Origin of the sequence: Verrucosispora sp. FIM060022 (assembly GCF_003977705.1) — a bacterium.
GTDB classification, from domain to species: domain Bacteria; phylum Actinomycetota; class Actinomycetes; order Mycobacteriales; family Micromonosporaceae; genus Micromonospora; species Micromonospora gifhornensis.
Genome location: NZ_RQIV01000013.1, coordinates 1 through 57,671, shown reverse-complemented (window position 1 = coordinate 57,671; position 57,671 = coordinate 1). Strand labels below are relative to the sequence as shown.

General features: G+C 66.6%; 49 protein-coding genes and 3 pseudogenes (1 of these 52 running past the window's edge). 27 read left to right on the top strand and 25 right to left on the bottom strand.

The window, feature by feature from the left end:
- The 7 genes and pseudogenes from EG812_RS26160 to EG812_RS26130 all read left to right on the top strand — a co-directional run.
- Positions 1-156, top strand: partial view of a YesL family protein gene (locus EG812_RS26160; RefSeq protein WP_126713121.1) — the 3' end only. Its footprint begins 399 nt before the window's first position; 156 of the gene's 555 nt are visible here — the last part of the coding sequence; the start codon falls outside the window, past its left edge; it ends in the stop codon at positions 154-156.
- A gap of 254 nt (positions 157-410) precedes the next feature.
- Positions 411-944: a hypothetical protein gene (locus tag EG812_RS26155; RefSeq protein ID WP_126713120.1), complete on the top strand. Its 534-nt coding sequence runs from the start codon at positions 411-413 to the stop codon at positions 942-944.
- 6 nt (positions 945-950) lie between these two features.
- Positions 951-1,220, top strand: a pseudogene (locus EG812_RS29785) (transposase); the annotation flags it as partial.
- 235 nt (positions 1,221-1,455) lie between these two features.
- Entirely contained in the window at positions 1,456-2,292 is an 837-nt protein-coding gene (locus EG812_RS26145; RefSeq protein WP_126713119.1) for an IS5 family transposase, read from the top strand.
- 300 nt (positions 2,293-2,592) lie between these two features.
- Entirely contained in the window at positions 2,593-4,038 is a 1,446-nt protein-coding gene (locus tag EG812_RS26140) for an AAA family ATPase (protein WP_126713118.1), read from the top strand.
- On the top strand, positions 4,035-6,965 hold the full coding sequence (locus tag EG812_RS26135) for a hypothetical protein (protein ID WP_126713117.1): 2,931 nt from the start codon (positions 4,035-4,037) through the stop codon (positions 6,963-6,965). Before EG812_RS26140 ends, EG812_RS26135 begins: the two co-directional genes overlap by 4 nt.
- 170 nt (positions 6,966-7,135) lie before the next feature.
- The gene (locus EG812_RS26130) at positions 7,136-7,471 is read left to right on the top strand and encodes a hypothetical protein (protein ID WP_126713116.1); all 336 of its coding nucleotides are present in this window, start codon (positions 7,136-7,138) and stop codon (positions 7,469-7,471) included.
- A gap of 1 nt (position 7,472) precedes the next feature.
- Here EG812_RS26130 and EG812_RS26125 read toward each other — a convergent pair whose 3' ends face one another.
- Positions 7,473-9,809, bottom strand: a complete 2,337-nt coding sequence (locus tag EG812_RS26125; protein ID WP_158632546.1) for a DUF4365 domain-containing protein — start codon at positions 9,807-9,809, stop codon at positions 7,473-7,475.
- 164 nt (positions 9,810-9,973) lie between these two features.
- Between EG812_RS26125 and EG812_RS26115 the strand changes: the two are divergent.
- Positions 9,974-10,639: pseudogene (locus EG812_RS26115) on the top strand (IS5 family transposase); the annotation flags it as partial.
- A 132-nt stretch (positions 10,640-10,771) separates the two neighbouring features.
- Here EG812_RS26115 and EG812_RS26110 read toward each other — a convergent pair.
- The 15 genes from EG812_RS26110 to EG812_RS26040 all read right to left on the bottom strand — a co-directional run bounded on the left by EG812_RS26110 (position 10,772) and on the right by EG812_RS26040 (position 28,383).
- Positions 10,772-12,001 (bottom strand): McrC family protein, encoded by a 1,230-nt coding sequence (locus tag EG812_RS26110; protein WP_126713113.1) that lies wholly within the window; start codon positions 11,999-12,001, stop codon positions 10,772-10,774.
- The gene (locus EG812_RS26105; RefSeq protein ID WP_126713112.1) at positions 11,979-14,408 is read right to left on the bottom strand and encodes an McrB family protein; all 2,430 of its coding nucleotides are present in this window, start codon (positions 14,406-14,408) and stop codon (positions 11,979-11,981) included. Before EG812_RS26105 ends, EG812_RS26110 begins: the two co-directional genes overlap by 23 nt.
- A gap of 319 nt (positions 14,409-14,727) precedes the next feature.
- Positions 14,728-15,444 carry an HAD family hydrolase gene (locus tag EG812_RS26100; protein ID WP_126713111.1) on the bottom strand — a complete coding sequence of 239 codons (717 nt, stop codon included), beginning with the start codon at positions 15,442-15,444 and terminating at the stop codon, positions 14,728-14,730.
- A gap of 13 nt (positions 15,445-15,457) precedes the next feature.
- A complete protein-coding gene (locus tag EG812_RS26095) occupies positions 15,458-16,066 on the bottom strand; it encodes an AAA family ATPase (RefSeq protein WP_158632543.1) in 609 nt (202 codons plus the stop codon).
- Positions 16,067-16,084: 18 nt separating this feature from the next.
- The gene (locus EG812_RS26090) at positions 16,085-17,389 is read right to left on the bottom strand and encodes a glycosyltransferase family protein (protein WP_126713109.1); all 1,305 of its coding nucleotides are present in this window, start codon (positions 17,387-17,389) and stop codon (positions 16,085-16,087) included.
- Complete coding sequence (locus EG812_RS26085; RefSeq protein ID WP_158632542.1) at positions 17,386-18,492, bottom strand: radical SAM protein; 1,107 nt, start codon at positions 18,490-18,492, stop codon at positions 17,386-17,388. Before EG812_RS26085 ends, EG812_RS26090 begins: the two co-directional genes overlap by 4 nt.
- 98 nt (positions 18,493-18,590) lie before the next feature.
- Positions 18,591-19,487: a glycosyltransferase gene (locus tag EG812_RS26080; protein ID WP_126713107.1), complete on the bottom strand. Its 897-nt coding sequence runs from the start codon at positions 19,485-19,487 to the stop codon at positions 18,591-18,593.
- Complete coding sequence (locus EG812_RS26075; RefSeq protein ID WP_126713106.1) at positions 19,484-20,599, bottom strand: radical SAM protein; 1,116 nt, start codon at positions 20,597-20,599, stop codon at positions 19,484-19,486. The genes EG812_RS26080 and EG812_RS26075 overlap by 4 nt, the downstream gene beginning before the upstream one ends.
- A gap of 434 nt (positions 20,600-21,033) precedes the next feature.
- Complete coding sequence (locus EG812_RS26070) at positions 21,034-22,170, bottom strand: histone deacetylase-like amidohydrolase (RefSeq protein WP_126713105.1); 1,137 nt, start codon at positions 22,168-22,170, stop codon at positions 21,034-21,036.
- Between the two features lie 295 nt (positions 22,171-22,465).
- Positions 22,466-23,650: a histidine decarboxylase gene (locus EG812_RS26065; RefSeq protein ID WP_126713104.1), complete on the bottom strand. Its 1,185-nt coding sequence runs from the start codon at positions 23,648-23,650 to the stop codon at positions 22,466-22,468.
- On the bottom strand, positions 23,647-24,306 hold the full coding sequence (locus tag EG812_RS26060; RefSeq protein WP_233579645.1) for a hypothetical protein: 660 nt from the start codon (positions 24,304-24,306) through the stop codon (positions 23,647-23,649). The genes EG812_RS26065 and EG812_RS26060 overlap by 4 nt, the downstream gene beginning before the upstream one ends.
- Positions 24,307-24,633: 327 nt before the next feature.
- Positions 24,634-26,088, bottom strand: coding sequence for an APC family permease (locus tag EG812_RS26055; RefSeq protein WP_199743956.1), 1,455 nt, complete (start codon positions 26,086-26,088; stop codon positions 24,634-24,636).
- Positions 26,088-26,399: a hypothetical protein gene (locus EG812_RS26050; protein ID WP_126713102.1), complete on the bottom strand. Its 312-nt coding sequence runs from the start codon at positions 26,397-26,399 to the stop codon at positions 26,088-26,090. Before EG812_RS26050 ends, EG812_RS26055 begins: the two co-directional genes overlap by 1 nt.
- 168 nt (positions 26,400-26,567) lie before the next feature.
- Positions 26,568-27,218, bottom strand: coding sequence for an N-acetyltransferase (locus EG812_RS26045; protein ID WP_233579638.1), 651 nt, complete (start codon positions 27,216-27,218; stop codon positions 26,568-26,570).
- Positions 27,219-27,273: 55 nt separating this feature from the next.
- Positions 27,274-28,383, bottom strand: coding sequence for an FAD-binding oxidoreductase (locus EG812_RS26040; protein ID WP_233579637.1), 1,110 nt, complete (start codon positions 28,381-28,383; stop codon positions 27,274-27,276).
- 469 nt (positions 28,384-28,852) lie between these two features.
- On the opposite strand from EG812_RS26040, the gene EG812_RS26035 reads away from it, so the two are divergent.
- Entirely contained in the window at positions 28,853-30,214 is a 1,362-nt protein-coding gene (locus EG812_RS26035) for an NsdA family TPR-like regulatory protein (RefSeq protein WP_502697215.1), read from the top strand.
- On the opposite strand, the gene EG812_RS26030 is transcribed toward EG812_RS26035, so the two are convergent.
- On the bottom strand, positions 30,211-31,080 hold the full coding sequence (locus EG812_RS26030) for a phosphotransferase enzyme family protein (protein ID WP_126713099.1): 870 nt from the start codon (positions 31,078-31,080) through the stop codon (positions 30,211-30,213). The two genes, EG812_RS26035 and EG812_RS26030, sit on opposite strands and share 4 nt — an antisense overlap.
- Before the next feature lie 114 nt (positions 31,081-31,194).
- On the opposite strand from EG812_RS26030, the gene EG812_RS26025 reads away from it, so the two are divergent.
- The 7 genes from EG812_RS26025 to EG812_RS25995 all read left to right on the top strand — a co-directional run bounded on the left by EG812_RS26025 (position 31,195) and on the right by EG812_RS25995 (position 37,976).
- Positions 31,195-32,106, top strand: coding sequence for an XRE family transcriptional regulator (locus tag EG812_RS26025; protein ID WP_126713098.1), 912 nt, complete (start codon positions 31,195-31,197; stop codon positions 32,104-32,106).
- Positions 32,107-32,168: 62 nt separating this feature from the next.
- The gene (locus EG812_RS26020) at positions 32,169-32,702 is read left to right on the top strand and encodes a GNAT family N-acetyltransferase (RefSeq protein ID WP_126713097.1); all 534 of its coding nucleotides are present in this window, start codon (positions 32,169-32,171) and stop codon (positions 32,700-32,702) included.
- Between the two features lie 551 nt (positions 32,703-33,253).
- Positions 33,254-33,967 (top strand): cysteine hydrolase family protein, encoded by a 714-nt coding sequence (locus EG812_RS26015; RefSeq protein WP_158632541.1) that lies wholly within the window; start codon positions 33,254-33,256, stop codon positions 33,965-33,967.
- A 26-nt stretch (positions 33,968-33,993) separates the two neighbouring features.
- Positions 33,994-34,563, top strand: a complete 570-nt coding sequence (locus EG812_RS26010) for a type 1 glutamine amidotransferase domain-containing protein (protein ID WP_233579636.1) — start codon at positions 33,994-33,996, stop codon at positions 34,561-34,563.
- Between the two features lie 107 nt (positions 34,564-34,670).
- Positions 34,671-36,338 carry a GMC family oxidoreductase gene (locus EG812_RS26005; protein ID WP_126713095.1) on the top strand — a complete coding sequence of 556 codons (1,668 nt, stop codon included), beginning with the start codon at positions 34,671-34,673 and terminating at the stop codon, positions 36,336-36,338.
- A gap of 26 nt (positions 36,339-36,364) precedes the next feature.
- Positions 36,365-37,084 carry a gluconate 2-dehydrogenase subunit 3 family protein gene (locus EG812_RS26000; protein ID WP_199743955.1) on the top strand — a complete coding sequence of 240 codons (720 nt, stop codon included), beginning with the start codon at positions 36,365-36,367 and terminating at the stop codon, positions 37,082-37,084.
- 106 nt (positions 37,085-37,190) lie between these two features.
- Positions 37,191-37,976, top strand: a complete 786-nt coding sequence (locus tag EG812_RS25995; RefSeq protein ID WP_126713094.1) for a FadR/GntR family transcriptional regulator — start codon at positions 37,191-37,193, stop codon at positions 37,974-37,976.
- Between the two features lie 56 nt (positions 37,977-38,032).
- Here the strand turns inward: EG812_RS25995 and EG812_RS25990 are convergent, their stop codons facing one another.
- Genes EG812_RS25990 through EG812_RS25980 form a run of 3 tightly spaced genes read right to left on the bottom strand, consistent with a single transcriptional unit; the run spans position 38,033 to position 40,507 of the window.
- Positions 38,033-38,863 carry an N-acyl homoserine lactonase family protein gene (locus EG812_RS25990; protein ID WP_126713093.1) on the bottom strand — a complete coding sequence of 277 codons (831 nt, stop codon included), beginning with the start codon at positions 38,861-38,863 and terminating at the stop codon, positions 38,033-38,035.
- Positions 38,860-39,507, bottom strand: a complete 648-nt coding sequence (dhaL, locus tag EG812_RS25985) for a dihydroxyacetone kinase subunit DhaL (protein WP_126713092.1) — start codon at positions 39,505-39,507, stop codon at positions 38,860-38,862. Before dhaL ends, EG812_RS25990 begins: the two co-directional genes overlap by 4 nt.
- A 1-nt stretch (position 39,508) precedes the next feature.
- Complete coding sequence (locus EG812_RS25980) at positions 39,509-40,507, bottom strand: dihydroxyacetone kinase subunit DhaK (RefSeq protein WP_126713091.1); 999 nt, start codon at positions 40,505-40,507, stop codon at positions 39,509-39,511.
- Positions 40,508-40,643: 136 nt separating this feature from the next.
- On the opposite strand from EG812_RS25980, the gene EG812_RS25975 reads away from it, so the two are divergent.
- From EG812_RS25975 to EG812_RS25955, 5 genes are read left to right on the top strand one after another with little or no spacing between them, the layout of a single operon-like run.
- Complete coding sequence (locus tag EG812_RS25975; protein WP_158632540.1) at positions 40,644-42,230, top strand: sugar ABC transporter ATP-binding protein; 1,587 nt, start codon at positions 40,644-40,646, stop codon at positions 42,228-42,230.
- Positions 42,227-43,255: an ABC transporter permease gene (locus EG812_RS25970; RefSeq protein ID WP_126713089.1), complete on the top strand. Its 1,029-nt coding sequence runs from the start codon at positions 42,227-42,229 to the stop codon at positions 43,253-43,255. The genes EG812_RS25975 and EG812_RS25970 overlap by 4 nt, the downstream gene beginning before the upstream one ends.
- The gene (locus EG812_RS25965; protein ID WP_158632539.1) at positions 43,255-44,280 is read left to right on the top strand and encodes an ABC transporter permease; all 1,026 of its coding nucleotides are present in this window, start codon (positions 43,255-43,257) and stop codon (positions 44,278-44,280) included. The genes EG812_RS25970 and EG812_RS25965 overlap by 1 nt, the downstream gene beginning before the upstream one ends.
- 47 nt (positions 44,281-44,327) lie before the next feature.
- Positions 44,328-45,467, top strand: a complete 1,140-nt coding sequence (locus EG812_RS25960; RefSeq protein WP_126713087.1) for a sugar ABC transporter substrate-binding protein — start codon at positions 44,328-44,330, stop codon at positions 45,465-45,467.
- An 11-nt stretch (positions 45,468-45,478) separates the two neighbouring features.
- Entirely contained in the window at positions 45,479-46,693 is a 1,215-nt protein-coding gene (locus EG812_RS25955) for a mandelate racemase/muconate lactonizing enzyme family protein (RefSeq protein ID WP_126713086.1), read from the top strand.
- 221 nt (positions 46,694-46,914) lie between these two features.
- On the opposite strand, the pseudogene EG812_RS25950 reads toward EG812_RS25955, so the two are convergent.
- Positions 46,915-48,024: pseudogene (locus EG812_RS25950) on the bottom strand (ISL3 family transposase); the annotation flags it as partial.
- Positions 48,025-48,620: 596 nt separating this feature from the next.
- Here EG812_RS25950 and EG812_RS25940 point away from each other — a divergent pair.
- The 3 genes from EG812_RS25940 to EG812_RS25930 are packed head-to-tail and all read left to right on the top strand — an operon-like array spanning position 48,621 to position 50,793.
- On the top strand, positions 48,621-49,175 hold the full coding sequence (locus tag EG812_RS25940; protein ID WP_126713084.1) for a hypothetical protein: 555 nt from the start codon (positions 48,621-48,623) through the stop codon (positions 49,173-49,175).
- Positions 49,176-49,195: 20 nt separating this feature from the next.
- Complete coding sequence (locus tag EG812_RS25935) at positions 49,196-49,492, top strand: hypothetical protein (RefSeq protein WP_233579634.1); 297 nt, start codon at positions 49,196-49,198, stop codon at positions 49,490-49,492.
- A complete protein-coding gene (locus EG812_RS25930) occupies positions 49,489-50,793 on the top strand; it encodes a WXG100 family type VII secretion target (RefSeq protein ID WP_126713082.1) in 1,305 nt (434 codons plus the stop codon). Before EG812_RS25935 ends, EG812_RS25930 begins: the two co-directional genes overlap by 4 nt.
- 118 nt (positions 50,794-50,911) lie before the next feature.
- Here EG812_RS25930 and EG812_RS25925 read toward each other — a convergent pair whose 3' ends face one another.
- Entirely contained in the window at positions 50,912-51,229 is a 318-nt protein-coding gene (locus EG812_RS25925) for a hypothetical protein (RefSeq protein ID WP_126713081.1), read from the bottom strand.
- Positions 51,230-51,442: 213 nt separating this feature from the next.
- Here EG812_RS25925 and EG812_RS25920 point away from each other — a divergent pair, with 213 nt between their 5' ends.
- Positions 51,443-52,081, top strand: a complete 639-nt coding sequence (locus EG812_RS25920; RefSeq protein ID WP_126713080.1) for an SAM-dependent methyltransferase — start codon at positions 51,443-51,445, stop codon at positions 52,079-52,081.
- Between the two features lie 287 nt (positions 52,082-52,368).
- Here EG812_RS25920 and EG812_RS25915 read toward each other — a convergent pair whose 3' ends face one another.
- The 3 genes from EG812_RS25915 to EG812_RS25905 form a co-directional block, all read right to left on the bottom strand.
- Positions 52,369-52,767, bottom strand: a complete 399-nt coding sequence (locus EG812_RS25915) for a hypothetical protein (RefSeq protein ID WP_102656753.1) — start codon at positions 52,765-52,767, stop codon at positions 52,369-52,371.
- Between the two features lie 342 nt (positions 52,768-53,109).
- On the bottom strand, positions 53,110-53,523 hold the full coding sequence (locus EG812_RS25910; RefSeq protein WP_102656752.1) for a hypothetical protein: 414 nt from the start codon (positions 53,521-53,523) through the stop codon (positions 53,110-53,112).
- 126 nt (positions 53,524-53,649) lie between these two features.
- Positions 53,650-54,408, bottom strand: coding sequence for a hypothetical protein (locus EG812_RS25905; RefSeq protein WP_126713079.1), 759 nt, complete (start codon positions 54,406-54,408; stop codon positions 53,650-53,652).
- Between the two features lie 404 nt (positions 54,409-54,812).
- On the opposite strand from EG812_RS25905, the gene EG812_RS25900 reads away from it, so the two are divergent.
- Together EG812_RS25900 and EG812_RS25895 are read left to right on the top strand one after the other, a co-directional pair.
- Positions 54,813-56,822, top strand: a complete 2,010-nt coding sequence (locus tag EG812_RS25900) for a DUF8224 domain-containing phage-derived protein (RefSeq protein ID WP_126713078.1) — start codon at positions 54,813-54,815, stop codon at positions 56,820-56,822.
- A gap of 29 nt (positions 56,823-56,851) precedes the next feature.
- On the top strand, positions 56,852-57,247 hold the full coding sequence (locus tag EG812_RS25895; protein WP_102656749.1) for a hypothetical protein: 396 nt from the start codon (positions 56,852-56,854) through the stop codon (positions 57,245-57,247).
- The last annotated feature ends 424 nt before the right edge of the window (positions 57,248-57,671 follow it).

The window sequence follows — 57,671 nt, the reverse complement described above, 5'->3', positions numbered from 1 at the left end:
ATCGCCGTGGTCCTCGGGGGCGTCACCATCTGGAACTTCATGCCCGCGGTGTTCGTGGTGCCCGGCCTGATCCTCCTGTGGTGGTGCTACCTGCTCGAGCGGTTCTTCGTCGCCCGGGGGTACGTGCAATTGGAGCCGAAGGAGGCAGAGGCCTGACGCTCTCCAGCCGTGGACCTGAGTTGTCTCGTGAAGCGGCTCGCGGCGATCTTGTACACAGAACGGTGGGGGTGGACCAGCTTCGGTGGCCTGGGCACCGACGTATGGGAGGTGCGAGTGGGACGGCAGGTTCGCCTGTTCCGGCACACCCCTGAGTGGCTGCACCGACAAGGCGCGCAAAGCGCGTGATCAGACGTCCTTTCGCGACAGTGGAAGCAAGTCCACGTGTCTTCCGTCTGGCTGGTATTGACAGGGTGGGCGACAATGCCGATATGGACATCCCCGCTTTGGTCCTTAATGCTCTCGCCGTGCTCACGGCCTTCGCTGCGCTTGTAGTTTCTGTAGTCACGTCGACTAGGCAAAACCACCTTGGCCACAACGCGAATCAGTTGCCAGTTGTGGTTGAGCTATTTTCCGAGATCAGGTCGTATGAATTCCTGCGGAAGGAGGAGCAATTGTGGCAAGAGCTGCCGGGCATTGCTCCGGCGGTGCCGCTCTCGGAGTTGCCCGCACCGTTGAGAGAGTATTCCTTCAATGTTGCCAACTTTTATTCAATGATCGCCTATCTTTGGATGCTGCAGGCTGTCGACGAACGGCTGGCCATCTGGCCAGTTCATTTCCGCGTCTCCAAAACATGGGAGGCTATCAGGCCATTCGTGCAGGCGGAGCGAGCCGCGCGTGGCGCGGAGAGCTCCTTTCTGAATGTTCTCGAGACGTTCGTTGCCAAGGTTGAAGGAACAGACATCCAGTGTTATCTAGGAGCCCTGCAGCGCCGCGTCAATGGATGAATTCCGAAACTGCACGCCGACAAGGGATACGACTACCCCCACCTACGCCGCATGCTCCGCGCCCGCGGCATCCGACCCCGCATCGCCCGCCGCGGCATCGAATCCCCCCACCGCCTCGGCCGACACCGATGGGTCATCGAAAGGACCTTCGCCTGACTCACCGGCTACCGCCGGCTGACCATCCGCTACGAACGCGACCCCGGCCTGTACTGCGCATTCATCACCCTCGCCGCCGCCCTGACCTGCCACAACCGCTACCTCAAACTCACCACCTGAGACACGCTCTAACTGGACGTTTGCTTCATCTTCGCGCGAGTAGCGGCCGATTTGCGTCTCGGGCCTCGATGGCGGAAGGTGCCCGACCTGACCGGGAAAGGACGCATCCCGGTCGATTGAGCCCTGACCGGAATCAGAGCATTCCGCCCCGCGATCGTGTCTGATTCACTTTTACCCCGACATCGACGGACATGAAGTCCGTCACGCCCGCGTCCTTGCGCCGTACGCCTGAGTCATGACCGCACGGCGACCCTATCCGTCCGACCTGTCCGACGCCCGATGGGCCCTGATCGCACCCCGCCTGACCGCCTGGCGGCAGGCCCGCACCGACGCCGGCGTCAGCGGACGCGCCCCCACCCACGACCTGCGCGACATCTTCAACGCCATCCTGTACGTCAACCGCACCGGCATCGCCTGGCGCTACCTGCCCCACGACTTCCCACCCCACGCGACGGTCTACGGCTACTTCGCCGCCTGGAGCAAAGAAGGCATCTTCACCGAACTCAACTACCAGCTCACCGGCCTAGTCCGCGACCACCACGGCCGCACCATCCAACCCACGGCCTCCATCATGGACAGCCAGAGCGTGAAGACCTCCACCAACGTTCCACTGTCCACACAGGGCACCGACGCCGGCAAGAAGATCATCGGCCGTAAACGCGGCATCATCACCGACACCCTCGGCCTGCTCCTCGCCGTCATCGTCACCGCCGCCAGCGCCAGCGACAACACCATCGGCACGGACCTGCTCGACCGGGCCACCACCGCCTACCCCACCCTGACCAAGACCTGGGTCGACGCCGGATTCAAAAACCGCGTCGTCGAACACGGCGCCACACTCGGCGTCGACGTCGAGATCGTCACCAAAGACCCGCAGGCCAAGGGCTTCAGCGTGGTCAAACGCCGATGGGTCGTCGAACGCACGATCGGCTGGCTCATGCACCACCGCCGACTCGTCCGCGACTACGAAACCCGACCCGACAACTCCGCCAGCATGATCACCCTCGCCATGATCGACAACCTCGCCAAACGCCTCACCACCGAAACCACCCCAATCTGGCGAGACGCCTAAACCACAACACACGCAAAATACGTGAATCAGACGTCCTCTAAGTCCGGATGGCGCGAGCTGCCCGCGAACACGCCGCAACTACTAGCTTGATTATGACTTTGACGGTCCTCTCGGGACCCAGCTGATCACGGAAGCAGCCCTTGGGCGATGATCTTCTGATTAGCCGGTCATGGCCGAGAGCGCGTGGGCGACATCGTGGAGGTCGGGTTTGATGTAAGTGGTGGCAACAGCTTGGCGCAGCCAACCCGCCCGCGCGACAGATACACTCCGTGCTTGGCCGTTCTGTGCGGAGGGTGATTGATGACGACCTCGAAGGTCGCTCTGCGCGGCGGCGGAGCTTCCAAGGTCAGTGGGATCTACGAAGATCACTGGACCATTTACATGTTGATCGACCTGCTGATTGGCCTGGCCGAGTCGATCACGCTGGAGCCACCGGGCACGGCCGGAGTCGGCTTCGAGTTCTTCGTCGACCGGGCAGGCGTGCGCGAGTGGCACCAGGTGAAGTACCAAAACTCTCTACTGGGCAAGTGGACTCTGGCCGCGCTCCAGGGCGAGGACGTGCTCGAAAACTTCCGCAGCAAGCTCGCAGGCGACAAGCGCTCCACCTGCGTCTTCGTGTCGGCGCACGCCGCGCACCCGCTGGGCAAGCTATGTGACCACGCCACTGAGAGCACTTCGCTCGCATACTTCATCGCGCATTTCCTGTCGAGCAAGGAGCTGACGGACGCGTTCAGCGACCTACAGCGCAAGCACTGGAATGTCACCGACCAGGAAGCGTGGACCTGGCTTCGCAGCCGCATCAAGACGCGAACCCTCGACGCCTGGACCCTGGAGGAGCGGCTACGCGAGCGCGCTGGCGCCTTCCTCGACGGCGACCCGAAGGACGCGGTGGCCGCTCTCCTCGGCGTTGTCCGCGGAGCTCTGTACCGGGCGCTTGATCGGGATGAGCTGATTCGGCGCCTCGCTGAGGAAGGCACCACGCTGCGTGGGATGGGGGCTTCGGCCAATGAGGTACACGCGGCAACGGAGCGCTTTCGCACCGGCGTTGAGGAGAGTCTTGTTAACGCCTCGTTCCTCGCGCGCGAGGAGGTCCCACGAATAGCCCGGTGCCTGAGATCATCCCAGTCTACGCTGGTCACCGGCGGGAAGGGCTGCGGCAAGAGCGCTGTGCTCGCTGGGGTCGTGCGCGAGCTTTTGCTTTCTAATGTCGAGGTCCTCACCATCGACGTGACCCGGCTTGTGCGCGAAACGTCCAGCGCCGAGGTCGGGCGGACCTTGGGGTTGGCGACTCCTCCGGCGGCGGCGCTCGCTGCGGTGGCACGGAACAAGCCGGCTGTCCTGGCGATCGACTCATTGGACTCCGTCGGCGTCAATCGCGACAAGCCGGTTGAACTATTCCGGGCGGTGAGCGAGGTTATGCGCGAGGCCGCCGCGTATCCCAATATGGCCGTCCTGGTTTCGTGCCGCACCGAGGACCTGGACACCGACACCAGGCTCCGCAGCCTGGTGCGTGAGCCTGATCCCGCCGCCCAGTTCGACGTAGCCCCTTTGTCGCGGGAACAGGCTGCGGGCGCGCTCGTCACCGCTGGCCACGACCTGTCGAAGTTCGATGAGGATCAGATCACCATCCTACGCAATCCGGGGAACCTTCGGATTCTTACGAAGGTTCCCCCAGGAGAGCTCTTTGACTTCACCACCGAGCAGGAACTCGTCGACGGATATCTTGATTGGGCGGTGCGAACATGACCGTCAAGTGGACCGCGTTGAAGCTGATTGCAGAGCGGGCCAAAGAGACCGGGGCTCGCGGGGTAGACGCGCGGGAACTCGAGGCCTTGTCGGCAGTCGTGGAGGATCTCGTACGGGACGGGGTGCTGACCCAGGACCGGCGGGAGATTCGGTTCTCGCACGAGGCATTGTTCGATCAGGTTATCGCGCGGTCGTGGTCCGAGTCAGATCTGCCGCTGGCGTCGGTACTTCTGGCTACCGACCAGGACCTCTCACACCGCTCGCTTGTGCGGCAGGTGCTCACGTACCAGCGGGGCACGGACCATGCGGCGTACGAGCGTTCCATCGGCGGCATCCTCGGCAGCCCATACATTCGATATCACCTTAAGGACGTCGCGCTGTCAGTACTGGCGTCAGACCAGGCGCCGTCGCAGGCGCTCTGGGAGATTGTTAGCGCCGAGCCAGTCGTAGAGGTACTCACGAAGCCTGCCTGGTTCGCATATGCGGAATCCGCTGGAGCGGTGTTGCGATGGGCCGTCGGTGGCCAGCCCGACCTGGCGGCGACCATGCTCGACGCTGCCCTCGAGTGGGACAGCGACCGGGTCGCAGAAATCCTGACTGCCCTCCTCCCCATCCATGCATGGCGGGACAAGCTGCGCCTGCTGATCAACCGGGGACCCACAGGTTCATCGCCGACCTTCTGCCGACTGGTCGCGGCGGCGCTGACCCGTGGCCTGTTCGACGATGACGGCGTGATGGTGGACGCCCTGTTCCTCTACTCCCTGACCGAAGGCGAGGACAACGCCGAGGGAAGGCTCGCGGTGCTGGACGCATTCGTCGCTCGATGGCTTCTACTCTCCCGCAAACGCGGGTCAACACTCGAAGCCGTCACCGGCCGCCACCATGCGATCGTGGGGTTTCTTCGTGCGATGGCATCACGCGAACCCACCGCGTTCGTGTCGGTCGTTCTTCCCCACGTGACGGCGTACCTGGCGTCGGCCGAAATCTCCTGGCGCCCTCTCGTTGCGAACGAGGTCGAGGACCCATCGGACGCGCTACTTGGTGCCCTCACCGACGCCCTGACAACTCTCGACTTCCTGCCGCACGAGGCCGACCTACTCTCGTTGCCAGACTCCGCGATCGCCCGCTTACTGCTTTACCGTGCCTGGGCTGGCAACGCAGACCGGTACGCGGGCCGGGCCTATGAGTTCCTCGTGGCCGACCCAACTCGTTACCGCTGCGGATATCTCGACAGCCCATATTGGGTCACGCGTGATCTTATCGCGGCGATCCATCCCCACCTGACGCCCGCACAGAGGATCGCTCTCGAGCAATCGATTCTCGGCTTCTACCCCGACTGGGAACGGACGGCACGCGGACGTGCAGCCCAAGGATCAGCGCAGTTCGTTCTTCTCGACGGCCTGAACGCAACCCTCATGGCGTCGGACACCCTCCGGCGTCGCTCCGAACTCCAGCGGAAGTTCGGCGATGGGCCCTCGCCTCCGCAGGGCATTGAGTTCGGCTTCGTTCCGTCTCCGATCGAGCCGGCCTCCGCTGCGCGGATGAGTGACGATCAGTGGCTGGGCGCCATGCGGCGGTACCACTCTGACGATAGGGAAGGGTGGCTAGAAGGTGGCCCTCACGAGCTGTCCACCGTGTTGCAGGAGGAGGCACGAAAAGATCCCGGCCGCTTCCTCAACCTTGTGCGCGAGATGCCGGGCGACGTGCACGAGGCGTATCCGTCCGCGATCTTGATCGGCGCCGGTGACTCCGTGAGCGCTACCGAGGCCGAAACCTTGTACTCGGCGCTGCGACGACTCCACGAGCTACCCGGTCGCCCAGGCGGTCGCTGGATCGGCAAGCCGCTCGCTCGCTTGGCCGACATGGAAATCCCGGACGACGTGCTGGAGATGGTGCGTTGGTATGCCACCGAGGACCCTGACCCTGAGGAGGACTCGTGGCTGTCCCGGGACAAGCAGGGCGCTCCCTATGACGGAGACCCACTCACAGCCGGCATTAACAGCGTCCGAGGCGCTGCGGCTGAGACAATCAGTGCTCTTCTCTGGCCTCGTCCCGAACGCTTGCCGTTCTTCGCGGACACACTGCGAAGCATATGCAGCGATCCACTCGGAGCTGTACGAGCGTGCGCCGCCGTCGCGATACTCACCGTGGCGAAACACGACGAGACCTTCGCACGGGAACTCCTCGGCGTGCTCGTGCGAGACGCTCACTATCGTGTGCTGGCCACGCCGTACGTCGAGCGGTGCATCGCGAGGTTCAAGGCGCAGCCGGGGCCACGCCTATGGTTCTTGGTGCGCCGGATGTCCCAGTCGTGGGACCCAGGCGCCCGCGAGGCGGGTGGTCGCCTTGCTGCCCAGATGGCCTTGGAGTCGGGCTCGGCGGCTCTACTGAACGAGACAGTCGGACTCTGGCCAGAGTCACGGAAAGGCGTGGCGCAAGTCGCCGCAGCTCTTCTTGAGTCGGACGACCTTCGCGTACGAGGACGGTGCGCGGAGTGGTTGGGCCAGCTCTTCCACGACGAGGACCCGACGGTGCGTCATGCAGCTGCTGAATGGGTCCATTCCTTCACTGAGGCAGACCCGGCCAGCCGAACCCTCCTGGCGGCGTTCCTGGCGAGCCCCGCCTACCTGGACGACCCGTGGCCCCTTCTCAAGGCGTTGGACGATTCCGACCACATCGGGTCAGCTGTCATCATCGACGCGATCCGCCTTCTGATGACCGACGAGCCGCGCCCCAGTCGTCGCCGAGTTATACGCCATGCCCACCAGGGACTTGTATCCGACATGGCGATCCGCGCCTACGCCTCCGCCGATACCCCGAGCGTGCGTACGGCGGCCTTGGATCTGATCGACGACCTATTGTCCCAGCGAGACCCTCACATCCGCCGCCTCCTGACCCGCCACGAGGCGGCTCCCGGCCTCAGTTGAACTGCCGAAGCCAGAATGCTCAGCACATAGAGAGCCTGGGAGCTTGCATGAACCAGTGGACGGCTTCGACGCTGCTATCCGATTGCACGGGTGCCCTCAGCCCCGCCCGGTGACTTAACGCTGGCGAACGCAACATCCGCGGGGCGACGACGTCACCCACAGGCGATCGGATGGCAGAGAAGACGACCGGTCGGCAACCCCGCTACACAGGCCGCCAGGTCTGGAACCAGCAACGCACCGACCACGACGACATCGGGCCCGACGGCGCTATCGCCCGACACGGCGAGGTCCAGCGCTGGAACGCCGCCCCGCACTGGGTCATCTCCCGCCAGATCGCCCAGCCACCACTGGTCACCGAGGAACAGGTCATCGCGGCGCAGGCCATCCATGCCGCACCCACCCCACCGACCGGGTGCGCGCCGGGCATCGCCGAGCACCCCCACCGACGGGGCAGCAGACCCGGGCGTCCACTCGCCGCCTGCTCCGTTCATCCGCGACTCCCGTAACTCAATCCTGGGCTTCGAGCCTCGCGCGTTGAGCATGCGCGTCGTGATCCGACTCGAAGCGGTCCATCAAGGTCACGGCCGTGGCTTGACGCTGCGGGCCGACACCGAACTTCAGTTGCAGTTCGACCCATGCGCGCACGACGCTCGGGTGGAAGACTTTTGGGCGTAGCTGGCAGTATGTGGTCCAGGCCGTGTCCCAGTGGTCCTGGTTGAGCTGGGCGTAGATCAGCCCCCAGCCGTACTCGGCGTCGCCGGCCCGGTCGCGCAGCGCGGTGCGGCAGACCGCCTCCATGCCCGTCCAGTCCCCGAGCGTCGCCCGTCGCTCGATCATGCGGCGGTGCAGTTGCCGACGATGTTCGGCGGGGAGCTCGCCGGTAGCGAGCAATTGTGCGGCGCAGACCTCGGCTCCGTCGAAGTCGCCGCGCGACGCCAAGATGTTGATCTTGTCTTGGAGGCCTTTAAGCGCCCCGTAGATTCTCCAGATCTCATCGCAGACCGCGAGCGCCTCGTCGAAACGACCCGCCTCGTGCAGCAGTTCGACCAGCATCTCCCCCGCAGCCGGCGAGGGCTCAGACCGTAGCATCGCGACCGCGGCTTCGAGGTCTCCGGCGGCGGCGGTGTGGCGGGCTGTGAACAGGAGCCGATCGTGGTCGTCGAGGTTCGCCAGTGCACCCAAGCGGTCGAGATCGGCCGGTGCGAGGGCTCCGTGCACGGCGAGGCGATGCAGGCTGATCCGGGCGGCGAACGCGGTATCAGCGGCATCGAGCGCGGCCCTCCACGCAATGACCGTCGGCTCCCGGGGCTGACGGGGATCGGCGGCGAGGGCGCGTAGCAGCGGCTCGGTCGTGGTGTCACGCATCGCGTCGGCGAACCGAGCGGCCCGCGCACGGTCGCCGAGGGCGATGCTGGCCTGGGCGCCGACGATGGCGACCGTGGGATCGGCAGCCTCCCGATCAGTCGCCCGCCCGCCGAAGTCCACCGGGGTGGCCAGCTCGATGACCTCGGTGAAGGCCTGGGCGAGCATGCGCTCCTGCACGACAAGCCGGTGGGCGTCCTCGCTGGGCCCGGCCCACCGGCGCATCTCGTCGCGGACGGCTACGGCCAGCTCGACCGCGCGGCGCTGATCGTGGTGCGGCACCACCGAACTGCCTCGGACCATGCGTTCGATCAGCACGCGCGCCTGCCCGAGTCTGCCACCGACGATGCGCGGGAACCTTAAGCAAGACCGGTCGTACAGCGTCAGCGCTTGGTCGAGATCTCCCCGTGCGAACGCGCGTTCGGCGAGAAACAGCAGGCAGGTGGGCTCGGCGTCGAGTTGTTCATCCGAAGCGTTGCGAAGCAGTGTTTCGAGGGCATTTTCACGGCCTGCTTCGTCGGCGTCGAAGGCACAGACTGCAACGTCGGCGAGCAGGCTCGCCCCGGCGTGTTCGCGGGCGAGCCGTAGCAGGTCGTTCGCGTGCTGGCGGTCGTCGGCCACCATCGCCATCACGGCCGCGACGCCGACGAGCCGGATCCGTTCGGCTATGGCTGCCTCGGGCGCGGTCCGAGCGGAGGCCAACGCGAACGCTCTCATTGCCAGGTCACGGTGGCCGTGCTCGTTGGCATACGCGCCGATCGTCGCCAGCCGCAACGTGCTCGCGTGCGACCAGCCCCGGCTCGCGTCCAGCAGCGCCTCCACCGTGTCCCGGGACTGTTCGCGACCCTCGCTCAAAAACTTCGCCAAGCGAAGTGCCCCGTCCGGGTCGGCTGGACGCAGCGCCGACAGCATCTCCACCGCAGACGGCGGCAGCAACGGCAGCGCCTGCTCGACGGGGTCCGCAATTGCCGGGGCGGTGGCGAGCGCGAGCTCGCGAAGCCGCAGCTGTGCTCGGCCGTCGAGGATCTGCGCTTCTGGTATCTCGATCCACCAGGACTTGTCTGTGTAGTGAACGGCGTCGTGGGTGATCTGGACCCAGTAGCCGGCCCGGGTGTCGGCGTCGACGATCACCAGGATCACGGGCATCAGGTTCGCAAGCCAATACCGCAGGTGTCTTGGTTCTCCCATGAACCGCCAGCCGCCGGCGGTCCGGCGTTTGAAGTAGGACGGCCCACACTTGATTTGCACGGCAAGATACCGTCCCGACGGCTCGGCCGTGAGCCCGTCGACCTCGGCAAGAGCATCGATCCCTTGGTCGGACACAGTTTGTTCCCGGAAGGCCCAGCCCATGATGCTGAAAGCGCCTTCGACAGCGGAGACGCCGATGCGCTCGCTCTGTGCTGTTGTCAGGGTCATACAGGCCAGTTCCTCTCCGGGTTCGGCCACGTCGCAACCGCGTTTCGCCTTGGTCGTGAGTTCCACGGTCAGCCAAGAATGCGGCTGTCCACGCAGCGACAACGTAGCCGGCGGGTACGACATTGAGATGTTCTTAGAGTTCCTAACAAAATGATCTCTGGGGCTTGTCGTCCCTTGCAGAGGGTGTTCGACGATGTCGGGCCGTAAGGCGTGGTGAGCAGCCGCCGTGGATCGTGTCGGACGGGCTGTGGCAGCGCACCGAGCCGTTGCTGCCCAAGCCTGAGCGCAATCCGCGGCATCCAGAGCGTAAGCGGTTCCCGGACCGGCAGGTGCTGTGTGGGATCTTGTTCGTGCTGCACACGGGCATCCAGTGGGAGTTCCTGCCCCAACAGCTGGGCTTCGGCTCGGGAATGACGTCCTGGCGTCGCCTGGAGGAATCGAACCGGGCCGGGGTCTGGCAGCGGCTGCACGAGCTACTACTGGCAGAACTCCAGTCGGCCGGCAAGCTGGACTGGTCCCGCACGGTGATCGACTCCTCGCATGTGCGGGCCGCCAGACGTGGCCCAAAAGCGGCCCGAGCCCGGTCAACCGCGCCCGCCCGGGCTCGAAGCACCACGTCCTGACCGAGGGCGCCGGCATCCCCCTGGCCGTGTCACTGACCGGCGGCAACCGCCACGACGTCACCGAACTACTCTCGCTGATCGACAAGATCCCACCCGTACGCAATCGGCGCGGCCGACCCCGACAGCGCCCCGACCAGCTCTTCGCTGATCGCGCCTACGACCACGACAAGTACCGTCGGGCGGTACGCCGCAAAGGGCATCCGCCCTCGGATTGCCCGCCGTGGCCAGCCCCACGGCTCCGGTCTCGGCGCGTTCCGGTGGGTCGTCGAACGCATGATCGTCTAGGGCGTATCCTGCCGATTTTGTAGTGGTTGATCGTTGACGATGTGCCGGTGGTGCGTCGTGGTGAGTTGACCGATCAGGCGTGGGCAACGCGGCGTCTGCATGCAATCGAGCTTCAGCTTGTTAGCGGCTCTGCCGTCTTGCTCCGGTCGGAGTCTGGGTTCCTTCTCCTGCGGCCATGACGAGGAGACTCAGGTGATCTATCTGTTGAAGTAGATCTTTCGGTGGCTTCGTTAGGTCGAGATGTTGGACGTAGAGGTTCACCTTGGCAGCGGGGATCTGATGAATATGGGGTTCGGGTGGTCCGTCCGCGTAGATGAGGGTGGCCGCTGGAAGTTGGGTAGCGGTGGCGTAGGCGAGGAGCTGGTAGAGGTCGCTGCTTTGCCCGGGTCCAGTGTCCCGCTTGTACTTGACGTCGCCGATGAAAGCGCACTGGCCGTGTGGCCAGTAGCTGAGGTCAGGCTTGAGCCGGACGCGGCCTTGCGCGTCCAGGGTCAGGGGCGGGCAGTTGTCGCCCGAGGGGAATTGGTCGGGGGAGGCATGGAGGGCCTCTCGTAGGGAGGCGCGGACGAATGTCTCGAACAGCACCGCCATGTCGATGATCAGACCGGGGGTCTCGGTGGATCCGGAGGCGAGGTCGGGGCTGTGCATACGCAGCAACAACCGGGCAAGCTCCACGGCGGGCCGGTAGTGCAGGTTCAGCCGGGTCCAGGTCACAATGGGTATAGCGGCCGGACGATAGATCGGGACGGTGACGTTCTGCAGGCTGTCGATGAGTCGGTGCAGCGAGCGTCGTATGGTGTCGCCGCGAAGGGGCAGGTTACGGAGTTTGAGCGCGGCGGCGAGCAGCAGTTGGTTTTCGGTGATGTCCTCGTCGTGCTCGTCGTATCGAACGGCCAGGGGCAGGTCCAGGCCGGGGCGAGCGCGGAGTTGGTGGGCTAAGTTGATGCGGCCGCGAACGGTGGGTAGGTCGGCCTCGACGCTGCGGTAGCCGGTGAGTATGCCTCGCCGTAGTGCCCGATCGCAGAGTGTGGTGAATAGGCCGACCACTCCGGTGACCAGATCGGGTGCAGCGCCGAGAGTGGCATCGTCGTGGCGCCAGGCGTTGGGCTCGGCGGCGTAGCCGAGCAGGAACAGCATCCGGGAGATCGGGATCTTCGGTTCGATCAGGAGGTTGGTCTCTCCGACCAGAACGGCACCGATCGTGTTGCCCGGGGTGACGTCATAGCGGTCGGTACTGCCTGTTGTGGGTTGAACGGTGGCGCGCAGGACTGTGCGAAGGGTGTCGCGCTCACGTGCGGTCAGCGCTAGGGCGTGAGTGGTGGTCCACTCACGAAGCCGGAGGGTCCTCACTTGGGGCGTTCACCTCCATTCGCAACCGGTCCAGGTCGAACTCGGCGAGCCGATGCTCTTGGCCATAGAAGTGGTCCTCAAGAGTGGGCAGAACGGAGTGCTCCCAGGCACGGCGAATCCAGGTCTCGTCTAGGTCGTCGCGGATGAAATGGCTGGGTCCGATGGCCGCCGCCGGGTCGTTGATCAGCTGGTTGGCGCGGCCGACGGCAGACGCAAGCCAGGCCAGGTGAGGGTGCTTGCGGATCAGATAGCTGGCCAGTACTTGGGACGTTGGCGGCTGGTCGGCACGGAAGGGCACGAAATAGAACCGGCGGCGCAGCGCCGTGTCCAGCAGGGCGATAGATCGGTCGGCGCTGTTCATGGTGCCGATGATGTGCAGGTTGGGCGGCAGCCGGAAGTCAGCGTGGGAGTACAGTAGGCGGGCCGGTTGGTCCCGATACTCGAGCAGGAAGTACAGCTCACCGAAGACGCGAGCGATGTTCCCCCGGTTGAGCTCATCGATGATCAGTACGTAGTCATGGTTGCGGTCGCGGGTCGCGACGCGGGCCATCTCCACCAGCGGGCCGTCGACGAGGTGAAAGCCCGGTTGGTCCGGGCGGGGGCGCAGCCCTTCGACGAAGTCCTCGTAGGCGTACGAGGGGTGGAGCTGGACCAGTCGGACCCGGACTGGATCGCCAGCCAGCCAAGCGGCAAGCCGCCGCGCGACGAAGGTCTTTCCGGTACCCGGCGGACCGTAGAAGATCACCTGTCCCTTGTCGCGCAGAAGCTGAACCACTTCGTCGAGGAACGGCTCGTCTAGGTACAGGTCGTGGGCGAGGTCAGCCAAGTCGGTCGGGTTGTGTTCGGCGCTGACGAGCCCTGGGCCGGCGACCGTGGCCCCGGTCACGGCCTCTGTCGTATACCGGTTCTCTTCGATGGTGCTCGACTCCGGCGGAGGCAGCGTCCCCTTGCCGCTGCGCCAGGCGCTCAGAGCCTCCTGCTCGCCGATAGTCCACTCGTCATCGGGCGCGTATTCGACCAGGGCCGACACTAGGCCCTCCGCGTCTAGGCGGTCCCGCAACGCCAGCCCGCCCCGGCGCGCGATTTCGCTGACCTGATCCAGAAAGTTGAGGAAGACCTCGTAACGCTCTCCCTCACTCGCCGTAGGCTGCGGCTTGGCGAAGCCGGCGAGACGGTAGGCGGTATCCACTGTTGCGGCCCGCCATTGCGGAAAGATCTTGGGGTCAGCCGAGCCGAGCAAGAACGAGGCGATACTCAACCGGATTCCGGTTCCGTGTGCAGCTGTGTCCGGGACCATGGCGAGGAAACGGTCGATCGCTGAGGGTCTTGGGTCCCGCCATAGCTCGCGCAGCGATTGGGCGGCCTGCTCGGGCTGGGCCGCTACCCACCGCGTGAACGGCTGGTGTGCCTGCCGAGCCAGCAGGTTAGTGTCCTTAGTAAGAGCAGTATTCAGCAGGTCGGCCCAGTGTGGCGAGCCGTCTCGCAGGGCGTTCGCCGCTTGGCCGGTGAGTTCAGCCGTGGCGAGCTTTCCTGGGCGCCCCATGTCGTCGAGTTCCACATGCTGGCACAGCCGTTCAGCCCACCGCATGAACGTCTTCCACGGTTGCGTCGGTTCCGACCACTGCCACACGTAAGGGCTTCGGTAGAGATTGACCCACTCGGCACCGTCCCAGGTGGTGTTCGGGTGTAGACCCGCTACCAGGCGCGCCATGCGTACCGACTCGGGCGCGTCCGCCGGCCCGGCCAGCTCGGACCATTGGTGAAGGATGTCGGCACGATGGCCACGGCTGACCACCGGAGGGAACACGTCCGGGAACAGCAGGTGCTCCAGCGCGTGGCGCTGTATCAGGGCCCCTTGATCATCGATCCGGTCGAGAGCGACAACGAACCGCTCCGGGTCGGTGAGCGCCAATCGCCGGTCGTCAAGGGACAGCTCTTTAAGGGTAGCGAACGCTTCGATGAGATAGCCGAACTGACGCCAGCGCCGCGAGTTGAAGGCCTGTCCCGGTCGCACAAGGCCGGCGTCCAAGGCAGACGCGAGTTCACTCGGCAGCGGGGCTGTATCCGCCGCGAAGCTCAGGACACGTTGCACAATCTCCCGCTTGCGGTATCCGCTCACCGCATCGGCACGGGCGATGAGAAGGTGCACGAAGAGCAGTTCAGCCGCCAACTGAACCGCAGCGACCGGCGATCCGCCGATCTGCCCCTCCAACTTGGTGAGAAAGTCGTCCTTGCCTTCATCCGGCTGCTCAACGAAGTCCCGGATCAGAATCCGGGCGTCCGTCAACCTGGACCCGGCTCGATCAGCGAACAACGAGCGCTCCTCCAGCAGGCAACGATCCCGCCAGCGGGCGACGGCGGAGTAGACGGGCTGGGCCGACGGATAGGGCACGCGGGTCACTGGCATGGGCCTATCCGATCGGAAGGCTGGCCGAGTGGCAAGCAGCGATGAACCAGAACTTGCACGCGTCGACCGGCCGACCCACCGCCCCCGCAACCGACAACCTGACCACCGACGGCGCTGGTCCAAACTGCTCTACGTAATCAAACTCTCCATCAAACGCGGGGCTTCACCCCTCCGGGCCACCATCGGCACATGCTCGATCGTTCCCTGCGGGACTCGCCATGCGGGCGCGTTCGGCTTGCCGGGACGAGTATCGGCGCCTCGGGTCACCCCCGCAGTTCGCCCGCATGTGGCGTCAGCTTGTACGAGGCAAGTTCGTTGCCTAGTTCGTCCCCGCGGTGGGTGCAACAGTTCCCGATTCCATCCAGGTGGTCAAGGCTTCCAGTACGTCGTGGACGTCACCGATGCCCATCTTGTATTGCACCGCCTTGCCGCCCTGCTCGGTGAATGCGGCGCAGTTGTCAGCACGGTCGTCGATCAGTGCCGCGTCAGCAAAGGTAAGGCCGTGCTCGGCGAGCCAGGGCCCGAAGAAGCGTTGGGGGTCTTCGGCCTTTAGTGCTGCGACTTCGCTGGAGCAGATGATGTCGTCGAGAATGATCGCCCAGTCCGCCAGTGTCTCGGACTGCAGGGTAGGGCGACGCCTCTTGGCCCGCGCTCGGTCGAACGTCTGCAGAAAGCAGTCCATATTGTCAGTTGCCAAAACAACCAGGACATGCGATTTGATCTTGCGGAGGGCTTCGAATAACTCGGCGTTGACTCGCATCTTCGCGCAGTCGACGTATAGTCGCCGCGTGAGGAAGTCCTCGCGGAATCGGCCATCAAGCTCGATATCCATAGACTTGATGATCTCTTCCGAGGAAAGCAGTCCTTTCATCCACTCGTTGGCCTTGCTCTTGAATACCTCGGCGAGGTTCGCTTCTAGTTGCGCCTTCAGTGGATGAGTAGCGCTCTCGCGTATTGACATCCAGAAGGGGTCGCGTGACAGGACGCTGTGCCAGTCCACGAAGACGACCTTGCCGGCTAGCGGCACCTGTATCACGCGGGCGGCCCTCCTAGTTCGCAGCGGCTGTCGTCAGTAGGCCGCGGACCTGGGCTTGGGCGAGTTCGACCAGCTCACTCGGGTCGAGTGTCGCGTCAAGCCACACGATCTTCTGATCTCCGGTGATCTCGGTGTAGTACGACCGAATCCCTGCGTTGAACTGCGCGTCGATGAAGATGCTGTCGTCGGGGAACTTCCCCCGGTTGCGCTCGTGCACCGTGGCCTGCGGCACGTCTAGGTATAGTACGAGATCGGGCCAGGATGGAAGGCGTGCCTCGGCCACGGCGCGCTGGGCGGGACCGAAGCATTGCAGCCCGGTGACCTGTTCGATGGCGTGGCGATGTGCGAGGAAGGTGTTCGGCCCCCGGTCTAGCAAGATCAGGTCGCTCTCGGCGTGCAACGCCGCCTCGGTTCGCGCCCGCTCGATGTGGATCAGCTCCTTGAGCCCGGCGGCGTCTTCGTCGAGGGTTCGGGGTACGGGGTTGGGAAGAAATCGGCCACCGCCGACAAAGTCGGCATAGCACCGCACGTGTGCGATGGTCAGCTGCGGCAGCGCCTTCAGCAACCCTTGGCTGAGGGTGGTCTTGCCAGCGCAGCATGGGCCCTCGACGGCAACGATCACGGTTTGTGAGTTCATGGTCTACCGGCGCTCGGTTTTCCCGATGCCGGAGCCTCCTTTCACCAGGTTGGTGGCGCCGATGAGTCCGCCGATGCCGAACAGCACGGTGGCGAGGGGGCAGGTCAGGACACGGATCACGCGCCGCCGTAGGTTGGCTGGCGCGCCGAGGGTGCGGTCGGTGGCCACGAGTTGGGCGAGGTAGATCACGGTGACCGCGGCAGCCACGAGTTGGAGGGGCCCGGATGCGAGGCACAGCGTGGCGAGGATTGCCGGGGCCGTGATGGCGCAGCCGAGCCATTCGCCGGCCGAGCCGAGTGCGGAGGCTGCTTGGAGCTGTGCGCGTGTGCCGGGTTTGGTCGACGGTTGGCGGAGGTAGCGCAGGGCGCGCGCCGGTCCGAAGAACCAGCGCGACGCCTGTTCGACCTGGGCTGTGATGGTGTCGGGGACGGCAGCGTGGTCGAGGCTGGCGACTGGCACCATCTCGGTGTTGTGCGATCCCAGGTGGAAGCTGTACTGCATGTCCTCCATGGGCGAGCCGGCCGGCAGCGGGTGGTCCAGCAGGAACGACAGCCGGACGCACAGTCCGTGTCCAGTGACGTGGGCGTATACGTACGAACAGGCTGCGCGCTTGAGCCGTCCTACGCTGCTGGATCGGTTGATCAGTCGGGGTATCTCGAATCCGAGGACGAAGCGGTTCGCACGCAGCGCGCCGCCGTCGCACACCATCCGAGTCAGGCCACGTAACGCTCCGTCCTCGCGGCGGATGGGCGCGCGTAGTTCGAACCGTGACGACTGGTGGAAGACGTGTGCGCTGGGGTTGGCGGCGATGGCGGCTTCGAAGCGGGTCAGCGCGTCGAGTGGTGGTCGTGAGTCGGCGTCGTAGCAGACAAGGTATGCGTCTGCGGGTGAGTCGTCTGCGAGCAGGGTTGACGCGCAGTGGTTCGCGGCGAAGTTCAGCTGATCGCCCTTGAGCCCGCCTGTGTGCGGGTAGTGCAGGTGGGTGAACTTCCCGGAGGTGGCGAGATCCTTCACCATTGTCGCGGTGTCGCCGTCTGGCGATGGCTCGGTGGTTTCCCGGGCGGTGGTGACGATGATTAGGTGTGCTCGGTGCCCTTCTGTGAGGCTCACCATGTGCTTGATCGTTTCGGCGATGATGGCGGTCTCTCGCAGTACCGGGATCACGACGAACAGGGCTGGCCTTTCCCCGGCCGCATCCACCGTCGCCGGACGCGGCGCGGCAGTCAGGAACGCCCTGGACCGCACGATCGCGGTGAGTACGAACAGCTGCCGCACAAGGATCGTCAGCATCACCACCGTGGCGGTCATGAGCGGCTCGGGCGTTGCCGTTTGACACCGGCTCTGCCGTCATCGCCCACGGCGAGCCGGGTCGAGGCGAGCACTTCTGCATCCGCTCCCCCGCTATGCTCGCCTGCGCCCGGGTAGCGGATCTTGCGCTGCTGCTTGACGAAATGTGTCGGGTCGTCGATCAGCGGCTTGTCGTAGGGGCGCGCCTCGTCTGCGCCCCATCGCGTGACGTACTGCGCGTGGAAGCCGTCGCAGACTTGGCGGAGCGCGCAGTCGTCACAGGCCGGGACGTGGACGTAGTGGTGGCGCTGCTGCTGCCTGCGTGAGGCGTCGAGGTACCACGCCGGATCTGGCTCGCCTTCATGTCCGGTGTCGTACCAGGAGTTGTAGTCCCATTCGTGCGGGTCGTAGGGCAGTTGATAGCCGGTGTAGACGTGTGCTTCGTGGCCGGGGAGCTGGCAGGGTGGCATGTATCGGACGTTCGCCTCCACGCCGAGCGCGGTGCATCGGTCGATCGCGCGGGCCAGATGAGGGGCGATCTCGGAGTGCCGCGCCTGGAATGAGATCTCCGGGTCGGCGGTCCACTCGAAGTAGGGGTTGAAGGTCAGGAAGTTGACGACACGGGCGCCCGTCTGGCCGGCCAGTTCCGCGATGGCCTCCAGCTCAGCCAGGTTGTCCTTGATCATTGTGACGTTGAAACGGAACGGGATCCCCAGCTCGCGCAGGTTGTTCAGTGCCGCGATCTGCTTGGCGTAGTTGTCTCGGCCGCGGCCGTGGATCTCCCGTACGGTGTCGCCGATGCCGTGGATCGAGACGAGGAAGTCGTGGATGCCGGCGTCGGCGAAGGCGCGTGCGTTGTCCATGTCGGCCAGGTGCATGCCGTGGGTGATCATCGTTGGGCGCAGGCCGATGTCGGCCGCGTGGCGGACGATCTCCAGTGCGTAGGGGTGCAGGGTCGGTTCGCCGCCCATGAAGTCGACAAATTCGTTGTGGTAGAAGTAGCGGAATTTGTCGATGGCGGCCCGTGCCTCGGTGGGTGGCAGCCATGCCTTGGCGTTCAGGGAGACCTTTTCGTCGTAGCAGAACTTGCACCGGACGTCGCAGGTGAGCCCGAGCCACAGCACACCTCGGCGGGTGATCTGCCGTTGCGTGGTCCAGTCGGTCGCCAGCGGTGCTGACCTCATGAGCTGTCTCCTCGTCTGCCGTCAGATTCGTTGTCCGCTTACAGGTAGAGCTGTCGGAATCGGATGGCCCCTTCGACCTCGCCCGTGAGCACTCCGGCGGCCTCGATGAGTTGGAGGATCATCCGCGAGGCGGGGCCGGCGTCCCCGTGCACGAGTCGTACTGCCGCGCGAGGGCTGTCGAGGATCGCTTGCGCGGAACGCAGGAAGGGGTACGGGTCGAACACGACCCGCTTGCCGGAGTGCTGCTTGTACTTGGCGAACAGGAGCACCTGGTAGATGGCGTAGAACCGGAACCGGCGGAAGTGTGCCCGCACCGTGGGTCGGTCCTCGTGCCACACCACCGCGTCGGGCACGATCGCGGCGCTGCTGCCCGTGAGGCCGAGCTTGTAGCAGATGTCCACGTCGTTGCCCGAGCGGAGGTCTTCGTCGAACCCGCCGACCTCGCGCAGGCGGGCACTCAAGAAGCCCGCGTTGGCCCCCGCCACGTACGGCAGGTGCAGTGCCGGCAGGTAGTTGAGTCTGTCTTGGCCGTTGACAATCGTTATCGCGTGCCGCTGCGTCCAGGTCTTCGGCGCGTACGGGCGGATCACACCACCGATGACCGATGCCGGCCCTTTCTTCAGCGCCGCCGTCATGCGCTCGACCCACGGCGGATCGGCCACACAGTCCGCGTCGGTGAGCAGCAGGTACCGGCCACGTGCCACGGCCAGACCGGCGTTCCTCGCCGCCGCCGAGTTGGCATCCGGAAGGTGCAGGTATCGGATCACGTCGCCGGCGTCGGCCAGGTCACCGAATCGCTGGCTGCCGTTCTCTACGACGATGACCTCGTAGCGGTCGCGCGGCAGGGTCTGGTGCCGCAAGCTGTCGACGAGCCGGTAGATCCGCTCGTCGTCCTTGACCGGTACCACCACGGTGGCGAGGAGGTCCTCGGTCATGGGCGGAACTGCCGACACATGCTGGGCACGAGGCCGAGGGTCATGTTCCGCGGTGATGAGCACCGCTGGCAGAACGGGATGCGCTTCTCACGGAACTGCTCGAACGCTTCGCTGGTCCACACCTCGGCCAACGGTGTATCCATGGTGTTGCCGACGACGCCGACGTGCGAGATCTCCACCAGGCAGCACGGCAGCGCTGAACCGTTGGGCTCGATGAGGGTGTAGAAGTCCGGGACGCGGCAGGCCGCCTTGACCGAGCCCGTGTCCGGCCAGTAGATGCCCTGGGCGTAGTTCTCGTCCGGATTCTCCCGAGAGAAGAAGGTGCCCATCACGTACTCGGCGTTGGCCTGGACGATCTCTGGCACGTCCTTGCCACGCAGCACCGCATGGATCGCGGGCACGACCTGGTCACGGAACTCGTTGATCTCCGGCACGGTCAGCAGCGATGCGCCGGTGTTGTCACCGTAGACGTTCATGAAATAGATCGATGCGATGCCGGAGTCCACGCAGTGGGCGACCAGTTCGGGGATCTCGCGGAAGTTGTGCCGTGTGATGACGCACATGTAGTTCATGCGGAATTCCGGGGCGTCCGAGCCTGCCTCACGCACCACTTCGATGGCCTTCATGATCGTGGGCAGAGCGTTGCGGACGCCGCGAAGCTTCTCGTATCTCACAGGGTCCAGGGTGTCCACGGAGAAGTTCCACGCGCCGAGCCCGGCATCGATGATCTCCCGGGCTTTGTCCACCGTGACACCAGTGCCGACCGAGTTCATGAGAACAAATACGCCGGGATGCCTCTTCGCTGCTTTGATCACGTCGATGAGGTGCGGGTACAGCATCGGGTCGCCGCCGCTGAGCTGTAGCTCTTCCATTCCCAGGGCGGCAGCCTCGTCAATCGTGCGCAATGCCATGTCCAGGGGCATGTGCCCTGGGTTGGGCATACGGGCGCCGGCCTGACGAGGTACGATCTTGAGAGCTTGCTTTCGCTCTGCGACCATCCCCGTGTAGAAATCCTGCCGAAGGTCGCAGTACGGGCATTTGTGGTAGCAGTAGACGGTGGGCTTTAGCACGAACTGCTTGAGCTGGCGAGCATGTGTCTGCATCGAGAACATCTCCCGTCGCTGGCGCTGTCATCGACCCTTACATCTATGCACGGCCAATCGTGACCACTGTTCCGGTGGTCTCGACTGATCGATCACGGCGAATCGCGCATCAGTCATCTATGCCACTCGCTACTCCCGTCGGCTCGGATTGGTCAAACACCTTTCCGACTCCGAACAAACGGCCAGCATCGGCGTTGCAGCCCTGTTCTGCCCGTCCTGGCCCGGTGACCGGCGGCAGAGGGACAGGGATCCCGCTGCCGCCGGCCCGGGGACCGGGCCGTCGGACGTTGCCGCGTCCTGCGGCCGGTCGAGTAGGCGTCGTACAACCGTGTGTGTGCTGCTGAGCCGGTTCTCCCAGCCACCCAGCTCAAGCGGTTGCGGACGGTTGGACTAGTCGGGCGGCCGATGTGCAGCGAAAGTCGCCGCCAGGGTCGGCGGGTTCGTCAGGGCGCGGCTGCGATCTCGTGGGCGCCGATCCGCGATACGAGTTGGGCCGCTTCGTCGATGACGGCCTTCTGGTGGGGCCGAAGAGGTTCGGCCGCGTATTCGGCGACGACGGCGGCCAAGGGATCGGTGACGCGGGTCGTGGTGCCGGCGAGTTCTTCGAGGAATGCCAGGGTGCAGTACGGGACGTAGAAGGGGCTGTAGCCGCCTTCGTGGGCGGCGACGAGTCGGCCGTGGCAGAGCCGGTCTGCCGCGTCGGTGAGCATGCGGGTCATCGCACGGTAGGAGTCGGCGGTGAGCATCTGCCTCGCCATGGGGTCGAAGACGTTGGCGTCGAAGCCGTTGGCGAGCAGGATCAGGTCGGGTGCGAAACGTTCGAGTGCGGGAAGGACGATTTCGGTCATGGCGTGCAGGTAGCCGGCGTGACCGGTGCCGGGTGGTAGCGGCACGTTGATGGTGTAACCGGTGCCGTCGCCTGCGCCGTTCTCGCGGATCCAGCCGGAGTCGGGTGGGAAGCACCCGGCCTGGTGCAGGGAGATGGTGAGCACGTTCGGGTCTGTGTAGAAGATGGACTGGGTGCCGTTACCGTGGTGGGCGTCCCAGTCCACGATCGCGATCCTCGTCAGGCCGAGTTCCGCCTGCGCGTGTCGGGCGGCGACCGCAATGTTGTTGAACAGGCAGAAGCCCATTCCGAGGTCGGCGGTGGCGTGGTGACCGGGCGGGCGGGTCAGCGCGTACCCATTGGTGACCTCACCGCGTGCTACGGCGGTAACGAGTTCGATCAGCCCGCCGGCCGCAAGGCGGGCAATCGCGTAGCTGCCGGGGCCCACTGGCGAGAAGCCGTCCCCGGCGTCGCCTCCCCCACGCAGGTCGCTCTGGGTCTTGATGTGTTGAACGTGGTCACCGGTGTGGACGCGCAGGAGTTCCGCCATGGTGGCTCGGCGAGGCTCGATGACCGTCAGCTCGGCGAGGAGTCCGGAGACGTGGATCAGTTCGTGGGCGCGTCGTTTGGCCTCGGGATTCTCGATGTGCACGGCGGGTTGGATGCCTGCGGGTGGGTTGGCGGGCAGCAGACCCGCGCTGGTGCCAGTGTCGTGCCACAGGTACTCGGGGTGGAAGACGTAACCGGTCGTCATGGACAAATCGCCTCCGCGAGTGGGTCGGCCTTGCTGGGGCTCGGTGGTGTGGTCGCCGGGTGCGGCGGTGATCGTGGCGGCGAGGGTGGTCAGCCGCTGCGGGGCGGTGAGGCCAGGCGCGGTAGCCGTACCGGGGGTGGGCGTTGCGGGTGGGGGCGCTGCCGGCCCGGTGGGGCTGGGTGCTGCCGTGGTAGTGCTGCCGGGCTGGCAGCCTGTGAGCAGGGTGGCGGCGAGGAAGATGCCGACCAGCCGACGGCTGGTGGTGCGGCGGCTGGGGATGACGCCGGGCGCAATCTCATGGGGTGCCTTCGTCGATCGGTGAGCGGGGACGTGGGATGGGTGCACGGGTGGCGGTGGTGATGTCGGCGGCGAGGGCGTCGATCTGCCCCTTCGTGATGCCGGGCATGCAGACGATGTGGCTGGTGCGATCGTGGGTGGCGAGGAGCCATTTGGTGCGTACGGGTTCGGGTGGGGTGGGTAGGACGACGGTGAAGGCATGCTGGTGTCGCCAGGCGGGCCAGCCGGTGGCTCGGATCTGGTCGACGGCGTAGCCGGCGAGGCGGCGGGCTTCCGCGGCCCGCCAGCGGTGGCCTTCGCGGCCGTGCGTGGCGATGGCGTGCCAGAGCAGGGCGGCAGCCAGGCCGCAGCGGGAGCCGGTGACGGTGGTGTCGGCGGTGCCGGTGTAGGCGATGCGGATGCTGGGTTTGCGAGCGCTGTCGCGGATAAGCACCACCCCGCAGGGGGTGGGCGTGCCGAGGAATTTGTGGCCGGAGATCGCAATGCTGCCGATGCCGCTGGTGTCGTCCAGCCGTAGTCGGCCGTCGAGGGCGAGCGGGATACCGACCAGGGCCGCGTCGACATGCAGATGCCCGGCCATGTCGTACTCGGTGAGGATGGTGCGAATGCGGGTGGTGTCGTCGACGGCTTCGGTCATGGTGGTGCCGGCGGTGGCGACGACGATCGCCGGCCAGCGTCGGCGCCGACGCAGTTGCGCGGCCAGGTGCTCGTAGTCCATCTCCCCGTCCGGGCTGGCGTCCACGACCGCCTTGTAGGCGCCGAGCATGTCGATGATCTTCGGGATGGAGTAGTGGGCGGCGGTGGAGTAGTAGATGCGGGCGGTGGGCCAGCGGCGGTAGGCGGTGTGGAGGGCGGAGAGGTTGCCTTCGGTGCCGCCGGTGGTGACGTAGCCCCATCGGTCGTCGGTGGGCATGCCGAGCAGGTCGGCGATCCAGGCGATGACGGCTTGTTCGAGGATGCGGGTGTGGGCTACTCCCCCGGTGTCGTGGGGGTCGCCGATGTTGTTCCACAGCCGGTTGCCGAGGCGGGCCATGACGGCGGTGTGGTCGAGGTCGGTCGCGCCCGGGTAGCCGATGCTCGTCGCGGCGGTGGTGTCGGCGTGCTGGGCGAGGTGGTCGAGGACGGCGGTGACGTCGACGGGTGGGTGGCTGAGGTCCGCGGCGACAGCCAGGTTGAGGGTCATGTGACGGGCCTTGCGGTGAGGTAGTTGGTGAGGGTGTGGTGCAGGGCGGTGAGGTGCCGCCATACCTCGCGGGTGTGGTGGTCGCCCTGGTCGGTGAGGTTGGCGTGGGGGTTGTGCCAGTGGGCGGAGCGGTCGGCGTCGAGGGGTTTGCTGCTGCGGATGCCGTCGTAGTGCAGGGGTGCGTGGGGGTTGCGGTCGATGTGGATAGCGGTGTCGTCGGTGAGTAGTAGGTAGCAGTGGCCTTTGAGGTCGAAGGCTGATCGGCGATGGCCGGTGGCGGAGGGTTCCCGCAGGGTGCGGGCCAGTTGGTACCAGCGGCCGCCGTCGGTGTCGAGGGTGCTCGCGCCGACGCCGACGTAGGTGGCGTCGGCTGGGATGCCCATGTCTCCGCCGTTGACCATTGACCGTTGCGGGCCCAGGGGATGCCACCGGTGTCCGGTGGCATTCGCGTGGGTGATGTGGGTCTTGGCGATCCTGCTGAGGTCGCCGAGGATGCGGGGCAGGTCGTCGGACTCGGGTGCGGACAGGAACAGCCGCCACGCGGTGTGCAGTCGGTAGCCGTGCGGCTCGGTGGGTGCTGGGGAAGTGAAGAACAGCAGGACACCGTGGGGGCCGAGGGCTCCGTTTGTGCCGTACCGCTGGTCGGCTTCGGTCATGTGGCCGGCGTTGAACCGTTTGGCGCGGAACGCCACTTGGTTACGCAGGTCCGCCCACCGGCGGTTTTCCAGGCGGGTCGTTTCCCCGTCCGATTCGTGGACTGGCGCGGGCGGAGGTTGCGGTGCCGGCGGAGGTAGTGGTGGGGGTGGGGGGTGCGGTGGGCGTTGGTAGCCGGTGGGTCGGGGACCGTAGGTTGCCGGTGGTGGCCCGTAGGCGGCGGGCGGGTGGACGTCGGCGGGCGGTGGCCGCCAGTGGGGGTGCAGCGGGTCCGGTGGGCCGTCGTGGCCGACGGGGTGTCTGGCGTGGGTCATCATGTTCTGGCCTTGTCAGATCGAGATGGTGATGGCGTCGGGAACGGCGTTGGCTGCCGGTATGCCGCGTCCGATGCCGGCGTAGATCTGCGGTCGGGTGTGGCGCAGGTACGCGGCCCAGGCTCCGCCGACGATTGCGGCGCCGAGGATGATCGCGGGTAGCAGCAGCGGGAACAGTGATCCGGGTGCGGCGCCGAGTAGCGAGCCGATGTTGCCGATCATCGCGACGAGGACGATTGCTCCGGTGACCACGCCGACGACGGGGGCGATGCGCCATTCCCATGCGCGGGGTCGGTCGCCGCGGATGTGGGGTGGGGCGGCGAGGGTGGCTACCGAGGCGGCGAGCAGGAGGGACAGCAGTCCGACGGCGGCCAGGCTCGACAGCCAGGTGAACATCTGGGTGAGCGGGTCGAGGCCGGCTATCGCGAATCCGGCGACGACCAGGGCGGCGGTGGCGGTTTGGGTGAGGGAGCCGCCGCGGGGTGCGTTGATGCGGGTGCCGTTGTCGGTTCCGGCGAGGCGGGTGGGGAGGACTCCTTCGCGGGCCATGGCGAACACGTACCGGGCGATGACGCAGTGGAATGACAGTTTCGATGTGAGGATCGCGAAGATCAGCATCAGGGCGGCGGTGGCCACCCAGCCGTCGCCGAGGCGGCCAAGGATCGTGAACGGTAGGTTGCTGTCGGGTTGGGCGGCGAGGTCGGCGATGGCGTACGGGCCGACGGCTACTCCCATCGCCCAGGCGGTGGTGGCGTAGACGCCGCCGAGTGCGAGTGCCCCGACGATCGTGGCGCGGCCGATGGCGCGGCGGTCGACGGCTTCTTCGACGAAGGAGCCGGGTGCGTCGATGCCGGTGAACGCGGCGACGCAGAATGCGATCGCTCCGCCGATGCCGCCGACCAGCAGGCCGGAGGTGTCGAAGCCTGCCCAGGAGAGACTGTCGGCGGGTTGTGTGCTGCCTGCGATGACGAACGCGGCGACGATCAGCAGTGACACGGTCAACACGACGGCGAGGACGCGGATCGACAGGACGATCGCTCGTACGCCCAGCACTGCGACGACGGCCACGGCGATGCCTGCCCATACCCACCAGGTGCCGCCGAGGTGGGTGGCCATGGTGGCGCCGAGGAGGCCGTAGAGGCTGATCTGGATCGCGTTGTAGGCGATGAGGGCGACCGCGCCGCCGGCTACTCCCCATCCGCGGCCGAGGCCGTGGGCGAGGATGCCGTAGTAGGCGGCCGGGTGGCCGATGTGGCGGGCCATGGTGGTGTAGCCGACGGCGAGTACCGCCATGGTGGCTGCTACCAGCAGGAACGTCAGTGGTAGTGCGGTGACGCCGGTGGTGGCGTAGATCGCGGTGATGCCGCCGACGAGGACGACCATCGGTGCTGATGCCGCCGCACCGAACATCCACAGGGCGGCTGGTGTCAGCGTCCGACGGGCGAGGGCCACCTGCACGTGTGCGGTCACTACTGCTCACCTCGTTGTGGGGTGTGGGGGCATGACGGGTTGCGGCAGCCGTCGACGGGGTGCCGGTCCACGTCGGTGGTGTGGGCGGCGACGATGGACACGGCTGCCGGCCGGATCGGGCCGGAGTGCCAGTAGGTGTGGTCGCGGGTGAGGTTCCGTTCGGCGGTGTCTTTGTCGGGGGTGAAGGCGAACAGGTCGTGGGTGCCGTCGGGCCAGTCCCGACGGATCGCGTACCCCCACCGGTGGTGGGGTGTGCTGCCGCCGGTCTGCGGGACGGCACCAGCGGCACACCGCGCCTGTCGGCGCACCACCCGCCATCCTTGGGGCCGTTTCCGCCGCAGTGGTGTGGTGGTGGGACGGGTGAGCACGGTCAGCATGAGCAGAACCCTCCTGTCGACATGTGGGTACGACGAGTCGGCCTGCTGGGTGAACGGGGTCGACCATCAGCAGGTGAACGATGTGAGATCAGCGCCTGCGGGTCATGGCGGGCCTGGAGGTGCCGCCCGCAGCAGCGTGCCGCGAAACGGTGTCGCGGTGCGGTGGACACGGACCCGTTGCGGCAGCCCGGTTCCGGGTGCCTCGGCCTGGTCAGGGTGGGTGGGTGGCCGCCACATCCGCCACACCACGGGACCGCCCTGCCGCAGCAGGATCGGTGACCGGGGCTGATAGCCGCAGGCGGCGAGCAGACCGTCCCGGGGGCGGCTGGTGCTCACCTCCGCATACGCCGGGAGCTGTGCCGCGTCCAGCAGCCGGTGGTGGCTGGCCAGCAACGCCCTCCCTACCGCTGCTTGATGGAGGCCGGGAGCCACGGCCAGGTGGGCGAGGTAGTGATGGGCAGTGAACGGGTGCACCGTGTCGGCGTAGGCGTGCAGCAGGGCGAACCGGGCGGTGTGCGGGCCGAGTATCGGCTCCAGGTCTCGTTGCCGCACGGCCGGTGGTGGCGTCGACCGCGGGTGCCAGATCGCCGCGGCGGTGTGGTCGTCGGTGGTGTCGATGGTGCCGTGCGCCAACCCCTGCGCCACCACGTATTCCGCGTACTGCCGCATGAGGTTCGGCCGGTCGGCTGGATCGGGTACCAGCCAGACGCTCAACCGGCCGGTCATCAGCGTCCCGGCCAGGAGTGTGGACATGGCGGCCGCATCACCATCGGTCGCACGACGAACACCGGTTTCCGTGTGCCGCATGTCAGCTCCCCGAAAGCCCATGAAGATCCCCGCATCCCCTGTCGTCGTCGCGGGCCGGTGCCGACCGCGCCGACGTGGTCCGCTGCTGGCTCATCGACCAGCCGGCGTCGATGGCGCGGTCGAAGGTGGCAGCCAGGTGCAGGCTGTTCGAGGTGACGCCGGCCTGAGGCAGACGCTGTCGAGCAGCGGCGATCAGCTGTGGTGGGCCGCAGACATACACCACCTGCCCCGGCCGGTGATGCTTCAACGCCAGGCTCAGCACGTCTGCCTGCGCGTGCGGCTCGACATCACGGTCGTCGGAGAACGCCAACACCACCGTCAGCCAGTCCCGGTGGGCGCTGGCGAGGGTGTCCAACGCGATCGCGTCATACAGATCCAGCAGTGTCCGGGACCCCACCACCAGCGTCACCTGTCGCCCGGTCGGGGCTGCGGCGACCTGCTCCACCAGCGCCCGCAGCGGCGCCAGCCCGGTACCACCGGCGACCAGCAGCAGGTCAGCACCAGCGGCCGGCTCCACCGACAACCCGACATCACACGCCGGCCCCAACCACAGCAACTCCCCCGGCCTGACCTGCTCCACCAGCACCGGCGACACCTCACCGCCCGGCACCGTCCGGACGTGGAACTCCACCGTCCCGTCCACGCGCGGAGCATTCGCCGGCGACAACCACCGCCACCGCCCCGGCAACCGGGGCGTACACACCGGCAACGCCTGACCCGGCAGAAACCGCAACCGCCGCATCGGCCGTACCGTCAACACCACCACGCCAGCCGACACCGACTCGCGGGTCTCGACCTCACCGACGGTGACCTGAGGGCCGTCCCCCACCACCGCCGCCGCCCGCGCCGCCAACCGCAACGCCCGCCGACACCCCCGCTCCCACACACCCGGCGCGGCCGGTCCCCAACCGTCGGCCGCAAAGCGGCGCACCGTGTCCACCATCGCCGCCGCGATACACGTGTCGTGATACGGCTGAAGATCGAACCGGCGACACATGCGACCCAACACCGCCAACCCCGCCCGCCGGGCAGCCGGATCGCCCCGCCCCGCGACCACCTGGCCGAGCGTCGAGACGAAGATCGGGGCGAGCCGTTGCGGAAGGAACCGCACGCTACGGTCTTCCAAGTGCGCCCAGAAATGATCGGCGGCACGGTCATCTGCGACGATGGCGGTAAGCTGCGGCAATATGTGGTCAGTCATCGCTCCGGCTGTTCCTCGACGACGGATAGCTGATGGCGATTCAACGATCACGGAACAACCCACAACAGGGAATGCCGACCTCCGGTTCGACCTCAGGTTCTGACCTCCGGTTCGACCAGCCCTGAACAGCGAATGAATCGCCGACCGCTGCAACAGGACGCGCCAGACTGGCGGCCGCGGCTGGGACATGGCAGTGTCAGCGACAGGTCTGTCAACAATTCCTGCGTAGAATCAGCGTTGCTGGCGAAGCTCACGTGTTGATCGACGTCGACCGGTCGCCATTAGACGTAGTATGGCGGGACTTCAAACGTTTACCTCGAGCCAAGCCGGCGACCGTGGCAGTTCCGAGTTCGACAGGGCTATGCCGTAGAGGAGGAGCATGCCTCGGCACGCGGAAACGGTGATCACGCCGAATACGCACCTCAGGAGCGCCCGAGTCCAGCTTCCTTCACCGTTGAGACCCGGGCAGTGTATGTCTCGAACGGAGTTGGCCGATGCGGTGAACGCTGCGTTAGATGCCCTCTACCCTTCGCGTTGCATCGCTGCTCACTACGTGGATTCCCGGTGGGTCGGCAAACTGGAGCGCGGCGAACACCGCTGGCCCAGCGCGGAGCGGCGCGCGGCGTTACGTGCCGTCTTCGGCGTCACCGCTGACAGGCAGCTCGGGCTCTACAGTCCTCGCCGAACAGGGGCCACGAGTAGCAGCCTGACGGATGCTGCGTGGCCGGGTGTGGTTCCGGACGAGATGGCTGAGCTGCCGGGGCCATGGACGTCGGGTATGCAGGTGCCGAACAGGATCGAGCAGCCCCATGTGGAGGCCCTGCGCCGGAGCATCACGTTGTTCGAGGACTGGGATCACCGATACGGGGGTGGTCTTGCTCGTGCCGCCATGGCGGGGCAACTCGAATGGGCGTGCCGCGCCATCCGTCAGGCATCGGCTAGACCTGCCGTACGCCGGCAGTGGCTTTCGACGGCAGCCCGGCTCGGTGACGTGGTCGGCTGGGCGTGCTTCGATGCAGGCGAGGACGCCGGGACGACTCGCGGGTACTTCGTCAGGTCGATTCAACTCGCGACCGAAGCCGAAGACGTCCAGCAGCGGGCTCACACCGTCACGAGCCTGAGTAGGCGTCTCACCTACAGCGGTAAGGCCAAGGAGGCCCTACAGATCGTCGGTCTTACCCGGAGCGGGTGGCGTGATCTACCTCCGCTGGGCCGTGCCGTCATAGGAATCGTAGAGGCGCGGGCGTACGCGTCCCTTCGCGATGCAGAGGAATGCCGTCGTGCCGTCGGTCTGTGCGACGAGCATTTCGACGCCAGCCCCGCTGATGGCGCATACGATCCCACCTGGGGGTACTACGCGGACCTCGGTCAAATCCTCGGCGACGCCGGACACGCCATGTGCGATCTCGCGTTGACCGCCAACGACCCGGCGCTAACCGATGCCACGATCACGCGGCTGCACGCCGCGTACGAGCTTCACCCCGGCACAGTGGCCAGGTCCCGAGCGCTGACCATGATCCGGATAGCCTGCCTACAGGCACACCAGGGTAACGTCGCCGCCGCCTTACCCTCAGCACGAGCCGGTTGCACGGATGCGGCCGGCGTGTACTCCAGCCGCTTGCGCGATGACGTTCGGGTCCTCGCACACATGCTCGAGAACGTCGACGCGGAACCGGACCTCAAGGATGACCTGGTTGCGGTGCGGGCCCAGCTCAGTGGTGTCGCCGCGTCACAGGTCTAGAAGCCTGTCCAGCCGGCTGGCGCCGAACCGTCCCGCAACGAGTCCAGGCGGTGTCTCAGCTGCTGCCGCCGCGGCGTGTCGTTGTCTGCCGACTGCGCCAGCCATAGAGTCATCCGCAGCATCCGGATCTGCCGCAGTACCGGCCAAGCTGGGCTGCACCGCACGTCATAGCCATAGCTATCCGCGAACATGGCGTATTCGTGCTCGGAAAACCACCCGCACTCGTAGTAGAGGGCGCTGAGCGTTAGATCCCACTCCGGCGGTCCGACACACACGGACTCCAAGTCGATGAAGGCGCATCTGCCTGCCGTCGTGACCAACAGGTTCTCCATGTGCGCGTCGCCGTGCAGCACCGCCTCCCCGAGCGCGAACGTCGCGTGATCCCACTGCACTGCGAGTCCGTCACGAAGCTCGCGCAAAAACGCCCTGTCGCGTTCATCCAGGCCTACGGCCGACGCCAACTGCTCACGAAGCCTCGAAAACGGCGACACGCGAGTCAACAGCCCGACCGGCCGGGGCACACCATGGAGGAGACGCAGACACCGCGCAAGCGTTACCAGGTCCGCCGAATGCCCGCCCGGCAGGTACTCCCACAACGAGACCACATGCTGATCGACCACGATCGGCTCCGACCGCACCGGACGCGCCACCGGTACACCCTGCGACGCCAACCATTCAGCCACCGCAATCTCCAGCCGCACCCGTTGCACCGCCCCCGCACCCGGCACGACCCGCACCAGCACCCCCACGCCAGACAACAGCACCACGCCGTTCTCGCCAACACGGAGCACCTGCGCGTCATCAACCGGCATGCCTACCCGTGCACCAGCCAACGTCGCCACGCGGACCGCCTCATCCGTACGCACCCCGCCATCCTCTCCCAGAAACGCCCCGACTCCGCGAACCCGCAAGTGCACCCGACTGCCACCACTTGCACCCCCGGATTTGCGATTGCTGCCGCACCCACCGGCGACCGCCTCGTGGGGCTCGAGGCGCTACGTCACGGTCTGACTGCCGCCATCGACGTCGACCACGATGAGTGGCCTGACATCGTTGCCGCTTACGGCAGGTGCTATTACCAGCAGCCGCACGACCAAGTGATGACTCAGCTCGGCCGACACTTGGCAGTGCTGCAGCACCAGATCGCTGTCGACCAGGGAGAGCGGCGACCGCTTCTCCTGAAGGCAGCAGGTCAGCTGTCGGTCATTATCGCGCTCGGCCTTGTCGCGTCCGGGCAAGCAATTGCCGCCCGTCGGTGGTGGCACACCGCACGGCGGGTCGCCGATGAGTCCGGAGATCCGGACGCGCAGATCATGGTACGGGCCTGGGATGTCGTGAACGGCTCCTACGACGGCCGTCCAGCTGTGCAGGTGGTGGCCGTGTCAGATGAGGTTCTGCCGCTGCTGGATGGGCGGGCCAGCGCTGCTACCTGTGGTCTGCTTGCCGGCCGAGCGCAGGCACTGTCGCTGGCCGGCCGGCACGCGGAGGCCGTCGCGACGGTCCAGCACCTGGCCCGCATGGCCGAGCAGCTCCCGGCCACCGTGGTCGACGACGTCGAGAGCCTGTGGGGGTGGCCGGAGCATCGGCTGCGGCACACCGAATCCTGGGTGTACACGCACGCCGCCGACTACAGGCGGGCAGGCGAGGCCCAGGATCGTGCGCTCGCTCTCTACCCGGCGTCGCAGATAAGGCTGCGTACGCAGGTCGAGCTGCATCGAGCGGCGGCACTGATCCGAACGGGGCATGTTCCTGCCAACCTGCTGGACCGTTTGCCGACCAGTCAGCACAACGAGCTCGTCCGCAGTGTGGCGCGGCAGGTTGTCGTGGCGGTGCCTGACAGCGAACGGAGGCAGTCGTCATACCGCGAGCTTCTGGAGCGAGTCCGGTCGTAGCGGTGCCCGCGGCGTCAGATCCGATCGCCATGCGAACTGATGTCCGGCCATAACATCCAGGGGTGCCCACCTATCACAGCGTCGCCCGTGATGAAGCCCATCAGGTCTTCGACGCCCTGGAAGACCTGTACGCGATCGTTTACGCCGAGCCGCCGTACAGTGAGGGGCCGGAGCAGGTCGCCCGATTCCGCGAGGGCCTACCGGAGGAGACGACGCGGCCGGGATTCCGCTTGATCACCGCCACTGACGGCACCCTGATGCTCGGAGCTGCCTACGGATGGACGATGGCAACCGTTACCTGGTGGTCACGCGCTAACGAGGATCCGCCGCCCGAAATCCGTGACGCGGACAAGTTCGCCGTGATGGAGTGGATGGTGCATCCGAGCCATCGTGGGCAGGGTATCGGCGCAGAGCTGATGCGCCGGTTACTTGCTGGCCGTTCCGAGCAGTACGCGACGCTAGCTTCGAATCCCGTCTCTGCGGCCCGTCGCATGTACGAGCGGACGGGGTGGCAACAGGTCGGCACGTCGGCGCTCTCTTGGGGGCCGACGATGGATCTGCTGGTTCTGCCGCTACAGCTACGCCCGACTGCGTAGTAGAAGCCGCTTCAGCCAGCTGGCGCCGCACCCTCGCAACGAGTCCAGGCGGTGTCTCGGCTGTTCTCCGCCGCTGCGTGCTCACGCCTCCGCTGGTAGGGCGGCGGGCGGCAGGCCTGGGGAACCTCCCCACAAGACTCCAGGCCGGGACTTTTTATCACATACGTCCGATATTGTCGCCGCGCATCCGCCTCCCCATCGACGCCCACCCCACGGAGGTCGACCATGGCTGGATCCGCGCTCGACACCGTCTCTGCCGATGAGGCGCGCGCCCGGCTCGCCGACCAACTCCTTGAGCCTTCTCTGCCACGAATACCGAAGCTGCGCCGTGTCTGGACTACCGCTGGTCAGGAGTTTGTAACCCGGCGGAAGTCAAGACGAAACACCTCTTGACTCTGCCCCGAACTGAGTTAGTGTTCAGACCACCTGCTCACCAGATCAGAGGGTCGTCGATCGTTGTGGCCGCCAAGAGATGGCGTGCGCGCGGCGGCGAGTGACCTGACCGTACGAAATCGTGGCCACGGTGCCCGAACAAGATGCCAGGAGGACCGATGTCTTCACTCGACTACACCTACGAGAACATCGACAAGGTCATCGACCGGTCGACCTGGGTGGCTCCGACGATCGACCCGGGTAAGACGATGCTGCTGGTCCTGGACATGCAGAAGGCGTGTGCCGAGCCGGGGGGTGCCATGTACATCCCGAGCATCGGCGGCGCGCCGGAGGGCAAGGACGTTGTCCAGCCGGTAGTCAACGTGCTCGAGGCCTGCCGTGCCAAGGGCATCCCCGTCGTCTGGTCGCTCTGGGGCCTTCGCGGCGACGGCAAGGACGCCGGGTACGCCGACCGCAAGTGGGGCCTCGAAGGCCAGCTGGCTACCTTCCCCGGCTCCTGGGGCAACGGCGGCGACGAGCTGGTCGACGAGCTCGAGCCGCTCGACGACGAGCCGGTGATGCGCAAGCACCGGTTCTCCTCGTTCTACGGCACGCCGTTGACCGAGTATCTGCGCCGCGCGGGCTGCGACACCCTGGTCGTCGCCGGTCTTTCCACCGGCAACTGCCAGGTGGCCACCGCCATCGATGGCAACAACCAGGACTTCAAGGTGATCGTTCTGGCCGACACCACCGCCGCGATTCCGGCGTCCATCCCGGGTGTCGCCGAGCAGCCGCTGGGCTTCGGCCAGCACTGGGAGGCCCTGCGCAACATCCAGGCCAACCACGGCGACGTGCGTACCAGCGTCGAGTTCCTCCGGATGATCGGCGCCTGACCGCCACCGGCGAGACCCGGCTGCACGTGGGAAGCACCGAGAAACGCAAGTGCGAAGAGAAGGAACGTGAGATGTCGCTTTCCGGCAAGCGCGTAGCGCTGCTGATTGAAGACGAGTACCAGATCCTTGAGGGCTGGTACCCCCTGCTGCGCCTCCAGGAGGCTGGCGCCGACGTCCGGGTCATCGGCAGTGGCACCAAGGAGTCGTACGACAGCAAGGAGCACTACCCGATGCGGGCGGACGCCGGCGCGCCGGACGTGTCCGCCGCCGACTTCGACGCGGTCATCATTCCGGGCGGCTTCGCCCCGGACAACATGCGCCTGCACCCGGAGATGATCGATCTCGTCCGTGAGGCGTACGAGTCGGGCAAGCTGGTCGCCGCGATCTGCCATGGCGGCTGGATGCTCGCCTCGGCAGGGGCGACCAAGGGCCGCAGGATCACCGGCTATCTGCCGATCAAGACCGATGTCGAGAATGCGGGCGGCACCTGGGTCGACGAGCCGGTCGTCGAGGACGGCAACGTCATCACCTCCCGCACGCCGGTCGACCTGCCGCACTTCGGCCGGGCCATTGTCGAGTACCTCGGGCGCGTCTGATCGCACGCCCGTCGGCCGCCGGCTCGGGCTGGCGGCCGACGGGCCGGTGATCGCCGTCGGTGCTGCCCCCTGCCACCGAGCGCCCGTTTGAAAGGAGAGAGAGAGGTATGGCCCATTCGTCAAAGCCGGAGCCGGTCGACGCGATCGTCGTCGGACTCGGCGCGACCGGTGGCACCGCAGTGAAGGTGCTGGCCGAGGCAGGCATGAAGGTTGTCGGCTTCGACCGCGGACCCTGGCTGCGTGCACACGAGCACTACTCCGGCGACGAGGTCAAGTACGTCAACCGCAACTATCTGTGGCCAGACCCGAAGCTGTTCCCCCGGACCCTGCGCCACGACGAGAATTCGGTCGCCGAGGTGTTTCCCTTCTCCCCGACCCCGCAGTTGGTCGGTGGCGGCACCAACCACTGGGCCGGTTGGGTGCCGCGGCCACGCGAGTCCGACTTCATCCAGCGCTCGCTGCACGGCGACCTGCCGGGCGCGAGCCTCGCCGACTGGCCGATCCGCTACGAGCACCTTGAGCCCTACCTGACCAAGGTCGAGTGGGAGTTCGGCGTCTCCGGTGTGGCCGGCGCGGACAAGTACGAGCCATTCCGTAGCCGCCCGTACCCAAGCGAGCCGCTGCGTCCGACGCGCTTTGGCCGGCGGTTCTACGACGCCGCCAAGAAGATGGGGATCAACGCCTTCCCGATCCCGCACGCGATGGTCACCAACCGGCACAAGGGCCGAGACCCGTTCAACAAGACCAGCTTCTGGAACCAGTACGGCGACCCGAGCGGTGCCCGGTCGAACATCCTCACCACGTTCATCCCGGAAGCCGTGGCGACCGGCAACTTCGAGCTGCGCTCCGAGTGCTTCGTGCGGGAGATCAAGGTCGGCAAGGACGGCCGGGCGACCGGCGTCATCTACATCGACCCGGAGGGACGCGAGGTCGAGCAGGACGCCAAGGTAGTCGTGCTCAGCCTGGGCGCCATCGAGTCGGCCCGACTGATGCTGATGTCGCGTTCCGCGCAGCACCCGGACGGCCTGGCGAACTCCAGCGGCCTGGTCGGCAAGAACGCGACCTTCCACGAGTACGTCTTCGCTGTCGGCCTGTTCGACAAGGAGGTCGACGACCCGCTGTACGGCTGGGTCGGCAACTACATCAGCGGCGGGACCTTCGAGTTCTACGAGACCGACGAGGACCGCGGCCACATCGGCGGCTGTCTGATCTCTGCTTCGCAGACGGTTCATCCGGTCAACTGGGTCTTCCCCGGCCGGCCGAGCTGGGGCAGCGCTCTCAAGGACGCCGACCGTGACTACTTCAACTACGCGATGAAGATCGGGGCGATCCTGCACGACATGCCCCGCGAGTCCAACCGCGTCGACCTCGACCCGACCGTCAAGGACGCGTGGGGCCTGCCGGTCGCCAGGATCACCCACCAGCCGCACGAGAACGACGTGCGTATGAGCAAATGGCAGGTGGACAAGAACGCCGAGATCCTGGAGGTCGCGGGCGCCCGCAAGACGGTGCCGGTGTACCTGGACCGGATGACCGGGAACACGTGCCACCAGCACGGTACGGCACGGATGGGCAACGACCCGACCAAGTCGGTGCTCAACGAGTGGTGCCAGGCGCACGATATCGACAACCTGTTTGTCGTGGACGGGGCGGGCTTCCCGACCTCGACCGGGGTGAATCCAACGCTGACCATGATGGCCAATGCCTGGCGCGCGTGCGAGTACATCGTCGAGACGTACGCCAAGGGCCGCGAAGAGCACATCAAGGTCGCCTAGCCAACGCGTTCACGAAAGGAGGACTTGTGACCCTCAAGGCTGATTGGGAGGTCGTCGGAGCACCGGTCGACCCCGATTCGAACGAGCGGCTGTTCTTCACCGAGCACGAGTGGGAGACGATCGAGGCCGCGACCGCTCGCATCATCCCCACCGACCACGACCCCGGGGCACGTGAGGCACGGGTGGTGGTGTTCATCGACCGCTACCTGTCTGGTGTCGACTACGTCTTCGCCGCGGCGGACGGCAGCGGGTTTCTGAAGCTGACCGGCAAGTTCGCGGAAGCGTGGCGGGCTCGCATGTGGGACATGCAGCAGACCTACCGTCAAGGCATCCGCGACCTCGATGCGGTGGCCAGGAAGAGCTACGACGCCGACTTCAAGAACCTGACCGAGGATCAGCAGGACGATGTGCTGGAGGCGTTCTCCGGCGCGCCCAAGCCAGCCAAGGTCACCCTGGGCACGACGGAGGCGGTGACCACGTTCCTGCAGGGCACCTTCGACGAGGGAATGAGCTTCTTTCCCGCCCTCTGCCTGCACACGAAGCAGGGCTTCTACTGCGACCCGGTGTACGGCGGGAACAAGGACCGCATGGGTTGGAAGGTCATCGGGTTCCTCGGCCCAGAGTCGTTGAAAGACACGATGGACGGCACCTACGACACGAGTGCGTTCTTCATGGAGGGCGACTTCACCTGGGAGCAGCTAATTCCGCACCTGCGTGACCATCCGTTCCAGCCGGCAAGTCGGTAGATGGGAGCGGCCCGGGCAGATGTCCGGGCCGCTCCGTCACCATGAATGGGTTGGCATCGATAGCGGCGGGACAGTGCTAGAGTGTGTTCAGGCCACCTGACCATTCATGTGTGAATTCGATCACAGGGTAAGGCCATGCGTGCGCTACGTGAAAGGGGTCGTGAGAATGGCCGGCATCGGTCCTGGCGATATCGAGCCGGTCCGCCGACTGAAGGTTGCCGACTCGGTCGCAGCCCAGCTGGAGCAGTTGATCACCCGCGGCGACATCAAGCCGGGGGAGAAGCTGCCGCCGGAGCGGGTCCTGGCCGAGCGGTTCGGCGTCGGGCGCAGCTCGATGCGGGAGGCGATCCGCGTCGTGGAGGCGAACGGCATGCTGCGGACCGACCACGGCCGCGGGGTCTTCGTCGTCAGCGACAAGAAGGCGATGCCCAAGCTGTCCGATCTGCTGGTGTTCGACGACTTTACCGTGCCGGAGCTGTTCGAGGTCCGCATGTCCCTCGAGCCGGACGCCGCCACCCTGGCGGCCCGACGGATCACCGCGCCGGAGGCCAGCAACCTGCAACGGATCCTGGCGGAAGCCGAGAACCCGCAGCTGAGTGACGACGCGTTCGTCAAGCTCGACGCCGAGTTGCATCGCGCGATCGTCGCGGCCACCAAGAACACGTTGCTGCTGCGGCTTATGGAGAGCATCGAGCCGCTGTTCTTCAAGTACTCCCACCGGGTCATCAAGCTGCCCGGCCGTCGAGCGCACGCACATGCCGGACACGTGGCGCTCTGCCAGGCCATCATCGGGCATCGGGTGCGGGACGCCCGGACTGCGGCGTTGAGTCACATTCGCGATGTCGAACGCGACATCGCCGAGCATCTGGAGCATACCGTCGAGCGCAGGTGACGCAGCTGCCCAAAGCGCCGCCGCCGGTCGTCCCGGCAGCGGCGCTTTCGGAATCGTCAGCGCAGATCCAGCATCTTTCTCGCCTGGTGGACCGGGCCGCCGGTCGGCCGCCGCAGCGGGTCAGGGGCCTTCGGTAGCGCCTCGAACTGGGTCATGTCATGCCCGGTCACGACGAGCGCATCCGTGGCGTCGGCCAGCGCCGTGAGCCGGTGCATCGAGTGCACGGCCGCGAGGGTGTCGGTCGCGATGCCCGGCGGAAGGCCATCGTCGATGCATCCGACGGTGTTGATCGCATCGCCGGCGAGGATGACGTTGCCCAGGTCCGGCACGTCCCAGAGGACCACCGACTGGTGCCCCGGAGTATGGCCCGGCGTCATCATGAGCTGGAGGCCGGGAAGCATGTGCCAGTCGCCGTCGGCGAGCGTCCACGTCGTCGCGGTGAAGTCCGCCGGCACGTACGCCGTGCCCGCGTGCCCGTCAGGGCTGGTCGCCCATCGGTGTTCCGCGCGCTGCACGACGTGGACCGCGTGCGGAAAGACGCTCCCGCCACCGGCGTGATCGTGGTGCAGGTGTGTGTAGACCACGGCCCGGACATCGCGCGGCGCAAGACCCAGCAGCGCCAGTTGCCGGGCCGGGTGCTGGTGCGGCTGCATCCGCGGGCGGGAGGCCGCCGCCAGGTCAGCTCCCCAGGTGGCGACCGGGTCGTCGATGACGCCGGGGTCGTTGCCGGTGTCGACCAGGACGTATCCCGAGGTGGTGCCGACCAGGAACATCTGAACCGGTACGGCGATGCGGCGGCCGAAGCCGCTGCCGGGCACGACGACGCTCGACTCGACGTCGAGCACGCCGCCGTCGAGGAGATGGACGGAAGTGATCGAGGACTTCATGATGTGGCCTCCTCGGCGCTAGCGTGCAGACAGCGCAACAGCATTGCCATGGAGGTCGCACCGGCGTCGATGTGGCCTCGGCTGCGATCGCCGAGGTAGCTGCCCCGCCCCATCCTGGCCACCATTGCCGCGGTGGCATCACGACCCTGCTCGGCCGCGGTGGCGGCGCGGTCGAGGGCCGCGACAAGGCCGGCGGATCGGGTGGACGGCGACTCAAGCACGGTGACGGCCGGGTGGATCGCGTCGACGAGCGTCTTGTCGCCGGGGGCCGAGCCACCGAGTTCCCGGATGCCCGCCAGGGCGGAACCGAGGCCCTCGGTGAGGCCGGCGAGGTCCAGCGTGTTCCGACCCGCGCCCACGTCACTCAGCCGCAGGAAGAACGTGCCGTAGAGCGCACCGCTGGCACCGCCGACGGTGTTGACGATCGCCATTGCGACGGCCATCAGTTGTTCCTGGATGTCGCCGAACTTGCGGTCTCGAAGCAGAGCGCGGACAGCAACCGCGCCCTGCCGCAGGTTCGAGCCGTGCTCGCCGTCACCGACGGCGGCGTCGAGCTGGTTGAGGTGGGACTCGGCCGCCACGACGTCGGCGCAGAAGCGCTCAAGCCACGTCGTCACGACGTCTTGCGACAGCACCAGGGTCATCTCAGGCTCCCCAACGCAGCGAAGCAGTGTGTACGGGCCGGTCCCAGAGTTCGAGCAGTTCCTCGTCGGCGTGCAGCACCGTGAGCAGCGCGCCCTGTGAGTCGAGCGAGGTGATGTAGTCGCCGACCAGGCTCCGGACGGGTTCGACGCCGTGCTTGACAAGCCGATCCCGGACCGCCGCAAAAAGCCCGTACAGCTCGATGGCAGGCGTCGCGCCGAGGCCGCTGAGCAGGACCAAGACCTGGTTGCCAGGACGCAGTTGCAGCTCGTCGATGATCCGTTTCAGCATGACATCGGCGATCTCGTCGACCGGCGGCAACGGCCGGCGCTCGTGGCCGCGGTCACCGCCGATGCCGACGCCCACTTCGTACTCCCCGTGCGGCAGGTCGAACGTGCGCCGTCCGGTCTTCGGGTGTGTGCAGGAACTCAGCGCGACACCGAACGTTCGGCTGCGTCCGACGACCCGGCGGGCGAGGGCGGCCACGTCGTCGAGCGGGCGTCCCTGCTCGGCGGCGGCACCAGCGATCTTCTCGACCAGCACGGTGGCTCCCAGGCCACGGCGCCGGGCCGCGAGCTCGGGCGGGAACGACGCGTCGTCGTCGACGAGGACCTTCTCGATTCGGACGCCCTCACGCCGCAGGATCTCCGCGGCCAGGCCGAAGTTCATCACCTCGCCGCCGAAGTTCTTGACGACGTAGAGCACGCCGGCGCCATGGTCGGCGCGCCGGGTCGCCGCCATGATCTGGTTCGGCACGGGAGACGAGAAGACCTCGCCGGGGCACGCAGCGTCGAGCATGCCCAGCCCGACATAGCCCGCGTGCAGCGGTTCACAGCCGGAGCCGCCGCCGGAGACGAGCCCGACCTTGCCCGGGCCGGCCGGCGCCCGCCGTACGACGATGCGGTGAACCGGGTCGTACTCGACGATGTCGGGATGGGCGGCAGCCAGGCCGCGCAGGTAGTCCGGGACGACCGTGGTGGCGTCTCCCATGATCTTCTGCATCTTGCCCGCCTCCTCTCTGCGGAAAAACCGAGTCAGCCTCTTGACTTTGTGGCCGGGGCATCAGGATATTGGTCCGACCACCCGATCACAAGACCACTGGTTTGCGGAAGGAGCAGGTATGGAGTCACCACTCCCCGTGCCCGACGAGGCGCAGCGGTCCGCAGAGGCTCCGCACCTGCGTATGACCGACATCAGCAAGCGCTTCCAGGGCGTCCAGGCCCTGGACAGGGTGAGCCTGCTGGTACGCAACGGTGAGATCCATGCGCTCGTCGGCGGTAACGGCGCGGGCAAGTCGACGCTACTGAATGTGCTGTCCGGCCTGGTGACGCCGGACTCCGGCACCATCGAACTTGCCGGCCGGGAAGTTGTCATCGGCCATCCGCGAGAGGCACAGGCCCTGGGCGTCAGCACCATCCACCAGGAGTTGTCCACTGTGCCCGACCTGACCGTTCTAGAGAACATCTTCCTCGGCCGGGAGAAGGCGCTGACCGGCAAGGGCGCACTGTTTCTCAACCGACGCCAGATCGCGCGCCAGATCCAGGATCTCGCCAGCGAGTTCGGCATCACCCGGTCCGAGCTGTGGCGCCCGGTCGGCGAGTTCGGGGCGCTCAAGAAGCGGGTCATCGAGATCGTCAAGGCGCTCGCTGTGCCGCCGCGGATTCTCATCCTCGACGAGCCGACGTCGGGTCTCGAGGAGCACGAGAAGACGTTGCTCTTCGAACACATGCGCCGCCTGCAGCGCCGGGGTGTCGCCCTGATCTGGGTCACCCATCACCTCGACGAGGTGTTCGCCCTGGCCGACGTGGTGACCGTGATGCGCGACGGGCGAACCATCGCTCGCACCGAGACCGCGCAGCTCACGCAGCGCGAGCTAGCGGTGCAGATGTTCGGCGGCGACGCGACGGAACTCATGGAGTCCGCCGACGCCGTGGCCGCGCCGCGGCGGCAGGCCGGCAGCGAACGCCGTCAACCGCGGCTACGAACGCTGAACCTGACCCGGCACGGGGTGCTGCGGGACATCTCCCTCGAGGTGGCACCCGGCGAGATTCTGGGCATCGCAGGGCTTGCCGGTGCCGGACGGACCGAGCTGGTGCGCGCTCTGATGGGCTTGGACAAGCTCGACTCCGGCCAGATCGAGATCGACGGACGGGCTCGCACCATCCGACACCCGAAGGTGGCGTACCGGGCTGGTCTGGCGATGGTGCCCGAGGATCGCAAGCAGTTGGGCATCCTGCCGGACTTCTCGGTCGCCGCGAACATATCGGTCGCCAACCTCGGCTCGGTCACGGCGGCCGGGGTGCTGCGCGGGCGGAGCGAGCAGGCGCTCGCCGACTCGTACATCCGCAGCCTGGGAATCAAGACGCCCGGACCGGCCGAGCCGATCCGCAACCTCAGCGGCGGCAACCAGCAGAAAGCGATCATTGCGCGCTGCCTGAACACCAAGCCGTCGATCCTCATCTTCGACGAGCCGACTCAGGGCATCGACATCCACGCAAAGGCCGAGGTCCACCGTCTCATCCGGGACGTCGCCGACGAGGGCACCTCGGTCATCGTCATCGCCTCGGAGTTCTCCGAGCTGATCAGTCTGTGCGACCGCGTGGTCGTGTTGAACCGCGGAGCCCTCGTGGGCGAGATCCGCGACATCCCCCACCGGGTGGCGACAGAGGGCTACGACGCCGTCAAACACGCCATCATCGACAAGGCATCGAGAGCTGACCGATGAACAACTTCCGCTCCGGCGCCGCTCGGTTCCTCGGGATCGAGGGCGTACCCATCCTCCTGGCCTTCACGGCCGTGGCCGTCGGCTTCGCCGTAGCCGTGCCGTCGTTCGCCGACGGGGACTCCGTCAAGTACTACCTCAACGAGGAAGTACCGGTCTTCATCATCACGGCCGGGCTGGCCTTCGTCATCATCGCCGGTGGGATCGACCTCTCCGTCGGCGCCGTGCTCGGCCTGAGCGCCGGCACCTCCCTGTGGGCATCGATGCAGGGCTTCAATCCACTGGTGTCCGTCCTCGTCGGAGTCGGAACCGGGTTGGCCTTCGGCCTCGTCAACGGCCTGGTGATCGTCAAGTTCCGGCTCAACGACTTCATCGTCACCCTGGGCACACTCAACATCGCCGCCGGTCTGCTCGTGGTGCTCACCGACCACGTCCAGCTGGTCGGCACCTCCGACGAGACCTTCCTGGGCATCGCCGGCACGACAGTCGGCGGCCTCACCAGCGCCATGGTCCTGACCGCTGGCATCATCGCGGCGCTGCATCTCGTACTCGTCAAGACCGCCTTCGGCCGACGGATCCGGGCGGCCGGCATGGGCAGTGCCCCCGCGCTGGTCGCTGGCCTCGACGTTGGGCGACTCAAGTTGTACGCGTACCTCGTCTCGGGTGCCCTGGCCGGCTTCGGCGGCGTCCTGCTCGCCGCCCGTCTCAACTCCGTGCAGTCCGGCATGGCAGGCGGCTACGAGCTGATCGCGATCGCCGCGGCGGTGCTCGGCGGAGTGAGCCTGGCCGGTGGTCGGGGCGGGATCTGGCAGGCGGCGCTCGGCGCGCTGCTGCTCGTGACCCTCAAGCAGGGATTCCGGTTGATGGGCGTCGACCCGCTCATCTTCTCCATCATCACCGGGATCTGCATCCTTCTCGGCGTGATCGTGGACCGCAATGTCCGTCGTTTCGCGCTGACGCTGCGCACCCCGCAGCCCGTGCCGGCACCGGCCGGCGACCTGCAGCCGGCGACGAGTAAGGGGCGATGATGACCACCCTGACCACGGAGCGGATATCCGCCACCACCACCGATCGGATCTCCGCACTGCGCATCCGGATCCTGCGGGATCCGTCCTTCGGGATCCTCGTACTGCTCGTCGTCGTGTCCGTCGTGATGGCGTTCGCCGAGCCGACTTTCGCCACCGCCGGCAACCTCACCAACATCATCAACGCGATGATCACGGTGAGCTTTCTGGCGATCGGCATGACCGTGGTGCTCATCGCCGGCGGCCTCGACCTCTCGGTCGGGTCGGTGATGGCGCTGACCGCCGGCGTGGTCGCCAGTTGCCTCAACAACGGGATACCGCTGGTCGTCGCGTTCCTCGCCGCGCTGGGCGTCGGCGCAGGCATCGGTATGGTCAACGGACTGCTCATCACGAAGCTCGGCATCCCGGACTTCATCGCGACCCTGGCGATGCTCGGTCTGGCCGGGGGTCTCCTGCTGTACTGGACCGCCGGGGTGCCGGTCCTCGGCTACATGACCGACGCGTACTACTACATCGGTGGCCTGCGCCAGCTCATCGGGCCGATAACCGTGCCGATGCTGTTGGTCGTCGCGGTCGGCATCGCGGTCTCGGTGTTCCTGCGCCGCACCACCTACGGCGTGAAGTTCTATGCGGTCGGCAGTTCGGCGACCGGTGCCATGAACGCCGGCATCCGCGTCGACCGCATCAAGATCGCCGCATACGTCATCAGCGGCCTCATGGCCGCCATCGCCGGCATCCACATCGCCGGACGTACCACCACCGTGCCGCCCCTGATCGGCAACGGCTACGAGATCAGCGCCATCGCTGCAGCCGTGATCGGCGGCGCCTCGCTGTTCGGCGGCAAGGGACGGGTGATCGGTGCCCTCGTGGGTGCGCTGACCCTCACCCTGACACGCAACATCATCAACCTGACCGGTGTCGAGTCGAGCTGGCAAGCCGTCGTCACCGGCCTCGTCCTCATCATCGCCATCCTGGCGAACCAGGCGTGGAGCGGCATCGCCCGCTCCATCGGCGCCGCCCGCCGCTGAACTTCGCACCCCCCTCCGACACACACCGCACCGCAAAGGAAATCGACATGACCGACTTCAACGGACTATCGCGACGACGAGTGCTACGCACCACCGGGCTGCTCGCCGGCGCCGGCGTGGGTGGGTCCCTGCTGGCTGCCTGCTCGCCCAACGGCGAGACGGGCGTGTCGTCGTCCGGCGGTGGTGGCGCCGCCAGCGAGTCGTTCGACGAGGCCATCAAGAAGATCGTGGACGGCAGGGAGATCAAGGTGGGCTTCACCCCGCCGGTCCTCTCCGAGAACTTCACTCAGATCGAACACGCCGCCTGGCGCAAGATGCACGAGTACGAGCAGCGATTCGGCTGCCGCTGGGTCTGGGAGCGCCAAGCACCGGTCGGTGACTTCAACGCCGTCCAGGGCACTCTCGGCATCGTGCAGTCGTGGGTCTCGCGCAAGTTCGACGCCATCGCGGTCTGCACCGGCGCGAACTTCGCGACCGTGCAAAACCTGTACCGCGACGCCACGGCAAAGGGCGTCAAAATTTACCAGTTCAACCAGCCGGCCGAGCTGTACCCCGAGGACCAGCTGCAGACCGTCACCAACGTGGGGTACGACAACCGTTGGCAGTCCGGTTACCTCGCCGGCAAGTACATCGCCGAGAAGCTCAACGGGCAGGGGAACATCCTACGGATCTGGGGTCCGTCCGGCTCGGACTGGACCCGGGGCCGCAAAATCGGCTTCGACCGGGCCCTCGCCGAGAACCCGGGGATCAAGGTTGTCGGCGAGGCCGACGGCGGGTATGTGCGCGACAAGGGATTCGCCGCCGCCCAGGACCTGCTGACCAAGAACCGTGACGTCAACGCGATCTACGGTGAGAACGAGGAGATGGCCCTCGGTGCGTCCCAGGCCATCGACACCGCCGGCCTCAAGCACTGGGACGGCTCCGGCGGAATCCTCACCATCGGCGCCGACGGGTTGGTCTCCGGATACAAGCAGATCAGGGCTGGCAAGCTCACCGCAACCGTCGACATCGGCGGCGTCGATCAGGGCCAGAACCTCATCGAGGCCATCTTCGTCTCCGCAGTGCTCGGCCAGTCGGTGACTCAGTTCATCAACAACCCGACGCAGGTCGTCGACCACACCAACGTGGACTGGCACCAGGCGTACACCGAGTGGGCTCTCGCGGCCCCGAAGAAGTACGGCGCCTGACCAGGTAACGCGTGGCGGCCAGGCGACAGGCCGCCACGCCCACCACCACACCAATCAACAGCAGCTACGAGGCGAACGGTGAGTTAAGCATGAAGATCGCAGGTGTTCGGGCATATCCCGTCGGGCTACCCCTGCAGGAGGAGCTGCGTTGGGGAGCGATGGCGGTGAGCACCAAGGGCGGCATCATCGTGGAGGTCAGCACCAGCGACGGACTGGTGGGAATCGGCGAGGCCGGTTTCTCGGCCGAGTACTTTTCGACCGTCGGCCCGCTCATCAACGGGCAGCTCGGTCCGATGGTCATCGGCCGCGACCCGCGGGACATCGGTGCACTGTGGCACGACATGATGCGGGCGACACACATGTGGGGCCGTCGCGGCGTCGAGACGTACGCACTGAGCGGCATAGACATCGCGCTCTGGGACTTGATGGGCAAGACGGCCGGGCAGCCGGTCCACCGGCTGCTCGGCACGTCCCAGCACTCGGTGCGGGCCTACTACGCCCCATCGCTGAAGCCAGCCGACAAGGCCGTCGCCGAGGCCAAGGAAGCGGTCGCCGCCGGATACACCGCGATCAAGCTACGCGTCGACGGAGACCTGTCCGCCGCGGTGCACCTCGTGCAATCGGTACGCTCCGCGGTTGGCACCGGCGTCGATCTGATGGTCGACGCCAACATGGCCTACAACCGCCGGGGAGCTCTGACCCTGGCCAGGGAGCTGCATGACCTCCAGGTGGCCTGGCTTGAAGAACCAATCATGTCGCACAGCCTCTCCCAGTACGTCTCGAGCCACGCATGGCTCGCCGACCGGGTCGACATCCCGCTGGCTGGCGGCGAATCACTGCTGACCCGCTTCGAATACATCGACCTCATGTCGAAACTGCCGTTCGACATCGTGCAGCCGGACGCCGCCAGCGTCGGCGGCATCTCCGAGCTCAAGCGGATCGCGGACATGGCCAGCTCCTGGAATCTCCAGTGCGTGCCGCACATCGGTTGCTCCTCCGGTACCGGCATCGGCATCAAGGCCGCCCTACAGGTCATTCTCAGCTGTGACAATGCCCCGCTGATCGAGTTCGACGCCTACGGCGGACTCGGCTGGCAGGGCTTCCTCGCCGACCCGCCGGTGGTCAAGGACGGCCGGGTCTGGGCCAGCGAGGAGCCGGGCATCGGCGTCACCATTGCCGACGGGGCGGAGCAGCGGTTCCGGATCCAGACCCGAGCTGTGCAGTGAGCCCACCAGAAGACCCACCGCACCGGCTGGTGACCGCGGCCAGTCCCCATCAGAGAGTCCACACGACCCTCGACGACCGCCCGGCGGACGTGGATCGCAGCTGTACGAGCATGTCGTGGATGAGCCCGTTTCATCCTGTGTAACGACCGGTCTCGACGTGGTGTCGGCTCCGCCTGAAAACTGGCTCTGGCACACATTCTGTGATTGATCTTGTTGATGGCTCACGGGGTGATCAGGACGCGTCTGCGGAGGAGGTCGAGGTTCGCGCGGCCATACATCTGTCGCTTGATCGTCTTGATGCGGTTGACCTGGCCTTCGACGGGGCCTGAGCTCCAGGGCTGGGTGAGGCCGGCGACGACGGCGTCACGGTCGCTGGCCAGGCCGGCGGCGAAGCCGCGGATTTCGGGGTATCCGGCATGGCGGGCGCGGTTGATCCAGGCGTCGAGGTGTTGCCCGGTGCCCTGGTGGCGGACCAGCGCGGCGAACCCGCGGGCGAGGCCGGCGACGGTGTCGAGGTCCGGGCAGCGGCGGCGGGCGTCGGCGAGATCAGCGCGGTCGTCGTCGGTGAGTTTGTGGCCGGGTCGCATGATCCAGGCGGTGAAACGCCGGGCCGACGGCACCCGAACTACTGTCGAAGGGGTAGGGCGGGTGCGGTTGATGGCGAGCCAGTCCCGCAGTACCCGCAAGCTGCCTTGATAGCCGCGGGCCACGATCTCGGCGTGCAGCACGGCTGTCTGGTGGACGCCGTCGGTGAGGCGTTGCCGCAGGTAGGAGTGGAACGGGGCGAGGACGCTGGGTCGGCTGCTGGCGTTCGGGCCGATCAACGCCTCGGCGGTGGTGGCGTGGGCGTACTTGCGGGCGGTTCTGACGTTCATGTCGAGCCGGCGGGCGGTCGCGCTGATCGACAGTCCTTCGGCTCGCAGGGCGTGCACGGCCGCGTGGCGTTGGCGGGTGTTCGCCGCCCGCCGTCCCGTCCTGACCGGCTCGTCGGCCGGGGCGACCAGGGCAGATGTCGGTTCGGTGTGGGTGCGTAGGCAGCGGCGGTGTCCACGGATGACTTTTTCGACAGTGTCGCTGAGGTTCTTCAGCAGGTGCCACCGGTCGGCGACCTGGATCGCGTCAGGTGCTCCCTTGCGGGCGCCCTCGGCGTAGCTGCCGCCTCGGTCACGGCAGATGATCTGAACACCAGGGTGGTCGCGCAGCCAGGCGGCGAGGGTGTCGGCGGTGCGATCGGGCAGAACGTCGATCGGCCGGCGGGTGTGCATGTCGAGCAGCACCGTCGCGTATCGGTGCCCACGGCGGCGGGCGAAGTCGTCGACGCCCAGCACCGCCCCCGAACTGGCGCCGGGGGCGACAGGATCGGTGCGTCTGGCTCCCCTGGCCCTCGACGGGTGGCGTGATCTCCGGCCTGACCAGACGATCACCATGCACGAAGGCCGATCTGTACAAGGAACCGCCACGATCACCGGAATCTCGATGCCGGGCTGAGAAGCCTGCCGGCCGTCAGACACCACTGCCCCACTCTCACCTTGTTGCCGTCCCCGCCGACGGGGCAGTCACGCAGGGCAGCGGGACGGTGACGGGCGTTGGTATGGTCGCCGGCATGGGGACGGGGGCTGGGTTCGACAGTGAGGAATCGCGTCCTTCACGGGCACGCCACGTGAAGAGGTCCGCCGATGGCCGCTGAGGTGTCGCGGTCCTCGGATGTGGATGTGTGGTCGCCGGACCGTTCGGTGCGGATCGTTGCCGGCGCTGATGGGCAGGTTCGCGTTCAGGTGCAGGGCCTGCGTCGGCATACCGAGGATTCGCTGGCTGGTCAGGTTCGAGCGGCGGTGAGGGTGGCGTTGGCGCGTGTGCAGCAGCCGGCCGAGCGCGGCGGGTCTCGCGGCGGGTCTCGCGGCAGCCGCTCCGGGTGGTGAGCTTCCCGGTGCGCAGGCAGCTGGGTGTGGTGGTCGGCGTGGCAGTGCTGGGTGTGGGTCTGCTCGGCCTGTGGCGGTGGGCACCGTGGAGCGACGATCAGACGGTGCCGTCCTGCGGGGATGTTGCCGCTGCGCTGCCGGAGGCGGTGCCGGGATCGTGGACGGTGACGCAGGTGCAGCCACGCCGAGAGGCCGTCCGGTCGGTGGTGCGGTGCGAGTTCGCCTTCATCTCAGTTGACCAGTCGTACCGGGGTGAGGTCATGGTGAGCCTCAGTGAGGGCGCCGACACGGAGACCCTACGCCGGCGGGTGTCCGACAGCCCCTGCTACGGCGAGGCTGTCCCCTATCCGGGCGCCGACCGGTATGAGGCGGCGAAGTCATGCGCGGAGACGATCAACGACAAGGCCTTCGTCCGCGTCTTCCTGGCCTCGTCGTCCCGCTACGGACACATCGTGGTGACGTTGACCGGCCCCGACCGGCCCGACGCGGGCCTCATCTCCTCCACCACGGTCACCACGCAGCGCATCGCCGACCTGACGATGCCCCTGACTGCCAGCGAGTAGGAAGGTCGACAGTGGACAAGATGGCACGATACTTCGCTGACGTGGCCGGGATCAGGGCTGTCGGGATCTCCACGAAGCAGTGGGTGGAGGTTGTCCGCGACCAGGACGGGGACATCGATGTCCGCATCCGACCGGGCCTGCTGCGGCGGTGTACCGAGCAGGAGGTGGCCGACGAGATCCGCTCTGCGCTCGTGGCGGCCCTCGTCGAGCACCGGCGGCAGTACCGGCAGCTCCGCGTCGACTACTTCGGCTCACCTGTCGGGGTGCGCGAGTCCACTCCGCCCGAGCTGCCCGACGGTGAGGAGCGGACACGGTGAGCACTGACATATCTACTTTCGCCGTGGAGACCCGGGCGTTGGTGGCCTTCGGTGTCGAGCGGTATGAAGATGCGACCTGCTACAGCGCTGTCCGCCGCTACCTCACCGACATCGGAGCCATCCCCCGCTCTGTCTGGGGCACTCTCGACGGGGTGTCCGACAAACTCGGCAGGGACTGGGCTGCGGCACTGGACAGCCGGGTCAGAGAGGCCACCACCGCGCGCGACGAGATGGACCGCATGGCCGACGGGCTCCTGCAGATTGCCGCCGACTACGAAGGCACCGACCTGCACGTCTCCACCTCCTTCGACGTGGTCAATCGGGATTTGCTGCCCTACCTGCCACTGGCCGACGGCTACGGCAACCCGATCCGCGTACGTCCCGGCGGCGCCGGCATCCTCGCCCCGCCCCACCATCGGATGCAGCCAGGCGACGCCCCCGTCCTGACCATCCCCGACGACAACGACCGGCTGACCGCCACCCGCAACGAGGCACTGCCCCACACCCGCGTCGTCGAGGAACCACTGCGGATCCACAGCAACTTCGCCCTCAGCGGCGGCCGCACCACCTACTACGAGCACGGCGGCGGCGACCACCTCGACACCTTCATCAACGAACACCGCAGCACGCTGCTGCAACTCGAAGCGCTCCTGATCGAGCTGGGCACCGGTGAACGACTACCGCTGAGCGACCTCATGATCCACGCCTGGCGATCCGCGCCCCCGATCATCCGCAACCGCGCCGACCTGGTCCACTCCGTCGCCAACACCTACGGCGAACTACGCGCCGAAATGGCCGGCGAACTCGCCAACCTCAAGCTCTACTGGGAAGGCGCCGCCGCGCAAGCCTTCACCCACTACGCAGACCGGGCCATCACCTACCTCACCCAACTCGAAACCCAGGCCCGCTGGCTGGCCGACGAAGGCAAACGCGCCGCCAGCATGCTCGAAGGCCTCCGTAACGCCTACGCCAGCCTCGGCTACGAACAAATCAGCACCCTCATCACCGCCCTCAACACCTACCTCGACGCAATCAACAGCCCCTTCGCCGCATGCACCCACCCTGAGAAGGCGTTCCTGGACGTGGTGAACACCTTTATCGGCTACCTCCGCGACGCCGAGAAGCGACACGTCGACGCCATGGCCAGCCTCATCAAAGTCGATGAACAGGAACGCAAGGAACGACCCGACCTCGGCACCCGCAGCCACGACACCACTCCGTTCCCCCACGCCCAGGTCGGTGCCGGCGCATGGACCGACCGCAACACCTGGAAACCACGACCCGACCGCCCCACAATCTGAACCGCGAGCCACCACTCGGGCTCCGTGAACCGGGTGCATCGGACCGGGTGGCAGCACGACCCATGGCGAGGTCAGGCATGTCAGCAGGATTCGGCGACGCCTTGCGGGTCACCAGCCCCTACGAGTTCCAGGGTGGCGACGTCCGTGGGAGTCGCCTGCCAGTGGCCGTCTCTCGACGCCGCAGGGCGGCGTACTCCTGCGCACGCGGCACGACCACGTCGCGTGTGCGCTGCAGTTCGTCAACGGCACGCACGAGCGCGTCGAGATCGTCGGTGAGACTGCGTGGGATACGGGCGGCGACGACCAGATGGTGCCAGGTGGCGCGGAATCCGTACGGGGCACAGTGCATAGCGCACTCCCGCAATGCGTAAAGCCTGCGCTGCGGCGAGAGCGTGCTGTCGCGGACGCGGCGCGCCTGCGCAGGAAAGCTGGTCACCAAGCAATGATGGCGCTCTCCATGGGACGGCACGACCACGTTTCGGTGCCCGGACGAACCACAACGCAGGACGAGACAGCCCTCACGGTGAACACACGCACATCGGCACGACCGCATCGTCGGGGCCAAGGTGCCATCGCTGTGGGTAACGCGTTCGGTGCGGGCAAGCGGTCGTGGTCGGCAGGGTTCGGATGCGTCTGGCAGCATCGTCGGGTGGCCGAGACGACAGACTGGCACGACTGGCACTCGCCGTACGCCGACGACACGTCTGCGTTGTCACGGCGACTACGGATCGTGCAGCGCCACATCGACGACTGGCTGGACCAGCGGCCGGAGTCCACGCTAAGAGTCGTCAGCGTGTGTGCGGGCCAGGGCCACGACCTCATCGGCGTGTTGACCCGCCGCTCGGACGCCGACCGGGTGCAGGCAGAACTGATCGAAAAGGACCCACGCAACGCCACAGCCGCACGCAAGCGCGCCGCTGCGGCCGGTCTCGGCGGTATCACCGTCCGGTGTACCGACGCCGGTGACTTCGCCGCGTACCGTACCGCCGTCCCGGCCGACCTGGTGCTCCTCGCCGGCGTGCTGGGCAACATCAGCGACCAGAACGCCCGAGCGACGATCACCTCACTGCCGAGGCTGTGCGCCCAAGGAGCAACGGTGATCTGGACCCGGACACGTAGGCCTCCGGACCTGACCCCGGTGGTGCGGCGCTGGTTCGCCGGCGTGGACTTCACCGAGCAAGCATTCGACGCGCCACCCGACGAACTGTTCTCAGTGGGCGTACACCTGTTCCGCGGCCGACCTGACAGCCCGCCCCCGAGCGGCCGGATCTTCACCTTTGCGCGATAAGGATCATCCGCCGCAGAGACTGCCGGTAGCGGCGGTCAGAGCGACGACGTAGCAATATCTGCGGCAAATCCGTGCACCGCGATCAGCTCAAACACAGTCCGGGTCGGATCGGAAGTGAACCGCTGGAGCGCTGCTTTGCCGGCTATCGGCGTACGGGCCAGGGCACAGCGGCGGGCCCTACCGCCGCAAGTCAGCCGCGTAGGGAGCCTTTGTCCCGTACGGAGGGGCCGGACGGTTTACGACTGCCCGGTGAGGAGATCCGCTTTCAACGACGCGGCCGTCACCGCCTACTTTGCTACCCCCGGCAGGTACCACAACCCGGACTGTTGACCGTCGCGCAGCCAGCTGACTCGGGATGCCTCATCGGGTCGAGGCGGCCAATCGCGGTAGGGCAGGAAGGCTACCCGCCATGCGATCACTACGAAGATGTAGAGGCCGAAGCCGCCAGCGAGCCACCACAGTGCGTCGCGGCGACGGTAGGAAGCACGCGGCGCAAGCCAGGCCGTGGCCGCCATCGGAACTGCGATCCAGCTGAGATCCGCGAGCGGGCCACTGCCCATCGCGTCCTCGATCAGCTCACGGATGATGACGGATGGCACCACCACGCCGAACACCAGCAGCGCGGCGATTAACGTACGGGTCGCTCGCCTGAGTGGCGGGCGCGAGCTGAGCGGATCATCGGGCATGGCCCGCAGGATACGAGGAAGCAGCAATCGCCGACGCAGGGCAGCCGTCACCTCTACAAGTCCGAGGCTGCGCCGAACGGAAATCCAAGCCCTCCCACATGATGCAAGCGGAGCCGCCGCACGGGTCCCAAGCTCGCAGGCGGACCGCCGAAGGCCGCCCGGTGTAACCGGGTGATGACACCGCAGAGGTGCCCTTCGCAGGGCGCCCCGGAGTTGTGGGACTCGGAACAACCGCACAGCCATCATCGGCACGACGGTCACCGCTACCCTCGATCGGCGGCAAATCCGTAGGCCAAGATCGTTTGCATCGTCCGCACACAGCATGTCCGGGCCGCCTGGTGGTCAACGGTCCGGCGCCCGTAGTTCCTCTATCAACGCCACGATCGCGGGATCCACCGGCGCTCGTACGTCCGTAGGTCGCGTGACCTCGTCGTCCTGAGGGTCGTAGATGGTGAGGTCGTATCGGCGGGCGAGTTGGTCAATCAACTGCAACGCGGGCGTGCTGCGTTCGCTGAAGCTCAGCTGCATGCTGACGTGGTCGATGCCGACATTCAGCGGCATGTCCATCCACGGGGAGTCGTGATCGTACGGCGGGAAGTCCGGGTAGTGGGCGCGGAGGTTCTCGTAGAACCCGACGATGCGTTCGTCCAGCTCGCCCTCGGGGTGATGCAGGCTTTGGCACTGCTCCGCCATCGCCTGTACCGCGGCATCGGTCGCGCTCGGGTCGACCGCAAGCACGACGAGACCGAAGCCCATGGGCCTATCGTGCCTCACCGCCACCGGTCCGTCGATCAAGTCCTCACCGAAGCAACCGCACCGAGATCGGGTGCGCGCTCATCGGCAGTTTCGAGCGGCAACCCAGCGGTGCCGGGTCACGTTGCGTTACGCGCGGCTCGCGGCAGAAGAGTGCGGCTTACTCTGCCAGTTAGTGGCCGTCGAAGCGAAGCTGCGCCATGTTCGTCCGTCGTCGTCCTTGGCAAGCAGGTCCTTATACCGATGCGCGTCTCGCTCGGCGATTATGCGGGCTTGTGCCACGAGATCGTGCAGGTTTGCAGGGTAGTACTCGTCCTTGAGGATGAATCCGCGGGCGAGCCACTCCCGGGTGGCCACATGCCGGCAAGTAAGGAATGCGGCAAGGCAGGCGATCCGATACAGGCCATGCAGATCGGCCACCTCGTCGTCCGCGGCCCGGCTCGTCGGGGTGGGCCGGCGCGCACGAAGGGCCTCGACGGACTCGTAGACGAGGCTGACCTGGGACCAGTACCAGGCACGGACGGCACACACCTTCTTATGTTCCGGCCCCGTCTCGATCACCGAGACCAGGTAGCGCTGCACGTGGCGTCGCCCGAGCGCCACCAGCAGCGGGTGGATCAGCTGCTTGTTGAACGAGACATCCTCATCGCACACGATCACAGCCAACACCCGATCGGCCACGGCAGCGGCAACCTCGGGCCGTGCTGCCAGAAGGTCACCGACGTGCAGGCGTTTGGCGTTCCGGCGGTCGTATGCCACAAAACGATCGTTGCTGCGATACGGCTCAGGCAGCTCTGGATGCCGCCAGTCCGGGCAGAGCTCCGCGAGGAGCTCATCGAGCCGCTGCTCGAACTCCGTCTCAAGGTCACCATCGGTCCAGGCCTGCACGAACCAATCATGCCGCTGATGGCCACCATGAAGGAGCCGCAGGGCACCGCCTCGAGATCGAGGTCCTCAGCTCAACAGCACCATCTGCGCTTTGCACCTACCGAGGTCTCACCCAGCCTGACGCCCCATCAGCGGCATGAGCGAGCACCTGATCGAGCGCCCGTTCACACGGTTCCCCTCGGTGCGAGGCTGGCGTGCCTGAGAAGTTGTTCGACCACGCAGGCCTGCCGGTGCCCGGTGAGGCAGCCACAGCGTGAGCCGGGGTGTACCCAACGGCGCCGTCGGCCAACTGGCGGATACTGCTGACCACCGGCGCCCGTCTGTGGCCATGCGGCCAGCCGGAAAGTGTTTCTCCGGTTGGCGTTCGCTCCGTAGGATCTCCGGCGATCAAGGGGGATGAAACGGTGGGCGATTTCCAGCAGTTCGTGACGGATGTGACTTCGCGTCTGTCCACGATGTCCAGGGGTGAGTTGTACGTCGTCGGCGACGGTCTCGACCGGGACTCGCTCTGGCTGACCTTTCTCGATTCCTTCCCCGCCGGCACCAATCTGCGGTTCCGTGAGCGGTCTGCGTACGACTGCTCGACCTGCCGCGGTTTCATCAAGCACTTCGGCAACGTCGTTGAGATCCACGACGGGCGGGTCCGTACCGTCTGGTCCGGGGTGTCTGCGTCCGACCCGGTCTTCTCCGTCGTCGCCGCCGCTCTGGACGAGTTCGTTCTTTCGCTGCCGTTGTCCACCATTTTCCGGTCCACTCAGGCGCAGTACGGGACGAAGACCACCCGGACGCTGCGCGACGGCCAGGTCGAGGTGTGGCACCACCTGCACGGCCGGGTGGAGAAGCGGCATCGCATTGAAGACGTCGGCGCGGCACAGGGCAACTTCGACGCCGCGGTGCAGGTCTTCCAACGTGGCCTGGCCGAGCTGACCCAGCACGCTCTGGACACCATCGTTGACCTTATCGACGACAATGCCCTCTACCGCGGCACGGAGCATCGTCGGGCGGTGACCGAGTTCCGGTCGCTGCAGAACCGGTGGACGCAGGCGACCGACCGGCGGGCCTTCGTCTTCGCCAACGCCATGAACCCGGCGGCACGCCTCCGCAACGCGGTGATCGGCACCCTCGTCCAGGACCTCTCCGCGGGTGTCGACCTGAAACAGGCGGTCCGGTCGTTCGAGACGAAGGTGGCACCGCAGAATTATCAGCGCCCCAGGGCGTTGATCACCCCGGCCATGGTCAAGGCCGCCATGAAGACCATCGACGAGTTGGGCATTGAGGAGTCGTTGCAGCGGCGGTTCGCCCGGCTCTCCGACGTGTCGGTCACCAACGTGCTGTGGGTCGACAACGACACACAGTCGCGGATGAAGGACGGCATCGAAGGGCTGCTCATGCAGGCGGCCACCACCAGGTCGTCAGGTGCGGGCCTTCGGGACGCGAAGCCGGAGGAGATTCCCGTGGTCTCCTTCATGAAGGACATCCTGCCCGGTGCCGCGACCATCGACCTGTGGGTGGCCAACAGCCACGAACCGCACCTCGTCAGTCTCACCACCGGCCGGCATCCAGCCGCCCCGCGGCTGTTCACCTGGGACAACGACTTCGCCTGGTCCTACAACGGCAACGTCACCGACTCGATCAAGGAGAAGGTCAAGCGGGCCGGCGGCAACGTCAGCGGCAAGCTGCGGGTGAGCCTGTCCTGGTTCAACCACGACGACCTCGACCTGCACGTTTACGAACCCAACGGCGACCACATCTGGTACCAGGACAAGCGCAACAAGCTGGACGTCGACATGAACGCTGGCGGAACGCTCTCCCGCGAGCCGGTGGAGAACGTCACCTGGACCGACCGTGTCCCCGACGGTGAGTACCGGATCGAGGTGAACCAGTACCGCAAGCGGGACAGCAGCGACGTCGGCTTCGTGATCGAGACCGAGAGCGACGGGAAAATCGAGAACTACCGGCACGAGCGGGCGGTCGGCCACAAGGAGACCGTCGAGGTGGGCTGGATGACGGTCGCCGGCGGGGTGATCACCGCCTTCCGGCCGGGTAAGGACATGCAGCCGGGCAGTGCGAGCAAGGCGTTGTGGGGCATCACCACCGAACAGTTCGTGCCGGTGTCCACCATCATGTACTCGCCGAACTACTTCGACGGCAGCGAGGTCGGCAACCGGCACTACTTCTTCATCCTGAAGGGGTGCGTGAACGACCAACCGACGCGGGGGATCTACAACGAGTTTCTCCGCGGCGACCTGCAATCGCACCGCAAGGTGTTCGAGGTTCTCGGCGACCGCACCAAGTGCGAGCCGTCCCCGGATCAGCTGTCCGGCCTCGGCTTCAGCTCCACGGTCCGCAGCTCTGTGGTCGCCAAGGTGACCATGACCGGCGGCCGGCGCCGTCTCATCAGCATCCAGTTCTGATTTGTCCCCAGACACCGAGAAAGGCCACCGTGACCCTTTTCGAGAAGGCCACGCGGGAGAAGTTCCGCTACCCGTCGACCAAAGGCCTGCTGACCACGGAACAGTTGTGGGAGCTTCCGCTGACCGCCAAGTCCGGCTTCAGCCTCGACGACGTGGCCAGGGCCGTCAACGCCGAGCTCAAGGCCGTCGACACCGAGTCGTTCGTGGCCACCGAGACCAATCCGGCCAAGGCGACCTTGGAGACCAAGTTGGAGGTCGTCAAGCACGTCATCGCCATCCGCATCGCGGAGGACCAGGCGGCGAAGGCAGCGGCGGCCAAGAAGCTGGAGAAGGAGAAGCTGCTGGCGGTCCTGGGCCGCAAGCAGGACGCGGTCCTGGAGAACCTGACCGAGGCAGAGCTGCTGGCCCGAATCAACGACCTGTAGCCCGCCGACAATCAGCGTCTGCCAGCAGGCCGGCACATCGCCGAGAAGTACGGTCGCCGTGCAAGACCTGTGCGGCCGGGCCGGCACTCAACGGCCACTTCTCGGCGAACTCACATCGGTACAACAGCGGACCCGTGACGCCCTCTCATCGGCATGAGCGGATGCCGGCCGACGACCAGGCTGGCAGAGTCCGCCTATCCCACGGCGGCCTGGGATCCTGTCGTACCTGACCAACGCCACCTACCTGCACCAACCGCGCCTGGACGCTGCATCTCGCCGCGTGGAGTCCGGCCACGAGGGAGTGTCAAGTTAACGGCTGATCTTGGTTGTTGAGGTGGTCAGTTGTTGGCCGGGGTGAGTCGGCCTTCGAAGGCGATCTGGAAGGCGTTCAGGGGTGCTTTCCAGCGCATGGTCCATCGTCGGC

Bases quoted from the DNA above. Each gene is read 5' to 3' on its own strand.
- EG812_RS26145 (WP_126713119.1), top strand. From the start codon at position 1,456: ATGACCGCACGGCGACCCTATCCGTCCGACCTGTCCGACGCCCGATGG.
- EG812_RS26140 (WP_126713118.1), top strand. From the start codon at position 2,593: ATGACGACCTCGAAGGTCGCTCTGCGCGGCGGCGGAGCTTCCAAGGTC.
- EG812_RS26135 (WP_126713117.1), top strand. From the start codon at position 4,035: ATGACCGTCAAGTGGACCGCGTTGAAGCTGATTGCAGAGCGGGCCAAA.
- EG812_RS26130 (WP_126713116.1), top strand. From the start codon at position 7,136: ATGGCAGAGAAGACGACCGGTCGGCAACCCCGCTACACAGGCCGCCAG.
- EG812_RS26105 (WP_126713112.1), bottom strand. From the start codon at position 14,408: ATGCCAGTGACCCGCGTGCCCTATCCGTCGGCCCAGCCCGTCTACTCC.
- EG812_RS26090 (WP_126713109.1), bottom strand. From the start codon at position 17,389: ATGACCGCCACGGTGGTGATGCTGACGATCCTTGTGCGGCAGCTGTTC.
- EG812_RS26080 (WP_126713107.1), bottom strand. From the start codon at position 19,487: ATGACCGAGGACCTCCTCGCCACCGTGGTGGTACCGGTCAAGGACGAC.
- EG812_RS26075 (WP_126713106.1), bottom strand. From the start codon at position 20,599: ATGTTCTCGATGCAGACACATGCTCGCCAGCTCAAGCAGTTCGTGCTA.
- EG812_RS26070 (WP_126713105.1), bottom strand. From the start codon at position 22,170: ATGACGACCGGTTACGTCTTCCACCCCGAGTACCTGTGGCACGACACT.
- EG812_RS26065 (WP_126713104.1), bottom strand. From the start codon at position 23,650: ATGACCCTCAACCTGGCTGTCGCCGCGGACCTCAGCCACCCACCCGTC.
- EG812_RS26060 (WP_233579645.1), bottom strand. From the start codon at position 24,306: ATGACCGAAGCCGACCAGCGGTACGGCACAAACGGAGCCCTCGGCCCC.
- EG812_RS26045 (WP_233579638.1), bottom strand. From the start codon at position 27,218: ATGTCCACACTCCTGGCCGGGACGCTGATGACCGGCCGGTTGAGCGTC.
- EG812_RS26035 (WP_502697215.1), top strand. From the start codon at position 28,853: ATGCCTCGGCACGCGGAAACGGTGATCACGCCGAATACGCACCTCAGG.
- EG812_RS26015 (WP_158632541.1), top strand. From the start codon at position 33,254: ATGTCTTCACTCGACTACACCTACGAGAACATCGACAAGGTCATCGAC.
- EG812_RS26005 (WP_126713095.1), top strand. From the start codon at position 34,671: ATGGCCCATTCGTCAAAGCCGGAGCCGGTCGACGCGATCGTCGTCGGA.
- EG812_RS25995 (WP_126713094.1), top strand. From the start codon at position 37,191: ATGTGTGAATTCGATCACAGGGTAAGGCCATGCGTGCGCTACGTGAAA.
- EG812_RS25990 (WP_126713093.1), bottom strand. From the start codon at position 38,863: ATGAAGTCCTCGATCACTTCCGTCCATCTCCTCGACGGCGGCGTGCTC.
- dhaL (WP_126713092.1), bottom strand. From the start codon at position 39,507: ATGACCCTGGTGCTGTCGCAAGACGTCGTGACGACGTGGCTTGAGCGC.
- EG812_RS25980 (WP_126713091.1), bottom strand. From the start codon at position 40,507: ATGCAGAAGATCATGGGAGACGCCACCACGGTCGTCCCGGACTACCTG.
- EG812_RS25970 (WP_126713089.1), top strand. From the start codon at position 42,227: ATGAACAACTTCCGCTCCGGCGCCGCTCGGTTCCTCGGGATCGAGGGC.
- EG812_RS25965 (WP_158632539.1), top strand. From the start codon at position 43,255: ATGACCACCCTGACCACGGAGCGGATATCCGCCACCACCACCGATCGG.
- EG812_RS25960 (WP_126713087.1), top strand. From the start codon at position 44,328: ATGACCGACTTCAACGGACTATCGCGACGACGAGTGCTACGCACCACC.
- EG812_RS25935 (WP_233579634.1), top strand. From the start codon at position 49,196: ATGGCACGATACTTCGCTGACGTGGCCGGGATCAGGGCTGTCGGGATC.
- EG812_RS25915 (WP_102656753.1), bottom strand. From the start codon at position 52,767: ATGCCCGATGATCCGCTCAGCTCGCGCCCGCCACTCAGGCGAGCGACC.
- EG812_RS25910 (WP_102656752.1), bottom strand. From the start codon at position 53,523: ATGGGCTTCGGTCTCGTCGTGCTTGCGGTCGACCCGAGCGCGACCGAT.